Source organism: Mesorhizobium ciceri biovar biserrulae (assembly GCF_001618845.1).
Taxonomy (GTDB): Bacteria; Pseudomonadota; Alphaproteobacteria; order Rhizobiales; family Rhizobiaceae; genus Mesorhizobium; species Mesorhizobium ciceri.
In genome coordinates, this window is record NZ_CP015064.1 from 3,854,026 (window position 1) to 3,911,696 (window position 57,671).

Annotated in this window: 44 protein-coding genes (2 of these 44 only partly in view); 15 read left to right on the forward strand and 29 right to left on the reverse strand. The window is 63.5% G+C overall.

The window, feature by feature from the left end; genetic code table 11:
• The 8 genes from A4R29_RS18050 to A4R29_RS18085 form a co-directional block, all read right to left on the reverse strand.
• On the reverse strand, positions 1–437 hold the 5' end (the start) of the coding sequence (locus tag A4R29_RS18050) for an amylo-alpha-1,6-glucosidase (protein ID WP_063172515.1). It extends 1,726 nt beyond the left edge of the window; the window shows 437 of its 2,163 coding nt (coding positions 1–437); the start codon lies at positions 435–437; its stop codon lies off the left edge, out of view.
• A gap of 50 nt (positions 438–487) precedes the next feature.
• Entirely contained in the window at positions 488–1,549 is a 1,062-nt protein-coding gene (locus tag A4R29_RS18055; RefSeq protein ID WP_063172516.1) for a glycosyltransferase family 4 protein, read from the reverse strand.
• Positions 1,550–1,663: 114 nt separating this feature from the next.
• On the reverse strand, positions 1,664–2,041 hold the full coding sequence (locus A4R29_RS18060) for a DoxX family protein (protein WP_013530897.1): 378 nt from the start codon (positions 2,039–2,041) through the stop codon (positions 1,664–1,666).
• A gap of 72 nt (positions 2,042–2,113) precedes the next feature.
• Positions 2,114–2,572: a carboxymuconolactone decarboxylase family protein gene (locus A4R29_RS18065; RefSeq protein WP_027160675.1), complete on the reverse strand. Its 459-nt coding sequence runs from the start codon at positions 2,570–2,572 to the stop codon at positions 2,114–2,116.
• Positions 2,573–2,615: 43 nt separating this feature from the next.
• Positions 2,616–3,119, reverse strand: coding sequence for an RrF2 family transcriptional regulator (locus A4R29_RS18070; protein ID WP_063172517.1), 504 nt, complete (start codon positions 3,117–3,119; stop codon positions 2,616–2,618).
• A 108-nt stretch (positions 3,120–3,227) separates the two neighbouring features.
• A complete protein-coding gene (preA, locus tag A4R29_RS18075) occupies positions 3,228–4,541 on the reverse strand; it encodes an NAD-dependent dihydropyrimidine dehydrogenase subunit PreA (protein WP_013530894.1) in 1,314 nt (437 codons plus the stop codon).
• A 2-nt stretch (positions 4,542–4,543) separates the two neighbouring features.
• A complete protein-coding gene (locus tag A4R29_RS18080) occupies positions 4,544–5,908 on the reverse strand; it encodes an NAD(P)-dependent oxidoreductase (RefSeq protein ID WP_063172518.1) in 1,365 nt (454 codons plus the stop codon).
• Between the two features lie 120 nt (positions 5,909–6,028).
• Positions 6,029–6,766, reverse strand: a complete 738-nt coding sequence (locus A4R29_RS18085) for a gamma-glutamylcyclotransferase (protein ID WP_024501513.1) — start codon at positions 6,764–6,766, stop codon at positions 6,029–6,031.
• A gap of 166 nt (positions 6,767–6,932) precedes the next feature.
• On the opposite strand from A4R29_RS18085, the gene A4R29_RS18090 reads away from it, so the two are divergent.
• Positions 6,933–7,709, forward strand: a complete 777-nt coding sequence (locus tag A4R29_RS18090; RefSeq protein ID WP_063172519.1) for a VOC family protein — start codon at positions 6,933–6,935, stop codon at positions 7,707–7,709.
• Between the two features lie 80 nt (positions 7,710–7,789).
• Here A4R29_RS18090 and A4R29_RS18095 read toward each other — a convergent pair whose 3' ends face one another.
• A complete protein-coding gene (locus A4R29_RS18095; protein ID WP_084652544.1) occupies positions 7,790–8,278 on the reverse strand; it encodes a hypothetical protein in 489 nt (162 codons plus the stop codon).
• 197 nt (positions 8,279–8,475) lie between these two features.
• On the opposite strand from A4R29_RS18095, the gene A4R29_RS18100 reads away from it, so the two are divergent.
• A complete protein-coding gene (locus A4R29_RS18100; RefSeq protein WP_013530889.1) occupies positions 8,476–8,868 on the forward strand; it encodes a DoxX family protein in 393 nt (130 codons plus the stop codon).
• A 113-nt stretch (positions 8,869–8,981) separates the two neighbouring features.
• Here the strand turns inward: A4R29_RS18100 and A4R29_RS18105 are convergent, their stop codons facing one another.
• Both A4R29_RS18105 and A4R29_RS18110 read right to left on the reverse strand, forming a co-directional pair.
• Positions 8,982–11,408, reverse strand: a complete 2,427-nt coding sequence (locus tag A4R29_RS18105; RefSeq protein ID WP_063172520.1) for a GcvT family protein — start codon at positions 11,406–11,408, stop codon at positions 8,982–8,984.
• Positions 11,409–11,466: 58 nt separating this feature from the next.
• Positions 11,467–13,005 (reverse strand): trimethylamine methyltransferase family protein, encoded by a 1,539-nt coding sequence (locus A4R29_RS18110; protein ID WP_024501515.1) that lies wholly within the window; start codon positions 13,003–13,005, stop codon positions 11,467–11,469.
• Positions 13,006–13,222: 217 nt separating this feature from the next.
• Here A4R29_RS18110 and A4R29_RS18115 point away from each other — a divergent pair, with 217 nt between their 5' ends.
• Positions 13,223–13,813: a transglycosylase SLT domain-containing protein gene (locus A4R29_RS18115; RefSeq protein ID WP_013530886.1), complete on the forward strand. Its 591-nt coding sequence runs from the start codon at positions 13,223–13,225 to the stop codon at positions 13,811–13,813.
• Between the two features lie 34 nt (positions 13,814–13,847).
• Here the strand turns inward: A4R29_RS18115 and A4R29_RS18120 are convergent, their stop codons facing one another.
• The 6 genes from A4R29_RS18120 to A4R29_RS18145 all read right to left on the reverse strand — a co-directional run bounded on the left by A4R29_RS18120 (position 13,848) and on the right by A4R29_RS18145 (position 28,471).
• A complete protein-coding gene (locus tag A4R29_RS18120) occupies positions 13,848–16,064 on the reverse strand; it encodes a dipeptide ABC transporter ATP-binding protein (RefSeq protein ID WP_063172521.1) in 2,217 nt (738 codons plus the stop codon).
• 67 nt (positions 16,065–16,131) lie between these two features.
• On the reverse strand, positions 16,132–17,289 hold the full coding sequence (locus tag A4R29_RS18125; RefSeq protein WP_013530884.1) for an ABC transporter permease: 1,158 nt from the start codon (positions 17,287–17,289) through the stop codon (positions 16,132–16,134).
• Positions 17,290–17,301: 12 nt separating this feature from the next.
• Complete coding sequence (locus A4R29_RS18130) at positions 17,302–18,336, reverse strand: ABC transporter permease (RefSeq protein ID WP_013530883.1); 1,035 nt, start codon at positions 18,334–18,336, stop codon at positions 17,302–17,304.
• Between the two features lie 230 nt (positions 18,337–18,566).
• Entirely contained in the window at positions 18,567–20,219 is a 1,653-nt protein-coding gene (locus A4R29_RS18135) for an ABC transporter substrate-binding protein (protein WP_013530882.1), read from the reverse strand.
• Between the two features lie 266 nt (positions 20,220–20,485).
• On the reverse strand, positions 20,486–26,539 hold the full coding sequence (locus A4R29_RS18140; protein ID WP_063172522.1) for a translocation/assembly module TamB domain-containing protein: 6,054 nt from the start codon (positions 26,537–26,539) through the stop codon (positions 20,486–20,488).
• Positions 26,540–26,542: 3 nt separating this feature from the next.
• Positions 26,543–28,471, reverse strand: a complete 1,929-nt coding sequence (locus tag A4R29_RS18145) for an autotransporter assembly complex protein TamA (RefSeq protein ID WP_063172523.1) — start codon at positions 28,469–28,471, stop codon at positions 26,543–26,545.
• Between the two features lie 272 nt (positions 28,472–28,743).
• On the opposite strand from A4R29_RS18145, the gene A4R29_RS18150 reads away from it, so the two are divergent.
• The 9 genes from A4R29_RS18150 to A4R29_RS18190 all read left to right on the forward strand — a co-directional run bounded on the left by A4R29_RS18150 (position 28,744) and on the right by A4R29_RS18190 (position 43,570).
• Positions 28,744–34,242 (forward strand): alpha-2-macroglobulin family protein, encoded by a 5,499-nt coding sequence (locus tag A4R29_RS18150; protein ID WP_063172524.1) that lies wholly within the window; start codon positions 28,744–28,746, stop codon positions 34,240–34,242.
• 174 nt (positions 34,243–34,416) lie between these two features.
• Positions 34,417–36,498: a penicillin-binding protein 1C gene (pbpC, locus tag A4R29_RS18155; protein WP_063172525.1), complete on the forward strand. Its 2,082-nt coding sequence runs from the start codon at positions 34,417–34,419 to the stop codon at positions 36,496–36,498.
• Positions 36,499–36,703: 205 nt separating this feature from the next.
• Positions 36,704–37,456, forward strand: a complete 753-nt coding sequence (locus A4R29_RS18160; protein ID WP_244506839.1) for a M15 family metallopeptidase — start codon at positions 36,704–36,706, stop codon at positions 37,454–37,456.
• 220 nt (positions 37,457–37,676) lie between these two features.
• Positions 37,677–38,702: a sulfate ABC transporter substrate-binding protein gene (locus tag A4R29_RS18165; protein ID WP_013530876.1), complete on the forward strand. Its 1,026-nt coding sequence runs from the start codon at positions 37,677–37,679 to the stop codon at positions 38,700–38,702.
• Positions 38,703–38,723: 21 nt separating this feature from the next.
• Positions 38,724–39,575 (forward strand): sulfate ABC transporter permease subunit CysT, encoded by an 852-nt coding sequence (gene cysT / locus A4R29_RS18170; protein WP_013530875.1) that lies wholly within the window; start codon positions 38,724–38,726, stop codon positions 39,573–39,575.
• A complete protein-coding gene (gene cysW / locus A4R29_RS18175; protein ID WP_013530874.1) occupies positions 39,568–40,452 on the forward strand; it encodes a sulfate ABC transporter permease subunit CysW in 885 nt (294 codons plus the stop codon). The genes cysT and cysW overlap by 8 nt, the downstream gene beginning before the upstream one ends.
• A gap of 13 nt (positions 40,453–40,465) precedes the next feature.
• The gene (locus A4R29_RS18180; protein ID WP_013530873.1) at positions 40,466–41,506 is read left to right on the forward strand and encodes a sulfate/molybdate ABC transporter ATP-binding protein; all 1,041 of its coding nucleotides are present in this window, start codon (positions 40,466–40,468) and stop codon (positions 41,504–41,506) included.
• A gap of 371 nt (positions 41,507–41,877) precedes the next feature.
• Positions 41,878–42,864: a sulfate ABC transporter substrate-binding protein gene (locus tag A4R29_RS18185; protein WP_013530872.1), complete on the forward strand. Its 987-nt coding sequence runs from the start codon at positions 41,878–41,880 to the stop codon at positions 42,862–42,864.
• Between the two features lie 256 nt (positions 42,865–43,120).
• On the forward strand, positions 43,121–43,570 hold the full coding sequence (locus A4R29_RS18190; RefSeq protein WP_013530871.1) for an RrF2 family transcriptional regulator: 450 nt from the start codon (positions 43,121–43,123) through the stop codon (positions 43,568–43,570).
• Positions 43,571–43,684: 114 nt separating this feature from the next.
• Here A4R29_RS18190 and A4R29_RS18195 read toward each other — a convergent pair whose 3' ends face one another.
• Both A4R29_RS18195 and A4R29_RS18200 read right to left on the reverse strand, forming a co-directional pair.
• Positions 43,685–44,554, reverse strand: a complete 870-nt coding sequence (locus A4R29_RS18195) for an NmrA family NAD(P)-binding protein (RefSeq protein WP_063172526.1) — start codon at positions 44,552–44,554, stop codon at positions 43,685–43,687.
• A 43-nt stretch (positions 44,555–44,597) separates the two neighbouring features.
• Complete coding sequence (locus A4R29_RS18200; RefSeq protein ID WP_063172527.1) at positions 44,598–45,020, reverse strand: DoxX family protein; 423 nt, start codon at positions 45,018–45,020, stop codon at positions 44,598–44,600.
• Positions 45,021–45,138: 118 nt separating this feature from the next.
• Here A4R29_RS18200 and A4R29_RS18205 point away from each other — a divergent pair, with 118 nt between their 5' ends.
• Both A4R29_RS18205 and A4R29_RS18210 read left to right on the forward strand, forming a co-directional pair.
• Entirely contained in the window at positions 45,139–46,044 is a 906-nt protein-coding gene (locus A4R29_RS18205) for a LysR family transcriptional regulator (RefSeq protein WP_063172528.1), read from the forward strand.
• 164 nt (positions 46,045–46,208) lie between these two features.
• Positions 46,209–47,360, forward strand: a complete 1,152-nt coding sequence (locus A4R29_RS18210) for a hypothetical protein (RefSeq protein WP_063172529.1) — start codon at positions 46,209–46,211, stop codon at positions 47,358–47,360.
• On the opposite strand, the gene A4R29_RS18215 is transcribed toward A4R29_RS18210, so the two are convergent.
• The 8 genes from A4R29_RS18215 to A4R29_RS18245 form a co-directional block, all read right to left on the reverse strand.
• On the reverse strand, positions 47,355–47,900 hold the full coding sequence (locus A4R29_RS18215; protein WP_063172530.1) for a gluconokinase: 546 nt from the start codon (positions 47,898–47,900) through the stop codon (positions 47,355–47,357). The genes A4R29_RS18210 and A4R29_RS18215 overlap by 6 nt on opposite strands.
• A gap of 2 nt (positions 47,901–47,902) precedes the next feature.
• A complete protein-coding gene (locus tag A4R29_RS18220; RefSeq protein WP_013530866.1) occupies positions 47,903–48,889 on the reverse strand; it encodes an ABC transporter permease in 987 nt (328 codons plus the stop codon).
• A complete protein-coding gene (locus A4R29_RS18225) occupies positions 48,886–49,866 on the reverse strand; it encodes an ABC transporter permease (RefSeq protein WP_013530865.1) in 981 nt (326 codons plus the stop codon). The genes A4R29_RS18220 and A4R29_RS18225 overlap by 4 nt, the downstream gene beginning before the upstream one ends.
• The gene (locus A4R29_RS18230; RefSeq protein WP_063172531.1) at positions 49,863–51,410 is read right to left on the reverse strand and encodes a sugar ABC transporter ATP-binding protein; all 1,548 of its coding nucleotides are present in this window, start codon (positions 51,408–51,410) and stop codon (positions 49,863–49,865) included. Before A4R29_RS18230 ends, A4R29_RS18225 begins: the two co-directional genes overlap by 4 nt.
• Positions 51,411–51,489: 79 nt before the next feature.
• Entirely contained in the window at positions 51,490–52,617 is a 1,128-nt protein-coding gene (locus A4R29_RS18235) for a sugar ABC transporter substrate-binding protein (protein WP_013530863.1), read from the reverse strand.
• A 302-nt stretch (positions 52,618–52,919) separates the two neighbouring features.
• The gene (gene gntR / locus A4R29_RS18240; protein WP_027160691.1) at positions 52,920–53,948 is read right to left on the reverse strand and encodes an HTH-type transcriptional regulator GntR; all 1,029 of its coding nucleotides are present in this window, start codon (positions 53,946–53,948) and stop codon (positions 52,920–52,922) included.
• Positions 53,949–54,046: 98 nt separating this feature from the next.
• Complete coding sequence (locus tag A4R29_RS34195) at positions 54,047–54,376, reverse strand: hypothetical protein (protein WP_027160692.1); 330 nt, start codon at positions 54,374–54,376, stop codon at positions 54,047–54,049.
• 21 nt (positions 54,377–54,397) lie between these two features.
• Complete coding sequence (locus A4R29_RS18245) at positions 54,398–55,627, reverse strand: MFS transporter (RefSeq protein WP_013530861.1); 1,230 nt, start codon at positions 55,625–55,627, stop codon at positions 54,398–54,400.
• Positions 55,628–55,796: 169 nt separating this feature from the next.
• Between A4R29_RS18245 and A4R29_RS18250 the strand changes: the two genes are divergently transcribed.
• A complete protein-coding gene (locus A4R29_RS18250) occupies positions 55,797–56,087 on the forward strand; it encodes a DUF3175 domain-containing protein (RefSeq protein ID WP_027160693.1) in 291 nt (96 codons plus the stop codon).
• 14 nt (positions 56,088–56,101) lie between these two features.
• Here the strand turns inward: A4R29_RS18250 and A4R29_RS18255 are convergent, their stop codons facing one another.
• Together A4R29_RS18255 and A4R29_RS18260 are read right to left on the reverse strand one after the other, a co-directional pair.
• The gene (locus tag A4R29_RS18255) at positions 56,102–56,878 is read right to left on the reverse strand and encodes a FadR/GntR family transcriptional regulator (RefSeq protein WP_024501538.1); all 777 of its coding nucleotides are present in this window, start codon (positions 56,876–56,878) and stop codon (positions 56,102–56,104) included.
• A 308-nt stretch (positions 56,879–57,186) separates the two neighbouring features.
• Positions 57,187–57,671: the 3' portion of an NAD-dependent epimerase/dehydratase family protein gene (locus A4R29_RS18260; RefSeq protein ID WP_063172532.1), read on the reverse strand. The gene runs 412 nt beyond the window's last position; the window shows 485 of its 897 coding nt (coding positions 413–897); the start codon falls outside the window, past its right edge — the gene reads right to left on this strand; the stop codon is at positions 57,187–57,189.

The following is a 57,671-nucleotide window of genomic DNA, read 5'->3' on the forward strand; positions in this document are numbered from 1 at the left end:
GAGTAGTGCAGGGAAACGCTGATCGTCGAGTGTTCCCGGCTGTAATTGGAAAGGGTGATGCGTTCAAACAGCCTGTCCTGCCAAAGCAGTCTGACGCGTTCGATGTGAATGGCTCCCTGCGGGATGTCGCGTCCACCGGCGCTCTGTATCGGCAGATTGGTCAAATTGGTGGTGAACAGCACATTGTCCTGGCTGAGCGAGGCGCCGAGCAGAGATGTCTGCCTGCCGCCGACGGTCAGCCGGAACTCGGAAAGGACCCGCGTGTCGTCGCGAAAGAAACCGTCGCCGGCGCCACGTATGTCGCCATAGGCGTCGGCAACGGCGAAGCAATCGCCCTGCTTGAGCGCAAACAACCGATGCGGCTCGCGAGGGGCGGTGGCGTCGAGCGATGCAAGCGCAACCGCAGGATCGAGCTGGCGCTCATCGAGTTGGGCCATTCGTCACAGATCCCTGTTGTTTCGTTGCCGTGGCTCGAGCACGTCGCCGCTCAAGACGCCTTCGCCGTGCTCGGGACGCCGATCAGGCCCGCATAGGCGGCCAGATAGTCGCCGGCCATTCTCCTGGCGGAGAACCGCTTTTCGAAAACGGCCCTCACCTTTCGCCTGTCGAGTTGCAGCAAGTCCGGCACCGCAGCGACCGCGCTATCCATTGTGTCAGCGATAAAACCGGTGACGCCTTGATCGATGATCTCCGGCAGCGCACCGCAACTCCAGCCGATGACCGGTGTGCCGCAGGCCATTGCCTCGATGGCGGCAAGGCCGAACGGCTCCGGCCAGTCGATCGGGAACAGCAGGCCGGCCGCCTTGCCGAGAAATTCCGCCTTCTGGTTTTCCTCGATCTCACCGACATAGACAACGCGATCGCCATCGATCAAAGGCTCGACCACCTCACGGAAATAGGCGCGATCGTCGTCGCCGATCTTTGCCGCGAGCTTGAGCTTGAGCCCCGAACGCAAGGCGATCTCGATGGCGCGATCCGGGCGCTTGTCGCGTGAGAACCGGCCGAGGAAGGCAAGGTAGGGTTCTTCGGCGGCCGTCTCGAACGTCGGCTCGTAGAGAGCAGTCGGCAATCCGTGATGGATCGTCGCCAACCAGTTGGCGTTGGCAAGGCCCGCCTTCTGGCTGTGCGAAATGGAAATCAGGGGAAAGCGCGGGAACCTTTCATAGGCCGGCGCCAGGTCGACATAATCCAGCCTGCCATGCGGCGTCGTCACCGTCCGCTCCGCAATATCCTCAAAGAAGGAAAAGTGCAGGAAGTGGCTGAGGTGGAAGTGGATGACGTCGAACTCCGACGCCCGTTCCCTCAGCTGCGCAAGCATCGAAAGATGCGCCGCGATCTCGGATTTGAGCGGACGCGGATCGAGGCGCAACGCGCGTTCCCGGCTGGGTACCAGCTTCGCGGAGGTCTGGCTGTCGCCACTGGCAAACAGCGTCACCTCATGACCCAGATCGACCAGCGCTTCGGTCAGATACGAGACGATGCGCTCGGTGCCGCCATAGAGCCTTGGCGGCACCGATTCATAAAGCGGCGCGACATGGGCGATTTTCATATTTCATCCTGGATGCTGGGCATGCAGGTGTGAAATGCGTCAACGGCTCGATTGGTTCCGATTTTATGGTCGAGCCGTCGGCACCAGAGGCCGCAGTCGGCATGGAACTGTGCGTCAAACGGATTGCGCGATCAGGGTCAGAAAGCCACCGCTCAGGGCAACATTCCCGACGAAGCCATTGATGCGGGACGCACGGTCCGGACCCTGATGGTCCCAGAAATTGTGGAACATCGGCGTGGCGACGATGAGGAACAGCAGCAGCACCGTGGCCGCGAGTGCCGTCCACAATCCTGCGATGACCAGCACACCGGCGGCGACCTGAAGTACGATACCAGTCCACAGTGCCAACCGCGCCTGCGGCACACCGCGCGCGGCCATCAGCTGGGTCAGGAAGGCCGCGTTCTGGATGTTGCGCAGGCCGGCGAAAACGAAGGCGCCGCCGAGCAGCAGGCGAGCGAGAAACAACAAGGTCGAAGGCAAATCCGCAGGCATCAAACTCTCCCCTTTAAAGGTTCAAGGCAGTGGGAGCGCGCTCTCTACGGCGCTCCCAACATGATTGGACAATCAGGCAGCCTTGGCCGCCGGCATCGGATGTATGGCCTGGAACGGGATGCACAGCCGGTTCCAGGTGTTGATCATGCCGAGCGCAACGGACAGCTTGACCAGCTCCTCTTCTGAGAAATGCTCCAGCGTACGTGCATAAAGTTCGTCCGGCACGCCATTGCTGGCGATCAGGGTGACGGCTTCGGTCCAGGCCAAAGCCGCGCGTTCACGCTCCGAGAACAGCGGCGATTCCTTCCAGGCTGAAACCAGATAGAGCCGCTGCTCGGTCTCGCCGTCGCGCCTGGCCTCGCGGCTGTGCATCTCGACGCAGAACGAGCAGCCATTGATCTGCGAAGCCCTGAGTTTGATCAGGTGCAGCAGGCTCACCTCGAGCCCGCATTCGTCCACCGCCTTGTTGAGCGCCGACACCGCCTTCATGATCTCCGGCGCTTTGGCGAAAAATTGCAGTCTCTGTTTCATCGTCTTGTCCTTTCACGTCTGCTTGGGTTTTGAGGTTTTGGGGTTAACTGGATTTCTGCGGCCGCTGGTGGCGCTCGACAAAGGCGCAGCTCGCAGCAAGCGACCTAGGATCGCCTTCTGCCGCGTAGGTGGCCACGATATCGGACAGCTTGGTCTCGGCGAGCGCGGCGCGATAGGCGCGTTCGGCCTTCAGCATCGCGGCGTTGATGCCGCAGGGTTTCACATAGGCCGACGCATCGAGCTTCACCGGACCGCGCTGGCGGATCTCGCCGCAGCGGAAGGCCGGCTCGCGGCCCTCGACGGCCAGCACGATGTCGAGCAGCGTGATGCGCTCGGCTGACCGCGCCAGCCGATAGCCACCGGCAGGCCCGGGCACCGATTCCAGGATGCGCGCCGCGCTCAGCATGTTGAGATGCTTGAGCAGATAGCTCGGCGAAAGGCCAAAGGCCTCGGCGAGAGCGGCGCCCGGCATGGTGCTATTGCCTTCCACACTGGCCAGCGTGGCGGCGCAATGGATGGCTGCTTCAACACCCTCGCCCAGCTTCATCGAACAGGTTCCTTATTCATGGATACATACTATCGTGGATAATTCTTATCCGCAATAGGAAAATGAAAAACGGCGCTCGAAAGCGCCGCTTTTCTCTTGGGGTAGTTCCTACTCCGCAGCCACCTTGGCCATCGGGTTGTTCGGGTGCGTGGTCCAGTTGGCGTAGACCGGCGATACCGGCCTGCCGGTGCGCTGGTCCATCACACCGGCTGCCAGCGGCTCCATGGTAATGCAGTTCTCCACCGGGCAGACATTGACGCAGAGATTGCAGCCGACACACTCGGCCTCGATGACCTCGAAGTGCCTGACGCCGTCGACCATGCTGGTGATCGCCTGGTGCGAAGTGTCCTCGCAGGCGATGTGGCAGCGGCCGCATTTGATGCAGGCATCCTGGTCGATATGCGCCTTGGCGACGTAGTTCAGGTTGAGATACTGCCAATCGGTGACATTGGGCGTGGCGCGGCCGACGATGTCGTCGAGCGAGGCGTGCCCCTTCTCGTCCATCCAGTTTTCCAGGCCCGCGATCATCTCCTGCACGATCTTGAAGCCGTAGGTCATCGCCGCCGTGCAGACCTGCACATTGCCGGCGCCGAGCGCCATGAATTCGGCCGCGTCACGCCAGGTGGTGATGCCGCCGATGCCGGAGATCGGCAGGCCCTGCGTTTCCGGATCGCGCGCGATCTCGGCCACCATGTTCATGGCGATCGGCTTCACCGCCGGCCCGCAATAGCCGCCATGCGAGCCCTTGCCGTCGATGGTCGGCTGCGGCGCGAAGCTGTCGAGATCGACACCAGTGATCGAATTGATGGTGTTGATCAGCGACACCGCGTCGGTGCCGCCGGCATGTGCTGCGCGCGCGGGCTTGCGCACATCGGTGATGTTGGGCGTCAGCTTGGTGATGACGGGCATACGGGTGTTCTGCTTGCACCAGCGCACCACCATTTCGATATATTCCGGCACCTGGCCGACGGCGGCGCCCATGCCGCGTTCCGACATGCCGTGCGGACAGCCGAAATTGAGCTCGATGCCGTCGGCCTCCGTCTCCTCGACCACCGGCAGGATCGCCTTCCAGGCTTCCTCGACGCAAGGCACCATGAGCGAGACGACGATGGCGCGGTCGGGCCAGTCCTTCTTGACCTGCTTGATCTCGCGCAAATTGACCTGCAGGTCGCGGTCGGTGATCAGTTCGATGTTGTTGAGGCCGAGCAGGCGGCGGTCGGCGCCCCAGATCGCGCCGTAGCGCGGACCGTTGACGTTGACCACCGGTGGGCCCTCCTCGCCCAGCGTCTTCCACACCACGCCGCCCCAGCCGGCCTTGAAGGCGCGGATGACGTTGTAGGCCTTGTCGGTCGGCGGCGCCGAGGCCAGCCAGAACGGATTGGGCGACTTGATGCCAACGAAATTGTTTCTGATATCCGCCATGCTCATGCCCTCCCGTTCAAGGTCAGTGCCCGATTGATGCTCTCCGCAGCGTCGCGTCCCTGCGCGACCGCCGAGACGGTGAGGTCGTCGCCACCGAAGATGCAGTCGCCACCGGCCCAGACCTTGGCAAGCGACGTGCGACCTTCCGAATCCACCTTGATGCGGCCGGCTTCGAGCTCGATCGATGCACCGCTGCCATTGAGGGCGGCCGGGACAAAGCTCTGTCCAATCGCCTTGAACACCTGGTCGGCAACGAGCGTCAGCGTCTCGCCGGTGCCGGCAAGCCTGTCGCCGTTGAGGGCGGTGTATTCGAGTTCGACGGCAGTGACCTTGCCGCTCTCGGCGATCACCCGCTTCGGCTGCAGCCAGTGACGGATGCTGACGCCATTGGCAGCGGCCAGATCCTGCTCGAACTCAGACGCATTCATGTGCTCCTGGCCGCGCCGGTAGCAGATCGTCACCTCCTCGGCGCCGAGCAGCTTCGACTGTACCGCGGCGTCGATGGCCGTCATGCCGCCACCGATGACGACGACGCGGCGACCAACCGGCAGGCCGGAAAGGTCGCTGGCCTGGCGCAGCTCGGCAATGAACTCGACCGCGTTGATGACGCCGTCAGCGTCCTCGCCATCGGCACGCAGCGCATTGACACCGCCAAGGCCCATGCCGAGAAACACCGCGTCGTAATTGCGGATCAGATCCGACAGCTGATAGTCGCGGCCGAGCGCCTTGCCGTTCTGGATGTCGATACCGCCGATCGCGGTCACGTAGTCGACTTCGGCCTGGGCGAAATCGTCGACGCTCTTGTAGGCGGCGATGCCGTATTCGTTGAGGCCGCCGGCCTTCGCGCGCGCCTCCAGGATGGTCACGTCATGGCCGTGGCGGGCGAGCCGGTGCGCGGCGGCAAGGCCGGCCGGCCCGGCGCCGACCACGGCGACCGTCTTGCCGGTCGGCTCGGCGCGCGGATAAAACTGCTTGTTCTCGCCCATGGCGACGTCGGTGGCGTAGCGCTGCAGGCGGCCGATCTGCACCGGCTTGCCTTCCGCCACCTCGCGCACGCAGACTTCCTCGCACAGCGTCTCGGTCGGGCAGACGCGGGCGCACATGCCGCCCAATATGTTCTGGTCGAAGATGGTCTTGGCCGAACCGATCGGATTGCCGGTCGAGATCTGGCGGATGAACAGCGGAATGTCGATCGAAGTCGGGCATGCATTCATGCACGGTGCGTCGTAGCAGAAATAGCAGCGGTCGGATTCGACCAGCGCCTCGTGGTGGTCGAGCGGCGGGTGCAGGTCGGAAAAATTATCCGCATACTGGTCGGCCGAGAGCCTGCCGCCCGCAATGCCTTCCCTGAATTGGCCTTCTGGCATCGTCAGTTCCCCATGTTTTCTTTTGGGGAAGGCTAGCACGTTTTATTTTTTTATCAATTGGTCAATTTTCGACGCAAGTCACTGAAAAGGCTCGGCAATAACATGATTTTTTTACTCATATTATTGCGACTGCGGTCGGGCTTGCAGTGCGAGCGAAAGGCCAGGCTCAAGCTTGCGGCCATGAATGGCCCTGACCTCCTGCGCCACCAATTCCTGCAATCGCCACAGATTGCGGTCGCGGATGCCGAATGCTTCGAGATGGCTGACCGTGTTGTAGAGATATTCGGCGCCGGATCCGATATGCCCGCAGGCTCTGGCCAGCACGCTCGCCACTCTGTCCAGCGGCTGGTTCAGCGACGTTCCCCTGCCCTTCACGCCGACCCAGAAGCCGAGCGCGCGCAGCTTACCCTGCGGCGTATGCACCGGCAGCCAGCGAACCGTCTCGATGCTTTCATGGTCGCTGATCTCGCGCCGCAGCAGCCTTTCGATCTGCGCCGGCTTCTCACCCTCCGGCAAGCGATAGATCACGCCGTTGCAGCGCCCGCCCCGCTCGAGCGCCATCATCAACCCAGGCTGCTCGGCGCTGCCGCGCCAGCGCACCATGTCGAGGCAGAAGGAGCGGTGCCAGCCGAAGGCCGTGGCGAGCTGTTGCTCGACCGACTCGAATTCCGGCTTCCAGATCAGCGACCCATAGGCGAACACCCATAACGGTCCCTCATCGGCTTCATTGGACAGTCGCAAGGCGAGGGTTCGAAAGTCCTCGTCGTTCATGTCTGTCCAGCTCGGGTCCGGACCGGGATCGGCCTCTTCCCGATGGCACAGTGCGACAAGCTCGGGCGTGAGCGACATCAAGCGCATGGACGACAACCCCTCATGACCGCAGAGAAATCGAAAACCGCTGGATGCGCAATCAGGGAACGCTTGGCACACACACCCATTGTTGTCCGGGCGGTGTCGGATTTCCGTCGTGAGGATCGTCCTATGATGGACGACGATCGATCCATGAAAGGTGAGGAGACCGAAAATGCCAAAAACCCCGATGCCCTTCTTCTGGTACGAATTGATGACATCAGATCTCGACGCCGCCGAGGCGTTCTACACCCAAGTGGTCGGCTGGACGGCGCAGCCTTTCGATAAGGCACCCGGCATGCCGCGCTACATCGTCATGAATGTCGGCGAACGTGGTGTCGGCGGCCTGATGACCTTGCCCGAGGATGCCGCCAAGATGGGCATGCCGCCTGCCTGGCTCGGCTATATCCACACCAGGGATGTCGACGTTGCCACGGCATCGCTGGAGAAAGCCGGCGGCACCGTTCACCGCCAGCCCGACGACATTCCGGGCGTCGGCCGCTTTGCCGTCGTCGCCGATCCGCAAGGCGCGACCTTCATGTTCCTGCAGCCGAACGGTCCCGACCAGCCTGTCGTGCCGGCCAGCACGCCGGGCCACATCGGCTGGCACGAGCTTTACACGTCGGACTGGAAAGCCGCGTTCGATTTCTATTCCGACCAGTTCGGCTGGGTCGACGCCGGCGATTTCGACATGGGCCCGATGGGCACGTACCAGACTTTTACGGCCGGCCCCGAATCCGGCGGCGGCATCATGAACAAGCCGGAGCAGATCCCGGTGCCGGCCTGGCAATTCTACTTCAACGTTGCGGCCATCGACGCGGCGGCCAAACGGGTCACCGACAATGGCGGCAAGATCCTGATGGGGCCGATGGAGGTCCCCGGCGGCAGTTGGATCGTGCAGTGCCAGGACCCGCAAGGCGCGCACTTCGCCTTGATGGCGCCAGTCCGCTGACGGCGATCGAACACCGCTGACACAAAGTGCGGGCTTTCATCGGACCACCGATGAAGGCCTCTCCCCTGCCTGGCGCCGCCTCATTCCGGCGCCAGCACCGCAACCTTCAACTCAGCTTTTTTCGCGCCGCTGAACTGAACGGTGGCCGGGCCGGGCGCAAGCTTGAAGCGCACGCTCTTGCGGATGCCAGGGCATGTTTTCACGCCACTATAGCCCGCCGACTTGATGGCCTGGCCATCCTGGATGACATCGATCCAGGCCTCCCCCGAGAGACTTATCTGGATGGCTCCCTCGGACGGCACCTCCACGCTGGCGACGGCCCCGAAACTGTCTGATGCCGGCGCACGTTCGGGCGCTACCGCAAAACCGGCTTTCTCTACCGGCACCAGCGCCAGGTCCGCAGCCGCACCAACCGCCAGTGCCGCTCCGGACGGCGTTGCCGGTGCCGCGGCAAACAGGGTCTGCTCCCGCGTCACGGGCCACTTGAAGGCCTCACAGCCGGCGTCCTCGGCCATGGCAAAGCTGGTGCCTGCAAGAATTGCGAAGAGGCTGATGGCGACTTTTTTCATGGCAAAGGGAACCCACATTTCTAGAGTGGCCGCACTAATACAACCGCAACGATAGAAATGCAACCCTTGCGGGAAAAATATGAAGGGTCAAGCTGGGGACATTTTCGATCACCGATTGTTGACGCCAGGCCATGGGAAGTGAATGGTCCATTCCTGGGCGATAATCTATGGCCGGACGGATTGAAAATGGAGTCATTATGAAGCTTTTCGAAAGCCTCTCCAGATACCAGCCGCAGGCGCTCGGCGTGTTGCGCATCATGACCGCGCTGCAGTTCATCGAGCATGGCAGCCAGAAACTGTTCAACTTCCCCGTCAGCGTCGATCCCCACGCCCTTTCCGGGCTGACCACGACTGCCGCCATCCTCGAATTCGCCGGCGGCATCCTGCTCGCGCTGGGCCTGTTCACGCGACCGGTGGCATTCCTTCTGGCCGGCGAAATGGCGATCGCCTATTTCATGGCGCACATGCCGCGCGACTTCTTCCCGGTCAACAATGGCGGCGATTCGGCGATCTCGTTCTGCTTCATCTTCCTCTATCTGGTGTTTGCCGGCGCCGGCGCCTTCGCGCTGGACAGCCGCCGCAGCGCCTGACGCCAGAAAGAGGATGCGGGCCTGGTGCATGTCGCCCAAAAGTGCCCGGCGGTTTTGGGACAACGACATCCACAAAACAGGAATCTGAAGCGCATCGGCGAAGCCGAAGCGCTTCAAGCACGCATCCGTTCGAAATTGGCGTCGAACAGCGGCACCGCCTGAATGCGCGCCGCATGGCGCTTGCCCAGCAGCTCGATCTCGAAGCCGTCGCTCTCATCAGCGATCTCCTTCGGCACATAGCCGACGGCGACGGATTTCTTCGAATGATGCGCATAGCCGCCCGACGTCACCCAGCCGCGCACCGCACCATCGAACCAGATCGGCTCATCGCCAATGACATCGGCATCGTCGGCATCGACGATAAAAGCGCGCAGGCGCAATTTGCCGCCCTGCCTGCGCTCGGCCAGCGCCGCGGCCTTGCCTATGAAATCGGCGTCCTTGCCGTAAGCAACGAAGCGGTCGAGCGCCGCTTCCAGCGGCCCGTAGATCGGCCGGTACTCGCGCCCCCATGAGCCGTAATTCTTGTCCAGCCGCAGCGCATTGAGCGCGCGCGAGCCGAACAGGCCGATGCCGAATTCCCCGCCCGCCGCCATCAGCGCTTGATAGGCGGCGCGCTGGTATTCCGGCGCCACCCAGATCTCGTAGCCGAGATCGCCGGTATAGCTCACACGGCCGACCAGGCACGGCGCCATGCCGATATCCATCCGGCCAATGGCCATGAAGGAAAAGGCCGCGTTGGAGACATCCGAGCGCGTCGCCTTTGCCAGCACATCCCGCGCCTTCGGGCCGGCGATCGACAGACCGGTGAGCTTCGCGCCCAGCGCCTCGATGCGGACCGATCCATCGTCAGGCAGGTGCTTCTCGAACCAGCGCATATGGTATTGCTCGGCGATGCCGGAGCCGGCGAGGAACCAGCCCTCGCTTCCGAGATTGGCGAGGGTGAAATCGCCGATCAGTCTGCCGTCTTCCTTCAGCATCGGCGCCAGCGTCATGCGGCCGGGCTTGGGCAGTTTGCAGGCAAGCATCCGGTCGAGCCAGGCGGCCGCTCCCTCACCCGTCACCTTGTATTTGGCGAAGCTCGAAATCTCCGACAGGCCGACACCGTCGCGAACTGTGGCGACCTCCTTGGCGACCTGCGTGAAATCGCTCGAGCGGCGCCAGGAGAATTCGTCCTTGACGCCTTCCGGCGCGTACCACAGCGGCACTTCCAGCCCATAGGCAACGCCCCATTGCGCACCCTTGGCCGACAGCAGGTCGTAGATGGGCGTCGTCTTCAGCGGCCGCCCGGCGGGCAGCTCCTCATTGGGGAAGCGGATCGAAAAGCGCCTGGAATAATTCTCGCGCACCTTGGCGTTGGTATAGGCCATCGTCGCCCAGTCGCCGTAGCGCGCGACATCCATCGCCCAGATGTCGGCGCCGGGATCGCCCTCGATCATCCAGTTCGACAAAGCGAGGCCGACGCCGCCGCCTTGCGAAAACCCGGCCATGACACCGCAGGCGACCCAGAAGCCCGGCAGCCCGCGCACCGGCCCGACCAATGGGTTGCCGTCGGGCGCGAAGGTGAAAGGCCCGTTGATGATCTGCTTGATGCCCGTGTTCTGGAAGGCCGGGAAATGGCGGAAGCCGACCTCAAGCGACGGCGCGATGCGGTCGATGTCGGGCGCCAGCAATTCATGGCCGAAATTCCATGGCGTCTGGTATTCGGACCATGGCTTGTTGGCCTTTTCGTAAGTGCCCATCAGCATGCCGCCGCGCTCCTGGCGCAGATAGAGCTCGCCATCGAAGTCGACCGCGTGGATGATCTCGGTGCCGGTCTTGGCGTTCCAGGCGGCGACCTCCGGCATGTCCTCGGTGATCAGGTACATGTGCTCCATGGCCAGCACCGGCAGTTCGAGGCCGACCATGCGGCCGACCTCGCGCGCCCACAGGCCGCCGGCGTTGACGACATGCTCGGCCACCACCTCGCCCTTGTTGGTGATGACCCGCCACAGCCCGTCAGGGCGCCGCACGATGTCCTCGACCTTGGTGAAACGCTCCACTTCCGCCCCAAGTTTCCGCGCGGCCTTGGCATAGGCGTGGGTGACGCCGGAGGGATCGAGATGGCCGTCCTCTTTGTTCCTGACCGCGCCGACGAACTGCTTGGGATCGAGCAGCGGCATCAGTTCGGCCGCTTCGTTGGGCGAGATCTCCTCGAGCTCTATGCCGAGATAGCGGCCCTTGGCGACGACGCCGCGCAGCCAGTCGAGCCGCGCCTCGGTCGCTGCCAGAAGCACGCCACCGGTCAGATGCACGCCGGTCGCCTGGCCGGAAAGCTCCTCGATCTCCTTGTAGAGATTGATCGTGTATTTCTGCAGCTTGGCGACGTTGGGGTCGCCATTGATGGTGTGCATGCCCCCGGCCGCGTGCCAGGTCGAGCCTGAGGTCAGCTCGTCGCGCTCCAGCAGGACAACATCGGTCCAGCCGTGGCGGGCGAGATGGAACAACACGGAGCATCCGACGACGCCACCGCCAATGACCACGACCTTTGCATGCGATTTCATGGATTTTTTCTCTGATATCAGTGAGTTGAATGGGTGAATGGATTCAAGCTGGGAACGATCACGGCTCTCCCTGCCCGATCGCTTCCTTGCGCCTGGCCATGTAAGCCTCTAGCGCCTCGCGCACGGCGATATCCATCACCGGCTCGACATAGTCCTCCAGCGCTTTCTTCCACAGCCGCGTTGCGCGTGCCGTGGCGTCGAGGCCGCCGGCTTCCTGCCAGGCTTCGTAATTCTGCCAGTTGGACAGCATCGGCTGGTAGAAGGCAGTGGCGTAGCGCTCCAGCGTGTGCGGCTCGCCGAAGAAATGCCCACCGGTTGGCACCGCACCCAAAGCCTCGACGGCGAGTTCCGCCTCATTGACTTCGATCGGGCGCAAGAACTCCATCATATGCTGGATCATCTCGACATCGATGATGAGTTTTTCGAACGACGCCGTCAGCCCGCCCTCCTGCCAGCCGGCGGCGTGGTAGACGAGATTGCCGTGGCCGAGCACCGCGCCCCACAGCGCCATCAGCGTCTCATAGGCGCCCTGCGCGTCGGCGGCATTGGAAGCCGAGCCTGGCGTCGTGCGGTACGGCAGCCCGTAGCGCCGCGCCAGTTGCCCTGACGCAATGTTGGCCTTGGTATTCTCAGGCGTGCCGAAGGCCGGCGCGCCCGACTTCATGTCGACATTGGAGGTGAAGGCGCCATACATGACCGGCGCGCCCGGACGGACAAGCTGCGTCAGCACGACGCCGAACAGCGCCTCGGCATTCTGCTGCGCCAGCGCCCCGGCCAGCGTCACCGGGCTCATCGCCCCCATCAGCGTGAACGGCGTCACCGCCACCGACTGGCCGAACTCGGCCATGGTCATCAGTCCTTCGGCCATCATCTCGTCGAAGCGGCGCGGGGAGTTGACCGAGATGATCGTGGTGATACCGGGATCGTCGCGCATCTGGTCGAGCGTCAGCCCACGCGAAATCGCCATCATCTCGATGCCGTCCAATGCCCTGCCCCGGCCGATCGCCGAGACATGGAAACTCTTGTCGGTCAGCGTCAGATTGGTGAAATAAGTGTCGAGATGGCGGGAGTTTGCCGGCAGCTCCACCGGCGCGCAGACCTGGTTGCCCAGCATGTGGATGCAGTTGAAATGCTGCGCCAGCCGTGTGAGATCCGAATAGTCGCGCAAATTGCCGGCGCGGCGGCCGCGCTCCATGTCATGGACATTGGGCGGCCCGGCAACGAGGGTGAAATTGATGGTGTTGCCGCCCAGATGAACCGCGTTGGCCGGGTTGCGCGGCGTCAACACATAGCTGGGCTGCGTGGTCTTCAGCACGTCTTCGATCAGGCCGCGATCGATGCGGACATTCGCTGAGGCATGATCGACCCTGGCGCCGGCCTTCTCGAACAGCGACAGCGCGCGCGGACTCATCACCTCAATGCCGAAATTCTCCAATATGTGCATCGACGCCTGATGGATCTGCTCGATCTGATCGGGCGACAGCATGGCCATTGGCGGATAGGGATTGGTCACCCGCCTGAGCGGCAGTTGCGGAATGGCCGATGGCCCCCGATTGCTGGTGCGCTCGGCGCCGCGTTTGCGTCTTGGTTCGTTCATGCCTGGCATCAAAGCCCCGGCAAACCAGGCAAGCTGTCATAAATACGCCGTTTGCGGGCGTGATTTTAGCCACGGCGGCATTTCTGCAGTATCCATTTAGAAAACACGACGAAATATGTCGGATTGTTGATATGGGATTTCCTCGAGCGACCGCTCGGGCGAAGCGTTAATGGACGCTGCAAGATTCCCTTTATGATTTCGGCCTATTGCTCTGCCGATGCGTAGTTCGAGTTTTAGTAAAATTGGTGCGGTTTGCGTGCTGCTGGCGCTTTCGGCCTGCGCCACGCCGCCCAATCACATCAACAATGTCTGCGCCGTCTTCGACCAGAATGACGGCTGGTTCGACAACTGGCAGTCTGCCGCCGAGCGCACGCAGCAGAAATACGGCATCCCCGTTCCCGTACTGATGGCGACGGTGCGCAAGGAATCGGGCTTCAAGAGCAATGCAAGGCCGCCGCGTACCAAGCTGCTCGGCTTCATTCCGTGGAAGCACGTCTCCACGGCCACCGGCTTCTCGCAGGCGCTGGACGGCACCTGGTCGCAATATCAGCGCGAGACCGGCAACTGGGCGGCGCGGCGGACGAAATTCGCCGATGCGGTCGATTTCGTCGGCTGGTATCATTCCAAGACATCTGACACCTACGGCGTCGCCCGCAACGACACCTACAATCTCTACCTTGCCTACTATCTCGGCTGGACCGCCTATGGCCGCGGCAACAGGGGCGATGCCGGTGTGCAGGGCTATGCCCGGGCCACCGACAAGATGGCGCGGGACTATGCCCAGCAGTTGAGCGAGTGCGGGAACTGATCTTGCCGCATCGTTGATCTCGATCTTCGGACGGTCAGCTCGGCCTTTTGCCGCGCGGACGCTTTGGTGGCGTGCCAGCAAAACCGGGGCCATCGCCATGCGACGCGTCGTCCGGCATACCTTCGTGCGCGGCGTGTTCCTTGTCGAACTTGATCACGGGCTCCATCTTGGCCAGCACGTCGTCGGAGAGCCAGCACAGGCTCATATGACCGTCGCCGAGATGCTTGACCGGCGGCACCTTGGTCTCGCAGAGATTGTCCGGCACCAGCTTCTTGTAGCCGCAACGGGTCTGGAACGGACACCCGGATGGCGGGTTCATCGCCGACGGGATGTCGCCTTCCAGCACGATGTGCTTCTTCACGACACTCGTGTCGGCGATCGGGATCGCCGACAGCAGCGCCTCGGTGTAGGGATGATAGGGCGGTGCGAAGATCTGGTCGGTCGTGCCTTGCTCGACGATGTAGCCGAGATACATGACGACGACGCGGTCGGCGATGTAGCGAACGACGGACAGATCGTGGCTGATAAACAGCATCGTCGTCTTGTTCTTACGCTGGATGTCCATCAGCAGTTCGGTCACCGCCGCCTGCACCGACACGTCCAATGCCGAGACCGGCTCGTCGGCCACCACCACCTTGGCGTCACCGGCAAAGGCTCGCGCCACGCCGATGCGCTGCTTCTGGCCGCCCGAAAGCTGACGCGGCTTGCGGGTTTCGAATGCCCGCGGCAGCTTCACCAGGTCGAGCAGCTCCAGCATGCGCTTGCGGCGATCGGCAACCGTCTTGCCGACATTGAACTTCTCCAGCGTGCGGATGATCTGCGAACCGACCGAATGGCTGGGATTGAGCGTGTCGAACGGATTCTGGAACACCATCTGGATCGACGACACCGTGTCGACGCTCCGTTTGTCGATCCCCGTCGACTGGATTTCCGTGTTGCCCAGCGTCACCGTGCCGGCACTTGCCGTCTCCAGCCCGAGCAGCACCTTGGCCAGCGTCGACTTTCCGCAGCCGGATTCGCCGACGATGGCGACCGTCTCGGATTCGCGCGCCATGAACGAGATCGTCTCGTTGGCCTTGACGACGCGGCCCTCGCTCGAGCCGAACACCTCGCTGCCGCCGACCCTGTAATATTTTCTGAGGTCCTCGATCTTGAGCACCGGCGCGCCGGGCACGACGCGCTCATTGACCTTCTTGGCACCGGGTGGCAGCGCCTCCCAGTCGATCTCGTTGAAGCGCACGCAGCGCGAGAAATGGCCTTCGTGACCAGCGACCTCGATCATCGGGATTTCGGCGGCGTTGCAGACACCCTCGACGAAATGGTGGCAGCGCGGGCCGAAATTGCAGCCCTTGGGCCGCTCGTGCGGCAGCGGCAGCTGTCCGGGGATGGAGATCAGCGGCCGTGAGTTCTTGTCGGCGCCCGGCAGCGGGATCGAGCGGAACAGCCCTTGCGTATAGGGGTGGCGCATCCGGTCGAACACGTCCTTGATCTTGCCGGTCTCCACCGCTTCGCCCGAATACATCACCGTGATGCGATCGCAGGTTTCCAGGATCAGGCCGAGATTGTGCGACACGAAGATCATCGACGTGCCGAACTTTTCGCCCAGCCCCTTGACCAGATCGACGATGCCCGCCTCCACCGTCACGTCGAGCGCCGTCGTCGGCTCGTCGAGCAAAAGCAGCGCCGGCTTCGACAGCAGCGCCATGGCAATGACGATGCGCTGCTGCTGGCCGCCGGAGAGCTGGTGCGGATAGGAGCGCATCATACGCTCGGGATCGGGCAATTTGACCGAGCGCACCATATCGAGGGCGCGTTTATAGGCCTCTTCCTTCGACACCTTGTCGTGGATCAGCGGCACTTCCATCAGCTGCTGGCCGACCTTCATCGCCGGGTTCAGGCTCGCCATCGGCTCCTGGTAGATCATAGCGATCTTGTTGCCGCGGATGGAACGCAACTCCTCGTCGGAGAGTTCGCCCATGTCCTTGCCCTGGAACTTGATCTTGCCGCCGACGATCTTCCCGATGTTGGAGAGGTCGCGCATGATGCCGAGCGACACGGTCGACTTGCCGCAGCCGGATTCGCCGACGATGCCCATCGCCTCGCCCGGCATGACGGTGCAGGAAAAATCCATGACCGCCGGTATCTCGCCCTTGCGGGTGAAGAAGGAGATCGACAGGTTCTCGATCTCGATGATCGGCCCTTTGGTTGGCCCGGGGGTCGGCTTGGCGGGATTTCGAACTGCCTCGTCCATGGGTCGCTCCAATCCTGGTTCTTCCAGGCCTGTTTCTCTCAGGCCCATCGGGTCGAAACCCGCGACATCAGTCTTTCATCGATTGTTCGCGCAGCGAGTCGGCGAGCAGGTTCAAGCCCAGCACGAACGACATCAGTGCGATGGTCGGCGGCAGCGCCGGATGGATGAAGGAGCGCAGCAGGCGGCTGGCGTCCTTGATCGCGGTGCCCCAGTCCGGGCTTTCCGGCGCCAGGCCAAGGCCGAAATAACCGAGCGTGCCGAGCAGGATCGTGGTGTAGCCGATGCGCAGGCAGGCATCGACGATCAACGGCCCGCGCGCATTGGGCAGGATCTCCCACAGCATGATGTACCAGGGCGATTCACCGCGCGTCTGCGCCGCCGCCACATAGTCGCGCGTCTTGATGTCCATCACCAGGCCACGCACGATGCGGAACACGCCGGGGCTGGAGGCGAACACCACCGCCACGAAGATGTTGAGCTGGTTTGGATCGATATGGACGATGTGCAGCGGGTCCTTATCGAACACAAGGCCGAGATAGATCCAGCCACCGAGGATCAGGGTGATGCCGAGGAGGATGTAGAGCCGGTCGGGCCGGTTCTTGTAGCGGGTCCAGAACAGCACGCTGAAGAAGATGATCGGGAACAGGAAGAACACGCCGGCCATGCCGTACGGGATCGGCGTGTCCATGATGCCCGGCGTCACCAAGAGGTAGAACAGCAGGATCACCGGGAAGGCGAGCACAAGGTTGGCCAGGAACGACAGCACGGTGTCGATCTTGCCGCCGTAATAGCCGGCGGGCAGGCCGAGCGTGATGCCGACCATCAGCGCGAAGCCGGTCGCGGCAGGCGCGATGATCAGCACGATCTGGCTGCCATAGACCATGCGCGAAAACACGTCGCGCGCCAGCTTGTCGCCGCCGAACAGATAGGTCAGCCCCGACTGCGGTTCGACGGCGCCCGGCAGCACGTCCTTCATGATCGGAATCTGGGCCAGCGGATCGAAGGGCGATATGGTCGCGGCGAAGATCGCCGTGAACAGCCAGAACAGGCAGATGCCGACGCCGACGATGCCGACACCGCTGTCGAACAGCTGGCCGTAGAGCGCCAGCTTCTTCTTGTAGGCGAAGCTCGCGCCCATGACGATGACGAGCGCGATCCAGACCGGCCAGAAGCGCGACAGCACTTCGAAAACGACGGTGAAGCCACTGATGTATTGAACCGGCATCGGCTTCGCTCCCTACTGAACTCTGATACGCGGATTGAGAAATGCGTAGCCGACATCGGAAATGAGCTGCGTGATCAAGACGATGAACACCGAGACCAGCGAGCAGCCGAGCAAAAGGTCGATATCGTTGTTGCCGGCCGCCTCGACCAGCGTGTAGCCGAAGCCCTGGTAGCGGAACATCACCTCGACGATGACGACGCCGGTGAGCAGCCAAGGGAACTGCAGCATGATGACGGTGAACGGTGCGATCAGCGCGTTGCGCAAGGCATGTTTGACCACCACGCTGCCGAAGGAGAGACCCTTCAACCGCGCGGTACGGATATATTGCTGCGTCATCACTTCGACCATCGAAGCTCGCGTCATGCGGGCGATATAGCCGATGCCGTAGATCGCCAGCGTCATCACCGGCAGTGTGAAATTGTAGAAGGTGATGCCCTGGCTGGCCGAAGCCGCCGAGCCGTTCAGCCAGCCTAGCCATGAGGCGAAGATGACGGTGAAGATGACGCCCGACACATATTCAGGCGTCGCCGTCGAGGCGATCGACGCCACGGACAGCACCCGGTCGGTTCGCGACCCCTCACGCATGCCGGCCAGAATGCCGATCAGCAGCGAGATCGGCACCATCACCGCCAGCACCCAGAACATCAGGATGCCCGTAGCGCCGAGTGCCGGAAACAGTTTTGAGGCGACGGTCGCCTTGAACTTGGTCGAGCAGCCGAAATCGCCCTGGAAAACGCCGGCAAAGGTCGGCACGAGCGGATCGTTGCAGAAGGAGAAACGCTGCGCCGGCTTACCGGTCGCCGGGTCGGTTACCGGCTGCTTGGGCAAGACACCAAGCCACTGGCCGTAGCGGACGAAGAAGTTCTGCCGGTAGCCATGGTTGACCAGCCAGCTCTCGAGCTGCTCGGCCGACGTATGCATTTCGGTCTGGCTGATCGCCAGCTTCTTCAGATTGGGTTCGAGGTTGATCAGGAAGAAGACGACCATGGTCAGGCACAGCATCGTCAATGCCATGGTGCCAAGACGCCTGATAACGAAGGAAAGCATGGCGGCCCCCTGCCGATGGGTTGGGGTTTGAGCCGGCTATGAAAGCCAACCCTGCCGTGACCGGCGGGGCTGGCTGTCAAACAGGCCTTCGGATGCGATCAACCCTGTTTTTGTTGCATGGCCTTGCCCGCGAGTCCGCAACTTTTTTGAGAATGTGCGGACCAGCAGGGACGGACAATGCAAAGAGCGAGGGAAGGGAGCGAGCCCCTTCCCTCCATGTCGATGCGATATCAAGCCTGGTCGAGCCAGACCTTGCCGTAGTCGCGCTCGAAGGTCGGGTGCATCTTGTAGTTCTGCACCGCCTTCACCGAGTGGCTGTAGAGCTTGCGCCAGTACGGCTGGATCATGATGCCGGAATCCTGCAGGATCTGCTCGATGTCCTTCATCATGTCCTTGCGCTTGGCGGCGTCGGCAACGGCGAGCGCCGCATTGAGCTTGGCATCCCAGTCCGGATTCGACCAGCCGGCCTCGTTCCAGGCCTCGCCGGTGCGATAGGCGATGGCCAGAACCTGGACGCCGAGCGGACGCATGTTCCAGTTGGTCATCGACAGCGGATACTTCGTCCAGTCGTTCCAGAACGTCGAACCAGGCAGAACGGTGCGCTTCACCTTGATGCCGGCGTCGCGCAGCTGGGCGGCGATCGCATCGCCGGTGTTCTTGTGCCAGTCTTCGTCGACGGTGATCAGCTCGTGTTCGAAGTCGGCTTGGCCGGCTTCCGCCATCAGCGCCTTCGCCTTGGCCGGATCACGGGCAACCTTGGGCAGCTCGTAATATTCCGGATGGATCGAGCAGACATGGTGGTTTTCGGCGACCGAGCCGGCATTGCCGTAGCCGAGCTGCAAGACGACATTGTTGTCGACCGCAAGCTGCAGCGCGTTGCGCACCTTCTGGTCGCCATAGGGCTTGTTGTTGACGTTGGTGCGGCAGACGATGGTCGACGCGGTGACGATTTCCGACTTCACCAGGTCCATGCCGTCGAGGATCGACACATAGTCGGCCGAAGTCTCGAAGTTGGTGTGCACTTCGCCGGCCTCGAAAGCGCTGACCATGGCTGCCGGATCGGTGCCGTAGTCGATGAATTCCAGGCCATCGAGGAACACTTCGCCGTCCCACCACTTGTCATCGGTGCGGCGCTTGTAGACCACCTTCTGACCGACATCGTAGGAGACGAGTTCGAACGGACCGGTGCCGATCGGGCAGGCCTTGAAGTCGCCGCCCTTCTCATCGAAGGTCTTGTGGACGATCAGCCCGGGATAGTCGCACATGTTCGGAATCAGCGCGATGTCCGGCTTGCTGAGCTTAAGCACGACCGTGTGGTCGTCCGGCTTGGTCACGGCGCTTTCGTCGAGCTTGTCGTCCTTGACCAACGAGCCGAGACGGCCGGGCATGGAATTGCCTTCGGCTTTCTTGTCAGCCCAGCGCTTCAGGTTGAAGATGACGTCATCGGCGGTGAAGGCATCGCCATTCGACCAGGTGACGCCCTTGCGCACATGCAGCGTGTACTGCGTGGCGTCGTCGTTGACGTCCCAGCTTTCCAGCAGATAGGGGCGAAACGTGTATTCGGAGGTGTACTTGACCAGCGGCTCCAGCGCCTGGCGCTCGGCATTGGCGATTTCCGACCAGTCGGCCTTGCGCGGGTCCTTGGGATCTTTGATCCACTGGGCGATCTTCAGCGTGCCGCCCTTCTTGCCCTTTACCTCTTCGGCCTTCGCCGGCGTCGGATCGGCGAGGCCGAGCAAGCCGTAAGCCATTGCCGTCGATGCGCCGAAGACGCTGGCCATGGCCAGGAATTCGCGGCGGTCCACCTTGCCTGCCTTGGCTTCTTCGGCCATGGCCAGGATGTGATCCGGAACGCGATCGCCATTACTCTTATAAATTGTCATGACTTAACTCCCATTGTTGGCTTTCCGCCTTTTAACATTCCGCATCCAGGCCATGATGTCAAAGACGGCGTGGATTGAGAACATGTTAGGGAATGTGCAACTTTGAAAGGGGAGCGGTTCGCGTGATAACGACAGTCTTGGCGCAAATTTGCTACTGTCCGACGGATTCTTCTGGAATCGCGATAGTCGATTAAACTGAGACATTTGCTCTGGCCCGCACAGCACCAGAATCGATCCACCATGAGGCCAAAAGCCCCGCCGGACTGTCAGTATTCCTTCTCGTAGAAGATGCCGCCCTTGGCTTCGCCGGCATCGTTGGCCTCGCCGCGCAGCTTGACGCCGCGCCCGACATTGAGGTCGATCGTCGCCTTGCCCGAGCCCGGCTTGTCGCCCTTCTGGATGGTGACATAGGTGCGGTCGTTGAGGTATTTGCCGGCCGAAACCGCCGTGCCGCCCTGGTCGTCGGTGGTGACGTCGAGATCGTCGACGCCAATGGCGCTGCGCAGGTTTTCCAGCAGCGACGTCGAGCCGCCGACGCCGGCCAGCTGCCCCGCCGCTTCGGCGAGCTGGGCGATCTGCAGCGGCGACAGGTTCGACATCGAGCGGCCGAAGATCAATTGCGCCAGCACCTCATCCTCGGGCAGCGCCGGCACCGAGGAGAAGGTGAACTTCGGATTGGTCGCTTCGCCCGACACCACGATGGTGACGGTGGCGCTGGTCGTCGTCGTGGTCGCCGTCAAATTGAGATAGGGCACCAGCGAGCCGGAAAACCCGACCGTGCCTTCGGTGAAGGTCAGCCGCTTGCCGAGGATCGACAGTCGTCCGCGCTGCAAGGTGAAGGTGCCGACCGCTTGCGGCGACGAGGCCGGGCCGGTCAGCTTCAGCGAGCCGCCAAGTTCGGCATCAACGCCCCTGCCCTGGATGAAGATCTGATTCGGCGCGTTGACCGTGACATCGAGCGCAAGGCCGCTACCGCCGCCCTTGCCGCTGGTCGTCGGCGGCCGCAGCGCCTTGTCCTGCGCCTTGACCGCGCCCGGCGCGTTCTTGTGCTTGACGTCGAGCGCCGCCAGCGAGCCCGGCAATTTGTCGGGAACGGTGATCACCGTCTTGGCGAGATTGACGGTGCCGGCGATGACCGGTGCGGAGGTCAGCGGTCCCTTGATCGTCAGGTCGCCGCCGAGATTGGCGGTCACCACCCTGCCGTCCGTATAGCGGCCGTCGACCAGCTTGATCGACAGGTCGGCCGGGAAACCCTGCGCCGGGTTGATGCCGACCGTGCCGCTGGCCGACAGGCTGCCGCGCGTCGACAGCGTTCCGGTCAGCCGGTTGATCCTGGCGACGCCGCCGGCAATCGAGACATCGGCGGCGAGATCGTTGACGGCGAGGCCGGAGCGCGCATCGACAAGGCGCGCACCCGAGGTGCTGATGCTGCCGCCGATGACGGGCGATGTCGCGGGACCGCGCACCTGCACGTTGACATTGGCGGTTCCAGACAAAGACAGGCCCTGCGCGGCCAGCTTCTGGCTGAGCAGGCCGAACGGCACGACGCCATTGAAGTCGAGCACCAGTGACGGCGTGCCGGCCGTCGTCACGGTGCCGCCGCCCTTGAGGCCAAGGCCGGCGCCATCGCCGACATTGGCATTGAAGGTCAGCTTGTTGCCGCCGAAGGTGCCCGACGAGGAGACACTCACCGCACCGACACCGGCACCGCGCGTCTGCGAGGTCTGCACGCCGGCCGCGTCGAGGTTGAAGGCAATGGCGGGGTTCGCCGGCGCACCCGTCACCTTGACCGTGCCTGAGATCGAACCGGCGGCGTCGAGCCCCGGCGAGAAACTGTTGGCGAGCGACATCGGCACCCGCGCCAGCGTCGCATTGATGTCGAGCGCCGTGCCGACCTTGCCGGTCACCGTCGCCGTGCCGCCGCCAAGGTTGAGCACCAGCCGGTCCAGCGTCGTCGTGCCGTTGACGATGCTGACGGTCGAGGCCTGGGCGATGGCCGCCTTGATGCCTTGTACGGTCGCCTGGCCGGAGGCAAGCTCGATGGTCGTCGTGCCGTTGGCCGCTTTCACCCGGCCGGCGGCCTGTGCCGGAATGCCCTTGACGGTTGCGCCGCCGGAGAAGCCGGTCCAGTCGCCGTCGCGCTTCAAGTCGACATCGATGCCGCTGATCACGGTGCCGCCCGACGTGACGGTGTCGGCGTGGATCTTTCCGGAGATCACGGGCGCCGCCAGATAGTTGGCGACCAGCGCATCGATCGAGACGGCTTTCGCCTGCAGGTCGCCGCGCGTAATCGATGCTGTCGCCGCCTTGATTGCGACCTGTGGCGCATTGCCGTTCTTCGAAAAGGCGATCGTGCCGCGCACATCGCCTTCGGCCTTCTCCAGGGCAAGTGCTGCCAGCGGGCCGATATCGGGCAGGTCGAGCGCGATGGTGCCGACTGGCACGAACTTCTCATCCAGCGCCAGATCGCCGGAAATCCTGTTCTTGCCGAGCGACAGCAGCAGGCCATTGATGGCGCTCTTGCCGTCCGCCGTCGCCAGCACCGCACTGCCTTGCAGCGCCTGGCCGGCGACATTGCCGGTCAGCTGCACATTCGCCGCCGGATTGGCGGCATCGGCCTTGCCGGTGGCGGTCAGCTTCAGCCCGGTGATCTCGCGCGCCGCCACGAGAAGGCGGTCGCTGTCGATGGTCAACGACAGGTCCGGCGCCGCGGCCGGGCCCTGCGCGTTCAACGCAAAAGCGATGGCGCCCTTGGCGTCTTTCGACAGCAGCGAGATGTCGCTCAGCGCACCCTTGATGTCGGCGGCCACCTTGTTGTCGGCAAGGCTGGCTTGCCCGTCTGCGGTCAGCGCGCCCGAGGTCAGCTTCAATCCGCCTATAGCGATACTGCCGTTGGGGTCGCGCTTCAGCGTGGCGCTGATCTCAGCGCGTTCGCCAAGCATGCCGCGTGCCGCCGCCGGCAAGGCCGACGATGGGGCATCCGCCTTAAGATTGAGGTCGATGGCACCGTCACGCAGCGATACCTGGCCGGCAACCTGGCTGTTCAGCGCATCGCTCTTGAGCGAGCCGCTGTCTATGGCAACCGCATCGGCTGTCAGGCGACCGCTGAGCGCCGCCGTGACCTTGCCGGCGATCAGCGGCGCAATCACCGGATTGTCGAGACCGACCTTGTCCACCGACACTGTGCCGGAAACCGACCCTGCACGGTTCTTGAGATCGAACGCATCCGAGTGCAACGCCAGGGCAAGCCCGTCCACCTTCGCTGGACTGGTGACGATCGAGGGCAGGATCGCGGAGACATCCAGGCGGGCCCGCGTGCTCTCGCCCGCCACCTTTGCCGACAAGGACCGGATCTCGATCTTGACCGGGCTCTCGGCGCTGCCGACAGTCAGGGGCAGGCTGGGGCCGGATGAGATGAGATCGAGCGCAAAATCGCTGGCGCCGTTCGGATTGAGGGTGCCGGTCGCCTTGCCGGAAATCTTGTCGCCGGTCAGCGTCGCCTGATCGAGCATCACGCCGCCGGCCAAGGTGTAGCTGCCGGCCGCATCGACGGCGAGCGGCCCGAGCCCGGCCTGCCGGGTCTGGCTGGTTTCGATACCGGCCAGTTGCGCATTGAAGCGGACATCGGGAGCGGCCGGCGGCCCGGTCACTCCAGCCGTGCCGCTGAGCGTGCCGACAGCGTCGAGGCCGGGCGAAAATTCATTGGCGAGCGCCGCGGGCAGTGCCGAAAATTGCGCCGCGAGGTCGAGCGTCTGACCGGCAGTGCCCGACAGCGTCACCGAACCGCCGCCGACATCGAGCGCCAGTTTCTCGATGCTGGCCGTGCCGTTGGCGATGCTCAGTGTCGACGCCTGAGCGATTGCCGCCTTGATGCCGCGAACCGTCGCCTCGCCCGAGGCAATCTCGACGCTCGTCTTGCCGTCGGCGATCTTCACCCGGCCGGCAGCGGTCGCCGGAACGCCCGCTATGGTGGCGCCGCCGGTGAAATTGGTCCAATCGCCGTCGCGCTTCAGGTCGACGCCGATGCCGCTGATTTCGGTGGTTCCGGAAGTGACGCTGTCAGCCTTTATCGAACCGGCGATCGCCGGCGCCTTGAGATAATTGGCGATCAGCGCATTGACGGTGATGGCCTTGGCCGTCACGTCGCCACGCGCGATCGAAGTGCTCTTCGCATCGATCGCGACGGAGGGCGCGTCGCCCTCCTTGGCAAAGCCGATGGTGCCGTCGATGTCGCCCGTCACCGCCTGGCCGGCCAGTGCGGCCAACTGGTCGATAGCGGGCGCGTCGAGCGTCAGCGTGCCGAGCGGCATGTACGTGTCGTCCAGCGCGAGATCGCCCGAGACCTTGTTGTCGCCCAGCGAGACCAGGAATCCGTTGATCGAACGCTTGCCCTCGCTTGTCACCAGTGCTGCCTTGATATCGAGCGGCTGGTCGTTGACGGAGCCGGTCAGCGATACGTTGGCGGCGGGACTGGTGATATCGGCCTTGCCGCTCGCCGTCAGCTTGATGCTCTTCACCGTGCGGCCCGACGCCGTCAGGCTGTCGCTATCGGCGGTAACGGTGAAATCCGGCGCCGTCATCGCGCCGCTTGCCGACAGCGCGAAATCGACGCCACCGGCAACCGGCACGCCGACTGTCGGCGACAGCACGGAAACGTCGCCCAATTTGCCCTTGATGTCGGCCTGGATGTCGGTGCCCTGCATGCTGGCCGTGCCGGCGGCGCTGAGCGTGCCGGACGTGAATTCGATCGAGTTGGCGGCGAAGGATCCCTGCGGATCGCGGGCCGCGGTGGCCGAGAATTTTACCCGGGCGCCAAGCACCGAGGCGATCTGCGGCGGAAAGGCCGTCGCCACGGCATCCGCGTTCATCTTCAGCTGCATCGACAGGTCGGCAAGCGCCACCGTCGCCGTCAGAGAGGCGTTGAGCGCGTCGGAGCGCAGCGTGCCCTGGTCGATGGCAATGGCATCCTTGCTGACCGACCCGGCCAGATCGACATCGATCTTGCCGGTGATCAGCGGCGCCAGCGTCGCCACGTCGGTGTTAAGGCCACCTGCCTGCAGCTTGACGGTGACCGGCCCGGCGCGGTTCTGGATGTCAAAGCCGTCGGAATGGATCTGCGCCGCCAGATCATCCAGCCGCGTGCCGCCAGCAACGATGGAGACGAAGGAGGCGCCGATGTCGATGATCGGTGCCTTGCCGTCGCCGAAGGCGCGGGCGGTGGCATTGCTGATCGCCAGCGTGATCGGTTGCGCCTTGCTGCCGACGCTGATCACAACGGGCGGACCCTTGGCGGCGAGTTCGATCGAGAGGTCGCTGGCGCCGGCAGGATCGACAATGCCGGTCGCGGTGCCGTGCACCGCATCGCTGTCGATGTTGGCGCGGTCGACACTGACGCCACCGGCCGATGTGGCGGTGCCGGCGACATCGAAGCTGGTCTTGCCGGCAAACAGCGGCTTGAGATTCTCAGGCAGAAAGCGAGCGAAATCGCCGTCGCCCTTGGCCTCAACATGATTACCCTTGTCGGTCAGTTGGTGCCGGCCTGTCAGCTGGGTGACGATCTTGCCGTCGACCGAGAACGTGCCGATGCCGTTCCAATTGGCGAGCGGCCCGGTGCCCGAGACAATTATGTCGACCGGCGGCGTATCGGGCAGCTTGAGCAGATTGGCGATGATGCCGCCTGCCGGCTCCGAGGCCTTGAGGTCAAGATCGAGCCTGTTGTCCGCCGGCGCAAAGTGGATCTTGGCATCGACATTGCCTTGCTTGCCGTCATGGCGGGTGACGTTGAGCACCGTCTCGACCGCCAGCGGCGCGGCGTCGGCCTTGAGCATGCCCCTGGCGGCAAGTTCGGCGATGCCGCTGCCGGCCAGTTGCTGGCCAAGCGCGATCTCGGGCAGGTCGATCTGCTTGATGTCGATGGAAACCGGCAGCGTCGTCGTGCCGCCGCTCGGCGCCGGCTGCGTGCTGGCCACCGGCAACCGGGCGAGTTCTATGCGCTCGGCAGCGATACGGTCGGCGCTGAAGTTTTTCGACAGCAGCGCCAGCGGCGACCAGTCGACGGCCACCTTGCGCGCCACCAGCCAGGCACCCTCGCGATCCTCCAGCACGACATGGTCGACGCTGAGGGCTCCCGACCAGATGCCGTCTATGCCGCTGACCGTGATCTTGCGGTCGTCGGTCGATGCCAGCCGCGAAATGATGCCGGCGAGATTGTCGCGGCCGCGCTCGGTCTTGGTTAGCACCACCAGCGCGCCGATCGCTCCCGCAATCACGATCAGCAGGGTGTAGAGAACAATGCGGAGGATGCGCCAGACTGTTTTCATCGCTCAGAATGCCTGTCCGATGCCGGCATAGATGCCGAAATGCGGATCGCCCGGATCGCGGTTGAGCGGCACGGCCGCGTCGATGCGCAGCGGCCCGAACGGCGTGACATAGCGCAGGCCGACGCCGGCGCCGACCTTGACATCGGAGAAATCGGGAACCGATTTGGTCGACACGGTGCCGGCATCGACGAACGGCACGATGCCGATCGTGTCGGTGATGGCGATGCGCATCTCGACCGAGGTTTCGAAGAAGGACAGGCCGCCGATCGGCTGGCCGGTGAAATCCTTCGGACCGATGCCCTGATAAGCGTAGCCGCGCACCGAACCGCCGCCACCGGAATAGAAGCGCCGGTCGGCCGGCACATGTTCGAGGCTGGTGCCGACGATCGAACCGATGGCGACACGTTCGGCCAGCACGAACTTGGAAGCCGAATCCAGCGACTGATAGGCCGACCCTTCGCCCCTCAGCTTCAGGAATGCCGCACCGCTCAAAATGTCGTAGCTCGGCTCGGCATAGGCCAGCACCCGGAAGCCGCTGGTCGGGTTCAGGCGGTTGTCCCTGTTGTCGTAGACATATTGCAGCGGAATGCTGGCGATCAGGTATTTGTGCTTGCCGAAAGCGTCGTGGATGCGGGAATAGTCGAGCGCCACCTCGGCGGAAACCGTCTGCTTCTTGGTCAGTTCGTAGGACAGGCCGGTGCTGCCCTTGATCGAGAAATGGTCATAGGCATCAGGATGTTCGAGCACCGTCTTGACGCCGGCGAAGAACTTCGATGCCGGTCCGATCACACCGGGTTTCTCGAACATGATGCCGGCATTGTAGTTGAGTTCGCCGAGATCGTTGCTGCCGATGCCGCTGATCTTGCCATCGATGCGCAGCTTCTCGGCCCGGCCGAACAAATTGCGGTGGCCCCAATAGCCCTCGAGGCCCAGCCCCTCGGTGTTGGAAAAAGTGCCGCCGACGCCGAAATAGCGTGGCTTGCGCTCGCTGACCTGGACGCCGATCGGAATGTTGCCGTCGGCATCGAGCTTGTCGGCTTCCTTGAACGTCACGCTGTTGAAGACCTCGAGCGCCAGCAACCGGTCGCGCGCGTCGTCGATCTCTTGCGGCGAGTATTGCCGGCCGCGCTTGAGGCCGGTCATGTATTCGGTGAAGTCGCGGTCGACCTTCTCGGTGCCTTCCACGGTGGTCGGGCCATAGCCGGCGACCGGTCCGGCGGCGACCGTCAGCGTCACGTCGAGCGTCGAGGTGGCATGGTCGGCGACGATCTGGCGGTCCGTCACCTCTGCCAGCGGCCTGCCTTGCTCCTTCAGCGTCCGCACGATCAGCGCTTCGGCCTTGAGCACTGCGCCGGATCCGGCGTCGCCGCCTGATATCAGGCCATAATCGGCGCTCATCAGTCCTGCCGCGTCGCCTTGCAGCCTGATATTGCCCAAGGTGAATTTCGGCCCGGTAGCAATGTCGATCGCCACGGGAACCGGCTGCGGACCCTTGAATTCGGCATCCGGCGGCAAATCGTCGAGCGGCTTGCCGTCGATGGTGACGGTGACGACGCCTTCGTAGCGGGCATCGGCATAGAGCGCGGCGACAAGCTGTTCGCGGTCGCTGCGCGCCTTGGCCATCAGCCCGAGCGAGCCTGAAACCGGACGCTCCTCGTCGCTCTTCAGCGCCGAGGCATTTTCGAGCTTCTTGACCAGGTCCTTGTCGGCGTCGGGGGCATTGATGGTCACGGCGTAGCGCAGAGGATCGACGATGTCGGCATCCTCGTCGCTGGACGATCCCCACAGCTTGATGCCGAAAAGCTCGAAAGCGGCCGCCGGGGGCGATTCGGCGACGAGCACGGTCGAGCACATCATGGCCAGCAGCAGGGCGCGCGGAAGCGCACGCCCTGGCGCGCGACCTCCTGACATCTGCTCTTCATGCGCCGGCATTAAGACAACCTAGGTTACAAAACTAAAATTGGAATGAAGTTCTGAAGCGCTCGTAAAGGGGCCACAATCCAATTGTCTGAAATAGGACGGGCTTGGAATTCACACCTTTTGCGTCGCCGCAAGAAAGCGTGATCCCCTGTCCTATGGAGGTACTACCGGTCATCGACCGGAAAGGAAACCGTTGGCAGGCGGAACCCTGCCGCGTCCTTGTGTTGACAAGCCTGACTGAAGCTTGATCATGCCCGGACGTCAGCTGTGTCTGGAGGGGTGTTATGGCAATGCGCGCGGCTCGTGGTCTTTCGATTCTGATTCTCCTGTTTTTTGCCTGGGCCAATGTCCTGGCCTGGAGCAGCGTCGCGCAAGCGGCCGAGGCCCGGCGTATCGCGACAACGGACAATTCCGATTATTTCGGTTTTGATCTCAGGTCCGACCAGAATGTGACAATCGACCAGTGCAAGACGACATGCCTGGGAGACCCGGCCTGCCGTGCCTTCACCTACAATAAAAAAGCCAAATGGTGCTTCCTCAAATCCGACTACAACCAGTTGAAAACCTTCAATGGCGCGGTCGCCGGCAAGGTCGTCAACATCGATGGCGATCCTGATATCGGCGCGCCGCCGGAACTCGCCTTCTTCCCCAACTGGATGGCCGACCAGGCCCAGCAATACCGCAACAAGCTGCTCGGCCCGGCCTATGACAAGCCGACAGAAGGCATGGCTGCCTTGCTGAGTGCCGCCGAACAGGCCGTGCTGACCGGCGACCACCGCTCCGCCATGCTGAAATACGAGGCCGCTGTCTCGGTACTGCCCGATGATGGCCAGCTCTGGCTCAACCTGGCGCGTGAAACGCTGGCCGTGCAGCCCGCCGCCAGCACATCCGAAGCTTCCACTTTGCCGACGAACGGCACTTCGGCCGCATTCAACGCCTATAAACTACTGCGCACCACCAAGACGCGCGCCGAAGTGCTGGCGCTGCTCGGCAACGGCCTCGACAAGCGCGATCTCTACCGGCCGGCGCTACAGGCCTATGAGGCGAGCCTTGCCCTGAACCCGTCGCCGGCGGTCCAGGCCGACTATGCCGATCTGAAGGCGCGCAAGGGTTTCCGCGTTATCGACCACACCATCGACGCCGACACCAGCGCGCCGCGCATCTGCGCGCAATTCTCCGAGGATCTGGTCAAGACCGGCGTCGATTACGCGCAATTCGTCACTGTCGACAATGCACCGCCCAAGGGCGTCGAGGCCAAGGACAAGCAGATCTGCGTCGAAGGGCTGGAGCATGGCCAGCACTACGACGTCACCTTCCGCGCCGGCCTGCCGGCGGCAATCGGCGAAGTGACCGCGGCTCCCGTGGTGCTGTCGATCTATGTGCAGGACCGCGCACCGTCCGCCCGCTTCACTGGCGACAGCTTCGTGCTGCCGGCCGGCGCGCGCCGCGGTATTCCGATCGTTACCGTCAACATGAACGCCGCCGAGATGAAGCTCTATCGCATCGGCGATCGTTCGCTGGCACAGCTTCTGTCGGGCTACCAGTTCCTGCACCAGCTGGACGGCTATGACATCTCCAACATTTCCGAGCAGATGGGCGCGCCGGTCTGGCAAGGCCAGCTCGACATCGCCAATGACCTCAACAAGGAGGTCACCACCTCCTTCCCAGTCGACGAGGCGGTGCCGCAGCGCAAGCCCGGCGTCTACGTGCTGACCGCCCAGGCCGTCAACGACAAGAGCGACGACTACAACTCGATGGCCACGCAATGGTTCGTCGTCTCCGACATCGGCCTGTCGACCTATACCGGTCAGGACGGGCTGAACGTCTTTGCCCGTTCGCTGGGCAGCGCCAAGCCGATCGCCGGCGCCGAACTGACGCTGGTCGCCAGGAACAATGAGGTTCTGGGCACGGCGACGTCGGATGCCGACGGCCATGCCGTCTTCAACCCCGGCCTGACGCGCGGCGACGGCGGCATGGTGCCGGCCGTGCTGATGGCCAAGCAGGGCGACAATGACTTCGTCTTCCTCGACATGGGCCGGGCCGGCTTCGACCTGTCCGACCGCGGCGTCACCGGGCGCGCGGCGCCAGGTGCGCTCGACGTCTATGCCTGGACCGAACGCGGTATCTACCGCGCCGGCGAGGATGTTCATGTCGCCGCACTTGCTCGCGACGGTGCCGCCAAGGCGGTCGAAAACCTGCCGTTGACCTTCATCTTCTCGCGCCCCGACGGCGTCGAGGACCGCCGTATCGTCAGCGACGGCGCATCGGCCGGCGGCCATGCCGTCGACCTGCCGCTCGCCCCCAACGCCATGCGCGGCACCTGGTCGGTGTCGATCTACACCGATCCCAAGCAGCCCGCGGTGGCCAGCCAGATGTTCCTGGTCGAGGATTTCGTGCCGGATCGCATCGAATTCGACATGAAGGCCGACAAGCAGGAAATCGCCCAGGGCGAAACCGCCAACATCGACATTGACGGCCGCTTCCTCTATGGCGCGCCGGCAGCAGGCCTGGCGCTGGAAGGCGAGCTGACGCTGTCGACGTCGCGCGACTGGGACCGTTTCCAGGGCTTTTCCTTCGGTCTCGCCGACGAGCAGTCGGCCGAACCCACGGTCACCCCCCTCGCCGATCTGCCGGTGGTTGGCGATGACGGCAAGGTGACCTTCCCGGTCTCCGTCGACCAACTGCCCTCGACCACCAAGCTGGTCGACGCCAAGGTGACGGTCAGGATGCGTGAAACCGGCGGCCGCGCCATCGAGCGCTCGCTCAACATCGGCATCCGCCCGCAGGGCCATATGATCGGCATTCGTCCGGATTTCGCCGACAATGAAGTGCCGCAGGGCGGCACGGCCAAGTTCAGCCTGATCGCCGTCGATCCCGACGGCAAGCGTGAGGCGCTGAAAGGCGCGCAATGGACGCTGGTCAAGGTCGAACGCAATTACCAGTGGTACCGCTCCAACAATTCGTGGAATTACGAGCCGGTGACCTTCACCAAGTCGATCGCCAACGGCCAGGTCGACCTCAACGCCGACGGCGACGCAACGGTCTCCGTGCCGGTCGATTGGGGTCAGTACAGGCTCGAGGTTGAAACCGCCGATCCCGAAGGACCGGCGACCAGCTACGAGTTCGACGCCGGCTGGTATGTCTCCTCGACCACCACCGAAACACCTGACGGCCTCGAAATCGCCCTCGACAAGGACAATTATGCCGCCGGCGAAGTGGCCAAGCTGAAAATCTCGCCGCATTTTGCCGGCGAACTCTTGATCAACATCGGCTCCGACAAGCTGTTGAAGACCATCACGGCGTCAGTGCCGGCCGGCGGCAGCACCGTCGACATTCCGGTCGGCGACGACTGGGGCGCCGGCGCCTATGTCACCGCAACCCTGTTCCGGCCGGGCGATGCGCAGGAGACGCGCATGCCGGCCCGCGCCATCGGCGTGAAATGGCTGAAGGTCGATCCGGGTTCGAAGAAGCTCGCCATCACCTTGACGCCACCGGACAAGACCATGCCGCGCCAGCAGCTGTCGATCCCGGTTTCGGTCGCCGGCGTGCAGCCGGGCAGCAACGCCTATGTCATGGTTGCCGCCGTCGATGTCGGCATCCTCAACCTGACCAACTACAAGGCGCCGGATCCGGAGAACTGGTTCTTCGGCCAGCGCATGCTGGGTATGGAAATCCGCGACATCTACGGTCGCCTGATCGACGGTTCTCTGGGCAACGCCGGCAAGCTCAGGACCGGCGGCGACGGCGCCAACATGCAGGCGCAAGGCAGCCCGCCGACCGAAAAGCTGGTCGCCTTCTTCTCCGGCGTCGTCGAGCTTGACGCCGACGGCAAGGCGCGGGTCGGCTTCGACATCCCGCAGTTCAACGGCACCGTGCGCGTCATGGCCGTCGCCTGGACCAAGGACGCGGTCGGCCACGCCCAGTCCGACGTGATCGTGCGCGATCCCGTGGTCATCACCGCCGGCCTGCCGCGCTTCCTGGCGCCTGGTGACGCCGCCGTTATGCGCCTCGACGTCGCCGACACCGATGGTCCGGCCGGCGACTATGCGTTCTCGATCGAAACGACGGGCGACCTGTCGACGGGCGACAAGCCCCTGCCCCAGAAGCTGACGCTCGCCCATGGCAAGCGCCAGACGCTGACCGTGCCGCTGATCGCTCAGACGGCCGGCAATGCCTCGCTCACCATCAAGCTTGCCCATGCCGACGGCACCAAGGTCGAGCAGACGCTCTATGTGCCGGTGCGCCCGGCGCAATTACCGGTCACCACCCGCCTGGTGGTCGACCTCAAGGGCGATGGCGGCGCGCTTCGCGTCGACAAGGAGCTGCTCGCGGCAAGCCTGCTCGACGGCGCCTCTGTCAGCGTCGGCGTTTCGCAGGCTGCCGCCTTCGACGTGCCTTCGCTGCTGATGACGCTCGACCGCTACCCCTATGGGTGCGCCGAGCAGACCACCAGCCGCGCCATGCCGCTTCTCTACGTCAATGAATTGGCGTCCGGCATCGGCATGGCCAGCGATCCCGATATCCATGGCCGCATCCAGGACGCCATCTACAAGGTTCTGAGCTACCAGGCCTCGGGCGGCAGCTTCGGCCTGTGGGGCCCGGGCTCCGGCGATCTGTGGCTCGATGCCTATGTCACCGACTTCCTGACCAGGGCACGCGAGCAGAAATACGACGTGCCGAGCCTGGCCATGAACCAGGCGCTCAGCAACCTGCAGAACTCACTCGGCTACGACCAGAGCGTCCAGGACCGGGGCAGCGAGATCGCCTACGCCCTCTACGTTCTGGCCCGCAACAAGAAGGCCTCGATCGGCGACCTGCGCTACTATGCGGACACGCAGCTCGAAGCTTTTTCCAGCCCGATGGCCGTTGCCCAGCTGGCGGCAAGCCTGGCGCTCTACGGCGATACACCGCGTGCGGAATCGACGTTCAAGACTGCCCTGCAGTTGGCCAAGTCGACCACCGACTACGACTACTACCGCTCCGACTACGGTTCGCGGCTGCGTGATGGCGCGGCGATGCTGGCGTTGGCGGCGGAATCCAAGCCGGTACCGACAATCGTGCCGGAGCTGATCAAGCTGGTGACCAGGGAACGCGCCGAAGCCCGCTGGACCAGCACCCAGGACGAATCCTGGATGCTGCTGGCGGCCCGCGCGCTGAAAGAAGGCAATGATACGATCACGCTGACCGTCAATGGCGCGGCGCATTCCGGCGGCTACTCCAACCAGGTCGAAGGCTCTGACCTTGTCGACAGCCCGCTGACCATCGCCAACACCGGCAAGACCCCGCTGCAGGCCGTCGTCACCACGGTGGCGTCGCCGGTCCAGCCGCTGCCGGCCGGCGGCGACGGCTTCACCATCAGCCGCACTTACTACAAGCTCGACGGCACCGAAGCCAATGTCACCGAGGCGACTCAGAACGAACGCTATGTCGTCGTGCTCAAGGTCAACGAGCAGAACACATGGCCGTCGCGCCTGCTGGTCACCGACCTGTTGCCGGCCGGCTTCGAGATCGACAATCCCGGCCTGGTCTCCAGCGCCCAGTTGACGAACTTCTCGTGGCTTGCGCAGACCGATGCGGCCCATCTCGAATTCCGCGACGACCGTTTCGTCGCGGCATTCAACCCGGCCGACGGCGACCACGACCACAATCTGACCCTCGCCTATGTCGTGCGCGCCGTGACGCCGGGTACCTATGCGCACCCCGCGGCAACGGTGGAAGACATGTATCGGCCGCAATACTCGGCCCGCACCGCCACCGGCATGATGGAGATCAAGGCGCCGTAAGGCGCTGATGGTGATGGACGCGATGAGCAAAGTGCCCCCTCACCCGCCCTCCGCTTCGCTCGGTCGACCTCTCCCCGAGGGGAGAGGAGACGGCCAGCGCTGGCGCCAGTCTCTTCTCCCCACCGGAGAGAAGGCGGCCGCGAAGCGGCCGGATGAGGGGGCATCTTTACTGCCATGAAGATGCTTCGCAAATTCGCTGTTGGAGCGGCAGGGTGCGCCGGCATCCTCGCCCTTTCCGCCGCGTCCCTCTGGGAACTCGACCGCGCCTTCCCGCCCCCGCTTCCAGCCGAACTCACGGTCTCCACCGAAGTCCAGGACCGCGATGGCCAGTTGTTGCGCGCCTTCGCCACGCCGGACGGCTACTGGCGGCTCGAAACCCGGCTCGACCAGGTCGACAAGCAATTCGTCGACATGCTGGTCACCTATGAAGACAAACGTTTCTGGGACCATGAGGGCGTCGACGTGCTGGCGCTGGCGCGCGCCGCCGGCCAGTTCGCCACCAGCGGCCACATCGTTTCCGGCGGCTCGACGCTTTCGATGCAGCTTGCCCGGCTGATCGAGCCGCGCGAAAGCCGCAGCCTCGGCTCCAAGATCAAGCAGATGCTGCGCGCCATCCAGATCGAACGGCGGCTGTCGAAACGCGAAATCCTCGAACGCTACCTGACGCTGGCGCCCTATGGCGGCAATCTGGAAGGCGTGCGCGCCGCCTCGCTGGCCTATTTCGGCAAGGAGCCGAAACGGCTCACCGTTTCCGAATCCGCCCTGCTCGTCGCCCTGCCGCAGCTGCCGGAAAAGCGGCGGCCCGACCGCAATTTGAAGATCGCCCACGCCGCCCGCGACCGGGTGCTGACCCGCATGGTCTCCTCCCGCCTGCTCGGCGAGCGCGAGGCCGCGCGTGCCGCCCTCGACGATGTGTCGGGCCTGCGCCGTACCCTGCCGGCCCTCGCTGCGCATGCAGCCTATGCGATGCTGCCCAAGGCCGTCCCCGGCCAGCCCTTGCAACTGACGATCCGCAAGAGCGTCCAGGAAGGGTTGGAACAGGTGGCGAGGGACGCCGCCACCAAGCTCGGCCCTCGCCTGTCGGTCGCCATGATGCTGGCCGATTCCCGCACCGGCGACATTCTCGGCGAAGTCGGCTCGGCCAATTTCTTCGACGCCAGCCGCTCCGGCTGGATCGACATGACAAAGATCGTCCGCTCGCCCGGCTCGACGCTGAAGCCGTTCATCTACGGTCTTGCCTTCGAACAGGGCCTGGTGGCGCAGGAGACGCTGATCGATGACAGCCCTGTCGATTTCTCCGGCTACCGGCCGAAGAATTTCGACATGGGCTACCAGGGCGATGTCAGCATCCGGCAAGCGCTGCAACTGTCGCTCAACGTGCCGGCGATCCGCGTGCTCGACGCGGTCGGGCCAACGCGGCTGATGGCGCGCTTCCGCCAGGCCGGCGTCAGCCCCATACTGCCGGTCAACGAGGCGCCGGGCCTGGCCATCGGCCTTGGCGGCGTAGGCGTCACGCTGCGCGACCTCGTCCAGCTCTACACAGGGCTCGCCAATGGCGGCAAGACGCACACGCTGCATGACGGCACCGAGCCGGCCAATGCCGAGCGCACCAGCGCCACCATCCTCGACGGTCAGGCCAACTGGCAGATCATCGACATACTGTCGGGCGTCAAGCCGCCCGAGGGTGCCCTGCAGCGCGGCATTGCCTACAAGACCGGCACGTCCTACGGGTACCGCGACGCGTGGTCGGTCGGCTTCGACGGCCGCTATGTGCTCGGTGTCTGGGTCGGCCGTCCCGACGCCGGCGCGGTGCCCGGACTGTCCGGTTATGTCTCGGCCGCTCCCATCCTGTTCGACGGTTTTGTCCGCTCGGGCCTGGTCGCCGTCCCCTTGCCGGGCAAGCCGCCCGGACTGTTCAGCCCCAGGCGCGAGGACCTGCCGGTGACGCTCGCCCGCTTCGGCGCCGGAGCGGACGGTCTGGTGCAGGCGACAGTGACCGAACCCGCACCGACCATCATCTTCCCGCCCGACGGCGCCCGCGTCGATCTCGGCACCAATTCGGTCGACGCCTCGCCGCTGGTGCTGAAACTGCAAGGCGGCCGTGCGCCGTTCCGCTGGCTGGCCAACGGCAAGCCGCTGGTGGGCATCGACCGTCGCCGCACCGCGACCTGGCAGCCCGACGGCGCTGGCTATTCGACGCTGACCGTCATCGACGCCGCGGGACGTGCGGCGAGCGTGAAGGTGTTTGTCGAATAGACGGCTGCAAGCGATTCGTGGAATTGGCTTTCCACAGGCTCAGCGGATAGCAGGATACTCACCCATGCCTGTTCCGAGGCACCCCCCTCTGGCCGGCCGGCGATCTCCCCCGCAAGGAGGGCGATCGGATGTCCTTGCCGCTTTCGCCAGTTATCAATGGTGGAGCAGGACGCCAAAGCTGCCAATCTCCCCCCTTGCGGGGGAGATGCCTGGCAAGGCAGAGGGGGGTGCCTCGCGCGATCCTTTCCTGTCGGCAGCCTCAGCACTGGCAGCAACAATCCTTGTCACGGCAATCACCCTCCCTGCTCTCGCTGACCCCGCCGGCTTTGTCCGGCTCGCCGATGTCGACCCCTCGATCCGCCAGGACATCCGCTACGCCGGATCGGATAATTTTCTGCACCGCAAGGTGAACGGCTATGACGCCCCGGTCTGCATCCTCACCGAGGATGCGGCGAAGGCACTCTCCGCCATCCAGAAAGCGATCGCGGCCAAACGCCTGACCCTGGTGGTGTTCGATTGCTACCGCCCTGCCCGCGCCGTCGCCGACATGGGCGAATGGACAAAACAGGGCGGGCCGCCCGATCCGCAATGGTATCCGGAGGTCAGGCGCAGCGACCTGATCGCCAAGGGCTATGTCGGAGAGTTGTCGACCCATTCACGTGGCTCGACCGTCGACGTCGCCGTCGCCCGGATGGACCGCAGGTCCAGCCCGAACCCGGCCTGCGGCACCGGGGATGCCGACACGCTCGATTTCGGTACCGGTTTCGACTGCTTTGATTCAATGAGCGAAACCGCATACCGCGGCCCTGCCAGTGAAGCGGCGGCAAACCGCAAGATGCTTGTTGACGCCATGCGCGCGGGCGGCTTCAAGAACTATGCAAGGGAATGGTGGCACTTCACGCTGAAAAGCGAACCGTTCGCCAAACAGCGTTTCGACTTTCCCATCACCGCCGATTGAGGCACCGGATCAAATTCCACACCTTGCCTCGGCACTACCCATTGCTAGATAGGCTGAGTGGCAGAGCCATGGATTCTTCCTTTGGCCGCAAGAGGAAAATATTTCTCCAAAGGACGAAATGGCGCCGAACATTTTCTCAAGAGGGGCAAAAAAGGCAACATTGAATGCATCTAATTTCTACCAATTCGGTAGATTTGGCGCGGGTTCAACGGAGGCAGAAATGACCAAACCTCATTTCAGGAAACTGCTCGGCGCACTGGTCGCCACATCTGTCCAGTTCGGCACGCTCGGTTTCGCGTTTGCCGATACCACCATTCTCAACGTCTCCTACGATCCGACACGCGAGCTCTACAAGGCCTATGACGAAGCTTTCGTCGCCCATTGGAAGGCCGAGACCGGAGAGACGGTCACCGTCCAGCAGTCGCATGGCGGATCGGGCGCCCAGGCCCGCGCCGTGATCGACGGCCTCGACGCCGATGTGGTGACGCTGGCACTCGAAGGCGACATCAATGCCATCGTCTCGAAGTCGAAGAAGATCAATCCGGACTGGCGCACCAAATTCGAAAACAATTCGGCGCCCTACACCTCAACCATCATCTTCCTCGTGCGCAAGGGCAATCCCAAGGGCATTCACGACTGGAGCGACCTCGTCAAGGACGGTGTCCAGGTGATCACGCCCAATCCCAAGACGTCCGGCGGCGCGCGCTGGAACTATCTCGCCGCATGGGCCTACGCCAACGCCAATGACGGCGGCGACGAGACCAAGACCAAGGAGTTCGTCGGCAAGCTCTACGCCAATGCCCCGGTGCTCGACACCGGCGCGCGCGGCTCGACCGTGACCTTCGCGCAAAAGGGTCTCGGCGATGTGCTTATCGCCTGGGAAAACGAGGCCTATCTGGCGCTCGACGAGTTCGGTGCCGACAATTTCGACATTGTCTACCCGCCGACCTCCATCCTGGCAGAACCGCCGGTGGCGGTGGTCGACGCCAATGTCGATGCCAAGGGCACGCGCAAGATCGCCGAAGCCTATCTGAGCTGGCTCTATTCCAAGGAAGCGCAGACGATCATCGCCAAGAACCATTATCGTCCTGCCAAGCCCGATCTGGTGCCGGCCGAGGACCTCGCCAAGCTGCCGCCGATCAAACTTGTAACCATCGACGATCCACAGTTTGGTGGCTGGAAAAAAGCACAGCCTTATCATTTCGGCGATGGTGGTATATTCGACCAGATCTACAAGCCCCAGTAAGCAGTCGATATTCAGGACGACATGACCACAGCACCCGCCCAAGCGGGGTGGCGATTCAGGCAGCCGAGCGTCATTCCGGGTTTCGGATTGACGCTCGGCTTCTCGCTTGCCTACCTCACCCTCATCATTCTCATCCCGCTATCCGGGCTGCTCTGGCGCTCGGCCGCCCTTGGCTGGCCTGAATTCTGGGCGATCGCCACCGATCGCCGCACCATCAATGCGCTGAGAATCAGCTTCGGCACTGCCTTCGTCGCGGCTGCTGTCAACGTCGTCTTCGGCACGCTGGTCGCATGGGTGCTGGTGCGTTACCGCTTCCCCGGCCGCCGCATCGTCGATGCCATGGTCGATCTGCCCTTCGCCTTGCCGACGGCTGTGGCCGGCATCGCGCTGACCACGCTCTACGCGCCGAACGGCTGGATCGGCAAATTGCTGATGCCGCTCGGCATCAAGGTCGCCTATACCCCGCTGGGTATCGTCATCGCGCTGATCTTCATCGGCCTGCCCTTCGTCGTGCGCACCGTGCAGCCGATCATGGAGGAGATCGACAAGGAAGTGGAGGAAGCCGCGGCCACCCTTGGCGCCAATCGTTTCCAGATCATCACCCGCATCCTGTTTCCGGGCCTGGCGCCGGCCATCGTCACCGGCTTCGCGCTCGCCTTCGCGCGCGGCGTCGGCGAATACGGCTCGGTCATCTTCATCGCCGGCAACTTGCCCTACAAATCAGAGATCGCGCCGCTGCTGATCGTCATCCGGCTGGAGGAATACAATTACCCGGCGGCAACCGCGATTGCGGCGATCATGCTCGCCCTGTCATTCATCATGCTTTTGGTCGTCAATCTCGCACAGTCGTGGAGCCGCAAGCGCTATGGCTGATCCGGAGATCAAATCCTACGAACCGCACCATGAAAGCCAATCGGCGGCGGTCACGGAAAGCCGCCCGGCGCGCCTGGCCCTGATGGCCGTCGCCTTTGCCTTCCTCGGCATTTTCCTGCTCTTGCCGCTGATCATCGTCTTCAACGAAGCCTTCGCCAAGGGCATCGGTGCCTACACCGAAGCGCTCGGCAATCCCGACACACGCTCGGCGATCCGGCTGACGCTGCTGGTCGCCGCGATCTCGGTACCGCTCAACATTGTGTTCGGCATCTCCGCCGCCTGGGCGATCGCCAAGTTCGAGTTCAAGGGCAAGGCCTTCCTGACCACGCTGATCGACCTTCCCTTCTCGGTCTCCCCGGTCATATCGGGCCTCGTCTATGTGCTTCTGTTCGGCGCCCAGGGGCTGCTCGGCACCTGGCTGAAAGCGCATGGCATCGTCATCCTGTTTGCCGTGCCGGGCATCGTGCTGGCCACAATCTTCGTCACCTTCCCCTTCGTCGCCCGCGAGTTGATCCCGCTGATGCAGGAGCAAGGCAATGGCGACGAGGAGGCAGCGCTTTCGCTTGGCGCCAATGGTTGGCAGACCTTCTGGTACGTGACCTTGCCCAACGTCAAATGGGGGCTGCTCTACGGCGTGCTCCTGTGCAATGCGCGCGCCATGGGCGAGTTCGGCGCGGTCTCGGTGGTGTCGGGCCATATACGCGGCCTGACCAACACCATGCCGCTGCATGTCGAAATCCTCTATAACGAGTACAACGCCGTCGGCGCCTTCGCCGTCGCTTCATTGCTGGCGGGCCTGGCGCTCGTCACGCTGGTCTTGAAAACACTTCTCGAGATGCGCTACGGCGCCGAGATCGCCGCGACGCGCGGACACTGACAGAGGGATTTGCATGGAAGTTCGCGTTGCCAACGTGCGCAAGGAGTTTGACCGGTTTCCGGCCCTCCACGACGTGTCGCTCGATATCAAGTCGGGCGAACTGATCGCGTTGCTGGGGCCGTCCGGCTCCGGCAAGACGACGCTGCTCAGGCTGATCGCCGGACTGGAGCGGCCGACGCGCGGAAACATCTTCTTCGGCGACGAGGACGCCTCGCACAAGTCGATCCAGGATCGCAATGTCGGCTTTGTCTTCCAGCACTATGCGCTGTTCCGGCACATGACGGTGGCCGACAATATCGGCTTCGGCCTGAAGGTCCGGCACGGGCCGTCGCGCCCCCCGGCGCAGGAGATCCGCCGCCGCGCCTCCGAGCTTCTGGATCTTGTCCAGCTGTCGGGGCTGGAAAAGCGCTATCCGGCGCAGCTTTCCGGCGGCCAGCGGCAGCGCGTGGCGCTGGCGCGGGCCATGGCCATCGAACCCAAGGTGCTGCTGCTCGACGAACCGTTCGGCGCGCTTGACGCGCAGGTGCGCCGGGAATTGCGCCGCTGGCTGCGCGAAATCCATGACGCCACCGGCCACACCACCGTCTTCGTCACCCACGACCAGGAAGAGGCGCTGGAGCTTGCCGACCGCGTCGTGGTGATGAGCCAGGGTCGCATCGAGCAGGTCGGCACCGCCGACGACATCTACGACACGCCGAACTCGCCCTTCGTCTACGGCTTCATCGGTGAATCGAGCTCGCTTCCCGTCAAAGTCGAGAATGGCGAGATCTGGCTCGCCGACCGTCCGATCGGGCTTGCCGCGCCCAACGAGCCCTCGGGCGATGCGACGCTCTACTTCCGCCCGCACGATGTCGAATTGCTGGACGGCTGCAGCGGCTGCATCGCCGGCACGGTCGCCGCCAGCCGGCGCGTCGCCGGCACGCGCCGGGTCGAGCTTGAAATCGGTGGTGAGCGTCAGCGGGTCGAAATCGAGTTGCCGGTCGATCATCCCGCGGCGCAAAAAAGCCGGGTGGCGTTCCGCCCCGGCCGCTGGAAGCTTTTTCCGGCGGCTTGATTCTCGGCTCAAGCGCTACGCCAACCGGTTTTCGGCCTTCAGATTCCTGATCCGGGTGAACTCTCCCGTGTTGGGCTGCGGTTGTTGCGAAACAGCTTCGCCTCCTTGGGCGGCGTTGTTGAATGACGGTTCTGGGGCATGGCGGCAGCTCTTTGTATATGCCTTTTGTATATGCCATGCAGCACCGCAAACAAGGCGCAGAAAAACTCCGACGAAGGTAGCCATCTCCTGGAACAGAATTCCAACAGGTGCCAACTTAGGCGATATATTTTCCCACGAGGAGGCCGCGAACCGACAGCGCATGCCTCGTCGCGCATGATACGTCACGGCTATGGTCCGACCATCAACGCATTGCATCGGAGCCTGTTTTCATGAAACGATTTTTCCTCGGGCTTGCCACCGTCGCCGGCCTGTTCCTTGCATCCTCCCAAGCCTGGTCGGCCGACAAACTGCTCAACGCATCCTATGATGTCGGCCGCGAACTGTTCGTGCAGGTCAACAAGGCTTTCATCGCCCAGCATCCGGGCGTCACCGTCGACCAGTCGCATGCCGGCACTTCGGCGCAGGCACGCGCCATCGCCGAGGGTCTTGGCGCCGACGTTGTTACCTTCAACCAGGTCATCGACATCGACTTCCTGGTCAAGAAGGGCCTCGTCTCGGCCGACTGGCAGAAGGATTTTCCCGATAACGCCTCGCCCTTCTACTCGCTGCCTTCGTTCCTTGTCCGCGCGGGCAACCCCAAGCATATCAAGGACTGGAACGATCTCGTGCGCGACGACGTGCAGGTGATTTTCCCAAATCCGAAAACCTCCGGCAATGCGCGCTACACCTATCTGGCGGCCACCGCCTACGCCAAGGAAGCCTTCAAGGGCGACGACGCCAAGGTGAAGGAATTCATCACCAAGCTGTTCAACAACGTGCCGATTTTCGACACCGGCGGCCGCGCCGCGACCACCACCTTCGTGCAGCGCGAGATCGGTGATGTGCTGATCACCTTCGAGTCGGAGACGCGCGGCATCCGCAAGGAGTATGGCGACGACAAGTTCGAGCAGGTTACGCCTTCGGTCAGCCTGCTGGCCGAATTCCCGGTCGCCATCGTCGACAAGGTTGCCGACGATCACGGCACGCGCGATCTGGCCAAGACCTATCTCGACTTCCTCTACACACCGGAGGGCCAGGACATCGCCGCCCGCAACGGCCTCAGAGCCCGCGACGCCGCTGTGGCGGCGAAATACAAGGCCGATTTCCCCGATGTCCGGCTGCTGACGGTGGAAGACGTTTTCGGCGGCTGGGACAAGGTGCAGAAAGAGCATTTCGCCGCCGGCGGCCTGCTCGACCAGACCTACGGCAGCCGCTGAGGCAGCGATACCTGCACAGCAGACGAAAAAGCCGGCGCGCTGCCGGCTTTTTTCGTTTTTGAACGCCGATAACCTGGTTATCAGCGGAATATCCGCGTTCTCAGTGCAAAACGTTACAAAGAATCAACGCGTTTATGCCTAACGTGCAATTTGGTGGCTGTTTCGCGAAACATCATCGCGCGGCGAAGACGTCATTATTTGCACACAAACAGTCGCCAGATGCGGGTGGTTGGGGCTTTTATGGGTTGATCTGGGCATGCTGACAAAAAAAGGCAAATACGGCCTCAAGGCCCTCGTGCATCTGTCTGGCCTGCCGGCCGGCCAATTGGCCTTCGTCAATGACATCGCTGTAGCCAACAATATCCCGAAGAAATTCCTCGATGCCATCCTGGGCGAGTTGCGCAATGCCGGCTTCGTCCAGAGCCGCAAAGGCAAGGAAGGCGGCTACCGCCTTGCCCGGCCGGCCTCCGAAATCAAGATCGGCCATGTCGTGCGCGTGCTTGACGGGCCGCTGGCGCCGATCCCTTGCGCCAGCCGCACGCAGTATCAACGCTGCGAGGATTGCGACGAGGCGACCTGCCAGGTCCGCCACATGATGCTGGAGGTGCGGCAGGCAATCGCCGAAGTGCTGGATAATCGCAGCCTCGCCGCCATGCGCGATGCCGACAATGACGATTTCCCGGTCGAGCTGACGTCGCAGATCTAAGCCACCGACTTCAAGCTGATCGCGTTCAGATAGAGATTCCTGCATTGAAGGAGAGGTTCTCCAAATCTCGGGTTGCGAAGCTCGAAATCACGGAGAACCTCATGCAGTTTTGGCCTATCCGTTCACATTAGACGCAGCCTCGAATACAGCGCGTGCGGACGTCGTACCCGCTACGTGCTCCGTACCCGCCACACCGAGGTCCATCCATCCCGCATTCACGGCCTCGAACATTTCTTCGGCAGGTCCGGAGTGACCCTTCGGGATGCCGAATTGCTCGAACGCTTCCGCCCACCCCGCACGCGGAATTGCAAAGGCTTTCACGGCGAGATTCAGGACTTCACCCAACTGCTCGGCGACTTCATCCGCGGTGACCATCGAACCGATCTCGACGATGCGCTGCCCTGACCACGTCGACCCGGTCAAAAGGGTTGCGACCTCTGCGCCGATGTCGTTCGTCGCAACCATGGTCGATTTCCGGTTTGTCGGATTGTAGTAGACCGGCAGCATTCCGCCCTGCGCGACCTGCAAGCCGTAGAGGAAATTTTCGAAGAATCCCCCCGCGCGCACAAATGCGGTTGGCGATGTCAGGCCGCGAAACCCTTGCTCCAGAAGCGACAAGGCCGCGATCACCCCGTGCCCGCTTGTTCTGTTCGCACCCATCGACGAAAGCGCAACCACTCGCGGCGGCGCTGCCTTGGTCAAAGCCTCGACATAGCTAGCAATCACGCTCCTCGCTTCTTTGTAATCGGGCGACGGCGCCCAGATAGGGGGCAACATGACGAACGCGCCTTCGACGCCTTTGAGGGCTCGCTCGATGGCTGCCGAATCATTCCAGTCGCCGTCTACCAGTTCCACGCCCTGGTTCGCCCAATTGGCCGCCTTGTCGCGATTGCGGACGAGTGCGCGTACCTCCTTGCCGTGCGCCAGCAGATGCTCTGCCGTTGCGCCGCCAACTTTTCCCGTGATTCCCATTACTAGGAACATGTGTTTTCTCCTGATGTCGGGGGACAGAGCTGCCCCTGTTGGTTCAATGGATGAGCGGCAGAATGGCCCGGATACGGGGATCGCGGAGATAGAGGCCGCCCCAGGTCATCGCGCCCAGAAGCAGGGAGATGATTTCCGGCGGCGACCCCAACTCACCGATGCGGAGATGGGCGCAGATGGCACCTCCCAAAAAGCCCGTCACCAGGATCGCGCCGAGGACGGCGGTGACCGGGATGGCGTAGAGGATGGCGCAGGCGAGGATGATCGGACCCACGACACGGGTCAGGTCCATCGCAAACCCGGTTTCCTGCAACATGCTGGCGATCTGTGCCGGCGCGAAAAGCTGAACAGTGCCATCTGCCGTCAGGGCGATGACGACAAACGCGCTCATGATCCGGCCGGCCCACAGGGCGCGATGCAAGATCATAATTTCCGGTGTCTGATGCAGGTTCACAGTTTCGGACACTTGTCATTCTCCGATGGGGAGATCCCATATTCGAAGCTTACTGTGCCTCTCAACTGTGATAAATGCCGAGGAAATGAACCAACTGTTCTCTTTTTGGGGAACAATCCGAGGCACAAAAATGCAGAATCTCGAACCCATCCTCATTTTCACAACGGTCGCGGAAATGGGGAGCTTCACCCGCGCGGCCGATAGCCTGGGCATCCAAAAGGGGAGAGCCTCAACGGCGGTCCGCAAGCTGGAAGAAGATGTGGGTGTCAGGCTTCTGCACCGGACGACGCGCAGCGTGCGGTTGACGGAGGACGGACGCGCATTTCATGCCCGCGCCCGCGATCTGCTTGCTGAAGTCGATGATCTGCACTCGATGTTCGCAGGCGACCGCGTGGCACTTCGCGGCCGTTTGCGGGTCGACCTTCCGACCGAAGTGGCGCGCACAACGATCGTACCGGCTTTGCCGGATTTCATGGCGGCTCACCCCGAGTTGGAGCTGGAGGTGTCGAGTACGGATCGGCAAGTCGATCTGGTTCAAGAGGGGTTCGATTGTGTATTGCGGCTTGGACCCATTCGCGACGAGACCCTGATTGCCCGCCCGTTGGGCCTGTTGCGCATGGCCAACGCAGCCAGTCCCGCCTATCTGGCGCGCTATGGCGTGCCTCGATCGCTGGAAGATCTCCAGCGTCAGGAACATAGGGCAATTCATTTTTCGACGCTGCTGGGCGCGCGACCCTATGGATGGGAATATCCGGACGGCGACAGCTACGCGACGCTTCAGTTGCCAGGTGCGCTACACGTCAACAGCGCACAGACCTACGAAGCAGCGGCCCTCGCCGGCCTCGGCCTGATCCAGGCGCCACTCTTGGGCATTGGCCGATACTTGGAGAGTGGAGCGCTTGTCGAGATCCTACCCGATTTTCGTCGCCGGCCGCTCGCCGTGTCCCTCGTCGTCGCACATCGGAGCAATCTATCGCGCCGGGTCCGCGCGTTCATGAAATGGATCGAAGATGTGCTGACGCCATATATGGAATAGCGATACGACTATCTTCGTCCGGCCCTCGAAATCAACACTTCGTAAGCGGCGCGCTTGTCTCAAGTCTAGGGCAAGCGAAATCTGCAGAAGTCTTGAGCGCGGACATGACCTTGCACGGCCCAAGCCGACGCAGTAAAGCGGGGTTCGAAGAACGGGCTGGACCGATGAGGCTGTGGTGGTTAGAAAAATCCCGCAAGGCCGCCCGCAAGCTGCCATCGGCAGCCAGTTTCCGCACTGAAATCATCGCAGACGTCTTCGTCCCGGAACGGGCGGAGGATGTACGCTTCTTCAGCCGCAAGCTGGTTCGCCCTGGCCGGCTTCGCCGCTTTTCCAACAAGGATCTTCGCGAAGGCCTGCTGTCTATCTTCTATCTCGTGGTGGCGGCGGCACTGCCGGTGCGGTGGTGGGCGCCGATCTGCGGCCGCGTATCGAGGTTTCGCCTCAAGCGCCATATGCGCAAGGAATTCCCGGCCTACGCTGCCGCCACGCTCGCGGTGCTGGGCGATGGTATCGATGCACGCAAGCTGTTCGAGGGATTGCTGGCAGCGCGCCACCGCCGCCGCTTGCAGCTCGCCGCTCATCTGGTGGCCGGCCGCTGGTCGCCGACGATCCGGCTGGAGGGGCTGGCGGGGCTGCGGTCGGCCTTGCAGCGCGGCCACGGCGCCATCCTCTGGTGCGATCAGTTCACCGCCCAGACCATCATCGGCAAGCGCGCGCTGTACGAGGCCGGTATCGAAGCGCATCAGGTGAGCGTCAACACCCACGGTATTTCCGAATCGGCGTTCGGCTTGCGTTTCCTCAATCCGCCGCTGATCGATGTCGAAAACCGGTTCCTGAAAAGCCGGGTCGTCTTTGGCCGCGACGACACCTATCAAGTCACCATCCGCATCCAGAAGATCCTGAAGCAGAATGGCGTGGTGACGATGACCAACACCGTCCACGCCGGCACGACCTTCACCGAGGCAGCCATGGGCGAAAGCGGCTGGACGCATCTCGCCTCGGCACCGGCGAATTTCGCCGCCAGGGGCAGGACCGCCCTGTTTGCCATGTCGACCTTCGAAGTGGTTCCCTTCATCGAATACCGGGCCGTGCTCAGCCCCGAGCTGACGCCGGAGGCATCTGTCAGCCCGGCAACGGACATGGCCAGGGATGGCGCCAAGAACATGACTGTGCAGGCGCACTACATCCTGCTCAAGCGCGACCGCCTGCTGGAAGCGCTGAAGCTCTACCCCGAGCAGATGCTGACGTGGTCCCGCCGGCAGCGGCTGACCGAGGTCTCGGACAGCATCGGCATCGGAATGGATGAAGGCTCATGACCGGCGTATCAGGCGGACCGCGGCGGCGACGAGCTCACCGACCGGGCGTGTGGCATTGAGTTTCGAGGCGCGCTCATCCGCAGCCGGCGGCTCGAGGATGGCGAACTGGCTGTCGACCAGGCTCGCCGGCATGAAGTGGCCCTTGCGGCTGCCGACGCGCTGCCTGGCCGTACCAGGGTCGATCTCCAGATAGAGGAAGACGATTTCCGGGCAGAAGCCGCTCAGCCGGTCGCGGTAGCTGCGCTTCAGCGCCGAGCAGGCGGCGACCACGCCGTTGCCCTGCCCCACCGACGCGGCGATGCGCTCGCCGATCGCGTTGAGCCAGCCTTCGCGCAGCTGATCGGTAAGCGGCTCGCCGCTTGCCATGCGTGCGACGTTTTCCGGAGGATGCAGCCTGTCGCCCTCGATAAAGGTAACGCCCAGAGCGGCGGCAAGCCCAATGCCCACCGCCGACTTGCCGCAGCCGGCGACGCCCATAACCACGATGGCCGGCACCGAGCCGGGGGCGCTCGTCGGCGCCTGTGCTGCCGCTTCGTCCACTGTCAGCGGCTTGCCGGCGCGCGGCCGTAGAGCAGCAGCATGGCGACGATGACGACACCGTAGATGATCTGCCGCCCCGCCTCCGGCATCTGCATGACCGACAAGATGGATTGCAGCAACGTGATGAGGATGACACCGGCGACAGTGCCGAGATAGGAGCCGCGCCCGCCCAGGATCGAGGTGCCGCCAAGCACCACCGCGGCGATCGACGGCAGCAGATAAGCGTCGCCCATCGACTGCGCCGCCTTGGAGGCATAGCCGGCCAGAAGCACGCCGCCGAAAGCCGAGAGCCCGCCGGAGACGGCGAAGGCGATCATCACCACGCGCCTTGTGTCGATGCCGGAGAGATAGGCCGCGCGCTCGCGGTTGCCGATGCCGTAGACGGTGCGGCCGAAGCCGGTCCGCGTCAGCACGAACACCATCGCGGCCCCGATCAGCGCCCAGATGATGACGGCGTTGGGCACGCCCGGAATGGCGAAACCGGTCGCCAGGTAGCGCATCGCGCCCGTCGCCGAATCCTGCGGCGAGAAGCCGCCGGTGTAGACCACCATCAGCCCTTGCGCGACAGCGTTGGTGGCCAATGTGATGATCATCGAGGGGATGCGCAGATAGGCGACGCCGATGCCGTTGACGACGCCGATCAGCATGCCGCAGATGATGCCGAACGGGATGGCCAACGCCACGCCGACCGGGCCGTACGCCGCCGCGGCGCAGGCCATCATGGCGCCCGCCGCCACCGCCCACGGCACCGACAGGTCGATCTGGCCGAGCAGGATGACCAGCATCATGCCTGTCGCGATGACGCCGAGGAATGAAGCCACCTTGAGCTGCTGCAGGAGATATTCAGGCGACAGGAAGCTTCTGGAGTAGAGGCTGCCGAAGAACAGCAAAAGCACGATGCAGGCAAAGGCCGTCAGCACCGCCGGATCGGCGCGGCGGATGAATCTGGGCATGCGGCCGGCAATGCCGCCAAGCGTCGTTTCGCTCACAGGAACCACTCCAGCCGGTTGCGGACCCGAAACAGGGCGAAGGCGCCGAGGCTGACGGCGACCAGCAGGATAACGCCCTGGAACAGCGGCTGCCAGAGCGGATCGAAATCGAAGACGAACAACAAGTCGCCGATCGTGCGGAAAGCCAGTGCGCCGAAGATGGCGCCGATGGCGCTGCCCTTGCCGCCGAACAGCGAAACCCCGCCGAGCACCACGGCGGCGATCGAAAACAGCGTGTAGGAGTTGCCGCTGGCATAGGCCGCCTCACCCGTATAGGTGAAGAAGGTCAGGAACAGTCCGCCGATCGCCGCCAGCAGGCCGGCCAGCGTGTAGGCGGCGAACTTGCCGCGCCGGATCGGCACACCCGACATGTAGGCCGCCGTCTCCGATGAGCCTGCCGCGTAGGCGGCGCGGCCAAGCACCGAGCGGCTGAACGGCACCCAGATCACCAGCACGATGGCCAGCAGCACGACGAGACTTGCCGGCACCACGCCGAACACACGGCCGGTCAGCGCATCGGCTAGGTCCTCATTGACCGAGCCGCCCGGAAATGGCCGCAGCAACAGGCCGATGCCGTAATAGACGGCGCCTGTGGCAATGGTGGCGACAATCGGCTGCAGCCGGCCATAGATGACGATGGCGCCGTTGATGGCGCCGCACAGCAGCCCCACCGCCAGCACGGCGATGACGCCGAGCGTCGTCTGCATCGGCGTTCCCACCACCAGCCACGAAGCCAGGCAGTTGGTGAGGAGAAAAATCATGCCGACGGACAGGTCGATGCCGGCGGTGATCACCACCAGCGTCTGCGCCATGGCGACGAAGGCGAGCAGCACGCCCTTGTTGGCCGCCGTCTGCACCACATTGGCGGTGAAGCCGGCCGGATGGTTCGAGGTGTAGATGACGAACATGACGATGAAGATGCCGAACGCCAGCAGCGTTCCGCGCTGCTCGGCCAGCCAGTAGCGCCAATCCTTCATGCGCCCACTCCCAGGCCCACCGGGCTCTCCTCGCCATGGATATTGAGCGCACTTGATATCAGCGCCCGCTCGGTGATCTCGGCGCCGACCAGCTCGCGCTTGACCGCTCCGTCGTAGAGCACAAGCACACGGTCGCAGCAGCCGATCAGCTCGTCATAGTCGGTCGAGTAGAACAGGATCGCAGCACCCGCGTCGGCCAGTTTGCGCATCAGCTGGTACAGCTCCTGCTTGGTGCCGACGTCGATGCCGCGCGTCGGATCGTTGAGCAGGATGATGCGCGGCTGGCGCATCAGCCATTTGGCGATGACCACCTTCTGCTGGTTGCCGCCCGAAAGCGCGCCGACCGGAATGTCGAGGCCCGCCGTCTTGATCGCCAAAAGACCGACCATGTCGTCGATCAGCCGCTGCTCGGCGGCACGGTCGATGATGCCGGCTTTCGACAACCGGTCGAGGGCGGCGAAGGACAGGTTCTCGCGCACCGTCATCGGCAGCATCAGCCCTTCGGTCTTGCGGTCCTCGGGAATGAGCGCCATGCCGATGCCGTCGTCGCGCGCAACGGATGGACTGGTGATCGACACAGGCTTGCCGTCGATCAGGATCTGGCCGCTGAGGCCGCGCAGCACGCCGAAGAAGGCGAGCAGCAATTCGCGCTGGCCCTGGCCGTCGAGGCCGCCAAGGCCGACCACCTCACCTGCCCTGACGGTCAGCGAGATGTCGTGCAGCCGGTCGGCCCATGAGAGCTTGCGGGCCTCGAGCCTGGGGGCCGCGGCGGCAGGCACGGCCGTCGGCTTGGGCGGAAAGATATGGCTGTATTCGCGGCCGATCATCAGTTCGACCACCTCATTGTCACTCTTCGAGCCGGCTGGATAGCTGGCGACATTGCGGCCGTTGCGGAACACCGTGCACTGATCCGCCAGTTCGGCGATCTCGTTCATGCGGTGCGAGATGTAAAGCAGCGCCAGCCCTTCCGAGCGCAGCCGCTTGAGCACCGCGAAGATCTTCGAGACATCCGCGGCAGTCAGCGCGGAGGTCGCCTCGTCGAGGATGAGGATGCGCGGCTTGCGTGCCAATGCCTTGGCGATCTCGACCATCTGCCGGCGCGACAATGGCAGGTCCTTGACCAGCGCCAGCGGGTGGATGTCGGCGGCGCCGGCACGAGCAAGTGCTTCTTCGGCGATGCGGCGCTGCGCCTTGCGGTCGATCATGCCGAAGCGTTTGGGCGGATCGGAAATGACGATGTTGTCGGCAACGCTTAGCTCGGGGACCAGCGACAGTTCCTGGAAGATGCAGACGATGCCGGCCTTGTTGGCGGCACCCGGAGAAGCGAAGGTCGCCTCGCGCCCGTCCAGCGTCATGCGGCCCTCATCGGGCGCCACGACACCTGCCATGACCTTGATCAGCGTCGACTTGCCGGCGCCGTTTTCGCCGAGAATGGCGTGGATGCTGCCGGCTTCGACAACAAGCTCGGCCTTCTCCAGCGCGCGTACACCGCCATAGCGCTTGGATATGCCTTCCATACGAAAGAGCGGAGCCGCACCGTCCATCGGCCCTCCCAGGGCGATTGTGGAATTGAGACAAACGCCGCGGCTCAAGCCGCGGCGCCAGGTGACAGCCAGCGATGATTTACTGGTTTTCCTTGGTCTGACCCATGATTTCCTGGGCGCTGAAATTGATGCCGCAGGTCGGGAAGGAATTGCCGACGAAGAAATTGTCGGATTCCTTGGGGAAGTAATCCGTGCCTTCCTTCATGTTCGGGTCTTCGGCGATCGCCAGCGGCAGCTTCACCTCTTGTGGCACGACTTCGCCTTCGAGTGCGGCGATCGCTGTCTTGATGGCGACAGCGACCTGAGCCGGGCCCGAGCCCGCGGACGAGCACTTCAGCCCGTCGGCTGAATGCGCGGCGCAGAACTTGCGGAAGCCGTTCTCGGTCTCGCCGCCAAACGGCACGAATGGATGCTTGGCGTCGATCATCGCCTGCACGATGCCGGTGTCGCCGCCCTGCCCGGTGATGCCGTCGAACGGACCGTTGGTGGCGATCGCATCCGCGGTCACCTTCTGTGCCACGCCGTCATCCCATTTGCCGGCGACTTCGGTCACGTCCCACTTCTTGCCGGACGCATCGAAGACCTCGTGGATGCCGTTGTGACGATCGGTGTCGACGGAGGTGCCGGCGACGCCGCGCACTTCCAGGATCTTGCCGCCGTTCGGTATCTTGCCGACCAGCCACTTGGCCCACAATTCGCCAAGACCCTTCTGATCGACATTGACGTTGATGGCGTCCTTGGTGTCGAGAATGTTGTCGAAGGCGACCAGCACGATGCCCGCTTCCTTGGCACGCTTGATGACCGGACCGAAGGCCGTCGGGTTCTGGGCGTCGGTGACGATGGCGTCATAGCCGGAATCGATGAAATTGTTGATCGCCGAGATCTGTGCCGGCACGTCCTCGCCCGTCGAGACGACCTTGAATTCCTTGATCTTGGCTTTGACTTCAGGTTGCGCGGCGTAGGCCTTGGCCGTCTGCACCATCTGGATGCGCCAGGTGTTGGCGATATAGCCATTGGCGAAGGCGATGCGGAACGGCCCTTCCTTCTTGGGATATTTGAAGAATTTGGTCTCCGCGCTCCACGGCGCGAAACAGTCCGCCTGAGCGGCGGGACCCGACACGATTTCGGGTCCGGCGGCCATGGCGGCCGAATTGAGCATGACGAATGCAGTGGCGGCAACGACGCCACCAACAAGTGACTTGATCATCGATAATCCTCCCGATTGCAGTTCTGATTGTTCGTTTCGCAATGCGAATTTTTCGCGCGATGGACCGGCACCTCCCGCCTCGCCATGCGCTTCCTCGGCCGCCCGTGATGGCCGACCCGGTACCTCCCTTGTCGCCGCAAGCCGGGCGAAAACTATCATATTATCCATAATAAACAAGTATTAGTTGTCGCTTATGTATAATAAACAGGTGCGACCTGTCGTTCATGCACCTGCCTGGAGGAGATGGTAGCGCTACCAAATTGGCGTGTAAACCGGCATTCGCACAGTCGCTTCTGTGCGTTTCAACGCGCCGTGCTCTCGCGGCGCTTGAGCTCGAAACCGAGGTCTACGATCCGTTGCTCCGGTCTTTTGCCGGCGATCGCAGCAAGCGCCATGGCGACGGCACGCCGGCCGATCTCATAACGATGGGTGCGGATGCTGGTGACCGAAGGAAACGCCACCTGCATCATGTCGAGATCGTTGAAACCGACGATGCCGATCGTCTTCGGCACCGCGATCGAGGCGCGATGGCATTCGAACAAGACGCCGAGCGCGATGTCGTCATTGTTGCAGAACACCCCGTCGAGTGTCGGCACCTTGGCCAGCGCGTCGCGGAACATCTCGCGGCCGAGCGACACGCTGGACAGCACCGGCGTGGTGGTGACGAGGCGCGGGTCGAACAGGCCCGCGGCCTCCATCGCCGCGCGATAGCCGGCAAGGCGCCGCTGCGAACGCGGATCCATGCGCGCGCCGATGAAGCCGATGCGGCGATAGCCGGCCTCGATCAGATGCTCGGTCGCCGCCCTCCCGCCATCGAGATGCGAGAAGCCGACCATCATGTCGACCGGATCGGAACCGGTTTCCATCACCTGCACCACAGGGCAGCCGGCACTTTCCAGCAGCTTTCGCGAAGCCGGCGTCTGATCGATGCCGGCGACGATCAGCGCCGCTGGCCGTTGCGAACCGAACAGCTGCAGCAGCCGCTCTTCCTCGAGGCCGGAATAGTGGGTGTTGCCAAGCTGGATGCGGAACGGGCTGGCCGACAGGCTGTCATAGATGCCGCGCACCACCTCGGCGAAGACGTTGTTGGTAAGCGACGGCACCAGCACGCCGAACACCTCGGCGCGCGCCGAGGCCAGCGCCCGGGCATTCGGGTCCGGCACGTAGCCCAGTTCGTCGACGGCGGCCTGGATCTGGCGGCGCAGCTCTTCGGACACACGCTCCGGCTCGCGCAGGGCGCGCGACACGGTGATGGCGCCGACGCCGGCCTTGCGCGCGACATCCGCGATGGTCGGGCGGCCGCCGCCCCGGCGCGTGCGCAGCTTGGTCAAAATCGAGTCCTCGCAAGATACAGATCGGAAGCCATCGCGCCCGCAGCCGTCATATGTTGTCAAAGTGGGATATTTATCCGCGCGCTTCCTTCTCGACGCTAGGTCAATGTCCGCTCCCCAAAGAGAAAAATCAGCAGAGAAAGAAGACCAAACGAGACTAAAAATCCGGCCCATGCTCCAAACAGGAGCTTGCGAAGCGATCGGAATTCGTCAGCAACAAGAAATCTGTTGAAACGGCTATTCCTGCGGCCGGCTCGCTCGCTCCAACCAAGTGATCTTTCCTCAGTAGTGTCTACAAGCGCCCCGGTTCTGCCGAGCACCAGGATAATCGAATAGAAAATTGCGGCGGCGCCTGCGAAGCATCCCGCGGTGCAGGCCCACACCGCTATTGTTAGAAGAATGGGCTTACCGTGAAGATCGAGATGCATTTTGTGCGCCCGGAATAAGGCTTAAGCTGCAACCGTCAATGATCGCCGCGACCGCCACAATAACAGAACGATCGCCAGTATATTCAAGATATTCCAGGCAATGCCGTTCAGGAACGCAGCCGCATAAGAGCCGGTCAAATCGTAGATCCAGCCCGACATCCAGCCGCCGATCGCCATGCCGAAGATGGTCGCCATCATGACGATGCCGATACGCTGGCCGGCCTCTCTGGCCGGCATATAATCGCGCACGATGATCGCGTAGCAAGGCACGATGCCGCCCTGCGACAAGCCGAACACCAGTGACACCACATAGAGCGAGGCAAGCCCGTCGAACGGGATGTAGAACAGCAGCGACAGGCACTGCAGGACCGAGCCGATCATCAATGTCCACACGGCGCCGATACGGTCGGCGAGGAAGCCGGACGCCAGCCGGCTGACGACGCCGCCCGCCATCATGATCGACAGCATGTCGGCGCCATGTGCGACGCCGTAGCCAAGGTCCATGCAATAGGCGACGATATGCACTTGCGGCATCGACATCGCCACGCAGCAGCCGAGCCCGGCGACGACCAGCAGCACCTGCAAGGCCGCCGGCGACAGCGAGATCGGCTGCACCGACCGGCTTCCGGGCGAACCCGCGACGGCCGCCGCCGGGGCACCGCGCCGCAGCATCAGCACCAGCGGCACCATTGTCACCAGGCAGAAGATGCCGATTGCCGCATAGGTGAAGCGCCAGCCCTCCGCCTTCATCAGCGTCGGCATGATGGTCGGCCACAACGCCCCGGCAAGATAATTGCCGGCCGCCGCCGCCGTGACCGCAACACCGCGACGGCGGTTGAACCAGTGCGAGATATCGGCGATCAGCGGCCCGAAGATCACCGACGTGCCGATACCGATCAGCACTCCCTGGGCAAGCGTGAATTGCAAGATCGAGGTCGATAGCGCCGCGAGCAGCAGGCCGGCGGAAAGCGCAATCGAAGAGATCAGCGCCGGGATCCAGTAACCCATCCGGTCGATGGCGCGGCCGACCAGCACGTTGCCGGCGGCGAAACCGACCATGGTCGCCGTGTAAGGCATGGACGCCGCGGCGCGGTCGACGCCGAACTCGGCCTGCACGGCGGGCAGCACGACGACGACAGCCCACATGCCCACGGCGCCGATCGTCGCCAGCAGCATCGAGATGGCAAGCCGCATCCAGGCATAGGAGCTGTCGATGCCGGGGCCGGGCTGGAGGCTGTCGGTTCGGGTCAAGGCGTTTCCTGTCGGCGGTCTCGGAGATCGGCTGCCGTTTGCGCCACTATCGGCGCATTCTCAGGCCGCAGCAGCGCCACAGCGGGCAAATCCGTGGCTCCAGAGCCAGGGCGGAACCGATGCCGATGTGCGGAGTTTCCCGGCAACCACCCCGCAAAGGAGTCCTGCGATGACCGCCACCAGGAAAAAATGGTCGGCCGAGGTGACCGAGCACAGCAACGCAATGGATCTTGAGGATCACGTCTTCGAATCCGACGACGCCAGGAAGATCGCCGCCTCGCTGAAACGATCCGCCGAACACAGCCACAGGCGCAAGGCCGAGCCTTTTCAATCCGCCATGTCGATGCTGAATTTTTACATCAACCGCGCCGGCAAGAACTTGCCTGCCGCGCGCAAAAAAGTGCTTGAGGACGCCAAGGGCGAGCTGCGCAGCGCCTTCGGACGTGACAAGGATGATTAGCGGCCCGTCCAGCCCTACCGGGCGCGGATGACGCCGTCTGTGTTGGCGAGCAATTTGCGCACAGCATTGCGCGCCGCGTCGGGGCGCTGCAGGCGGATGTTCTTCTCGATCGCCTCGTGCAGCTTCTGCGCGTGGTTGAGATCGTCGATCTCCCGTGTCGTATAGGCAAAGAGATGATCGAAGGCGGATTCGATCAGTACGCCGAGCGGCACCAGCAGGTCGTTGCCCGAAGCCCGCAGGATGGCGAGATGGAAGCGCGTGTCGGCGCGGGTCCGCTCCTGCAGGCTCGTCGCCGCGCCCATCTCACGGCAGGCCAGGCTGATCTCGGCCATTTGCTCGTCGGTTCTTCGCATGGCGGCGAACGCGGTCGCTTCCGGCTCGATGATGTGGCGGAATTCCTGCACGGTCTTGAGGAACACTTCGCGGTCCGGCGACGTCGCGTACCAGGCCAGCACATCGCGATCGAGCAGGTTCCAGCGTTCCTTCGGCTCGACCCAGCTGCCGATCTTGGGACGTGAGGCCAAAAGGCTCTTGGCCATCAGCATCTTGATCGCTTCGCGCACCGCCGAGCGGCTGACGCTGAAGGTCTCCGACCATTTCGCTTCATTGGGCAGGATGGTGCCGGGCGGATAATCGCCGCGCACGATCCTGAGGCCGATTTCACTGGCCAGCGAGGCGTGGACGCTGGAGCCGGGAATACGCGCGGCGTCCGCCCGGCGAACGCCGCCCGGACGGTCCCCGGAGGCCGCTTTCCCCAACGATTTTTCCTTGTTCGGCTTCGCGTCCCGCATGGGGTCCAGAAAGTCCGTATTAAGCAGGCTGTCAAGCGCGGCAAGCGGCTTGCATCGCAAAGCTGCCCGCTGTGCACAGATCAGCCCCGATCCGCCGCTTGATTGGCATGTCGATATTCAGGTCAGGCCGAGCCGAGAATGACGGATTTCGAGAACCGGAGCGCAGCGTACTTTTGGGTACGTGAGCACCGGCCTACGCCGGCCGTAGCCTTGACTGCCACGACCACTCATAAGTGCTTCGGCCGGCGAAGGCCGGAAGCGCAGAAAGCCGTCATTCGCAGGCCGGCATCACCTGAATGTCGACATGCCTAGGCCTGCTTGACGTATTTGCGCCAGCTATGCTCCGGGCGGAAGCCCAGCACGTCACGCGCCTTGCGGTTGGAGAGCAGCGTCTCGTATTCGCCGAGTTCGGCCTTGACCGGCACGCCGGGGTAGAACCGCTTCAAGAGTTCGGTTGTCGGCAGGTCGGACGAGGTGTCGTCATTGGCCGCGTTGAACACCTGATAGCCGAGCCCGTCCTTCTCTATGGCGCGCAGCGTGATCTGGCCAAGGTCGCGCGCGTCGACATAGCTCCAGGCGATGCGCTTGCGGAAACCCGGATCGGCGAACCATTTCGGAAACAGCGAATATTCGTGCGGCTCGATGACGTTGCCGATGCGCAGGGCATAAATGTCGGTGCCGTTGCGCTGCGCGAAGGCCCGCGCCGTCTTCTCGTTGACGACCTTGGACAAAGCATAGCTGTCCATCGGATCGACGTCATACTCCTCGTCGAGCGGGAAATATTTTGGATCGC

Coding starts and splice junctions, on each gene's coding strand:
- A4R29_RS18080 (WP_063172518.1), bottom strand. CDS start 5,908: ATGCCAGAAGGCCAATTCAGGGAAGGCATTGCGGGCGGCAGGCTCTCG.
- A4R29_RS18065 (WP_027160675.1), bottom strand. CDS start 2,572: ATGAAACAGAGACTGCAATTTTTCGCCAAAGCGCCGGAGATCATGAAG.
- A4R29_RS18055 (WP_063172516.1), bottom strand. CDS start 1,549: ATGAAAATCGCCCATGTCGCGCCGCTTTATGAATCGGTGCCGCCAAGG.
- A4R29_RS18195 (WP_063172526.1), bottom strand. CDS start 44,554: ATGTTCCTAGTAATGGGAATCACGGGAAAAGTTGGCGGCGCAACGGCA.
- A4R29_RS18130 (WP_013530883.1), bottom strand. CDS start 18,336: ATGCTTTCCTTCGTTATCAGGCGTCTTGGCACCATGGCATTGACGATG.
- A4R29_RS18105 (WP_063172520.1), bottom strand. CDS start 11,408: ATGAAATCGCATGCAAAGGTCGTGGTCATTGGCGGTGGCGTCGTCGGA.
- A4R29_RS18180 (WP_013530873.1), top strand. CDS start 40,466: ATGGAAGTTCGCGTTGCCAACGTGCGCAAGGAGTTTGACCGGTTTCCG.
- preA (WP_013530894.1), bottom strand. CDS start 4,541: ATGGCGGATATCAGAAACAATTTCGTTGGCATCAAGTCGCCCAATCCG.
- A4R29_RS18095 (WP_084652544.1), bottom strand. CDS start 8,278: ATGAAAAAAGTCGCCATCAGCCTCTTCGCAATTCTTGCAGGCACCAGC.
- A4R29_RS18090 (WP_063172519.1), top strand. CDS start 6,933: ATGCCAAAAACCCCGATGCCCTTCTTCTGGTACGAATTGATGACATCA.
- A4R29_RS18165 (WP_013530876.1), top strand. CDS start 37,677: ATGACCAAACCTCATTTCAGGAAACTGCTCGGCGCACTGGTCGCCACA.
- A4R29_RS18100 (WP_013530889.1), top strand. CDS start 8,476: ATGAAGCTTTTCGAAAGCCTCTCCAGATACCAGCCGCAGGCGCTCGGC.
- A4R29_RS18190 (WP_013530871.1), top strand. CDS start 43,121: ATGCTGACAAAAAAAGGCAAATACGGCCTCAAGGCCCTCGTGCATCTG.
- A4R29_RS18125 (WP_013530884.1), bottom strand. CDS start 17,289: ATGCCGGTTCAATACATCAGTGGCTTCACCGTCGTTTTCGAAGTGCTG.
- A4R29_RS18185 (WP_013530872.1), top strand. CDS start 41,878: ATGAAACGATTTTTCCTCGGGCTTGCCACCGTCGCCGGCCTGTTCCTT.
- A4R29_RS18210 (WP_063172529.1), top strand. CDS start 46,209: ATGAGGCTGTGGTGGTTAGAAAAATCCCGCAAGGCCGCCCGCAAGCTG.
- A4R29_RS18110 (WP_024501515.1), bottom strand. CDS start 13,005: ATGAACGAACCAAGACGCAAACGCGGCGCCGAGCGCACCAGCAATCGG.
- A4R29_RS18150 (WP_063172524.1), top strand. CDS start 28,744: ATGGCAATGCGCGCGGCTCGTGGTCTTTCGATTCTGATTCTCCTGTTT.
- A4R29_RS18255 (WP_024501538.1), bottom strand. CDS start 56,878: ATGCGGGACGCGAAGCCGAACAAGGAAAAATCGTTGGGGAAAGCGGCC.
- A4R29_RS18060 (WP_013530897.1), bottom strand. CDS start 2,041: ATGCCTGCGGATTTGCCTTCGACCTTGTTGTTTCTCGCTCGCCTGCTG.
- A4R29_RS18205 (WP_063172528.1), top strand. CDS start 45,139: ATGCAGAATCTCGAACCCATCCTCATTTTCACAACGGTCGCGGAAATG.
- A4R29_RS18145 (WP_063172523.1), bottom strand. CDS start 28,471: ATGCCGGCGCATGAAGAGCAGATGTCAGGAGGTCGCGCGCCAGGGCGT.
- A4R29_RS18140 (WP_063172522.1), bottom strand. CDS start 26,539: ATGAAAACAGTCTGGCGCATCCTCCGCATTGTTCTCTACACCCTGCTG.
- A4R29_RS18225 (WP_013530865.1), bottom strand. CDS start 49,866: ATGAAGGATTGGCGCTACTGGCTGGCCGAGCAGCGCGGAACGCTGCTG.
- A4R29_RS18160 (WP_244506839.1), top strand. CDS start 36,704: ATGCCTGGCAAGGCAGAGGGGGGTGCCTCGCGCGATCCTTTCCTGTCG.
- A4R29_RS34195 (WP_027160692.1), bottom strand. CDS start 54,376: ATGCATCTCGATCTTCACGGTAAGCCCATTCTTCTAACAATAGCGGTG.
- A4R29_RS18230 (WP_063172531.1), bottom strand. CDS start 51,410: ATGGACGGTGCGGCTCCGCTCTTTCGTATGGAAGGCATATCCAAGCGC.
- pbpC (WP_063172525.1), top strand. CDS start 34,417: ATGAAGATGCTTCGCAAATTCGCTGTTGGAGCGGCAGGGTGCGCCGGC.
- A4R29_RS18120 (WP_063172521.1), bottom strand. CDS start 16,064: ATGGACGAGGCAGTTCGAAATCCCGCCAAGCCGACCCCCGGGCCAACC.
- A4R29_RS18115 (WP_013530886.1), top strand. CDS start 13,223: ATGCGTAGTTCGAGTTTTAGTAAAATTGGTGCGGTTTGCGTGCTGCTG.
- A4R29_RS18085 (WP_024501513.1), bottom strand. CDS start 6,766: ATGCGCTTGATGTCGCTCACGCCCGAGCTTGTCGCACTGTGCCATCGG.
- A4R29_RS18250 (WP_027160693.1), top strand. CDS start 55,797: ATGACCGCCACCAGGAAAAAATGGTCGGCCGAGGTGACCGAGCACAGC.
- A4R29_RS18135 (WP_013530882.1), bottom strand. CDS start 20,219: ATGACAATTTATAAGAGTAATGGCGATCGCGTTCCGGATCACATCCTG.
- A4R29_RS18070 (WP_063172517.1), bottom strand. CDS start 3,119: ATGAAGCTGGGCGAGGGTGTTGAAGCAGCCATCCATTGCGCCGCCACG.
- cysT (WP_013530875.1), top strand. CDS start 38,724: ATGACCACAGCACCCGCCCAAGCGGGGTGGCGATTCAGGCAGCCGAGC.
- A4R29_RS18235 (WP_013530863.1), bottom strand. CDS start 52,617: ATGATCAAGTCACTTGTTGGTGGCGTCGTTGCCGCCACTGCATTCGTC.
- cysW (WP_013530874.1), top strand. CDS start 39,568: ATGGCTGATCCGGAGATCAAATCCTACGAACCGCACCATGAAAGCCAA.